Raw genomic sequence first — 53083 nt, forward strand, 5'->3', positions numbered from 1 at the left:
CGGTAGCCGAAAGACCACCTCTCAAGTACGTCTCAGTAATCGGGCGCGTCGCCCGTGGGTGCTTCTCACAGAGCCGCAGCCATCTAGGTAGCGATTCGATGCCACCTAGGGTCTGAAGAGTAAAGAGAGGGAAGGCCAGTTCACTTGGCTCCGGCACTCCTGGAGGTTTGAACATGAAGCGGGTATCCCAATAGTCCGGCCGTTCGTCCTCTTGGTCTGTGTCTACAGTTGCCGTCCCACCGTCCGCAGTGACAAACCCAAAATGAGCCAGGCAGAGCAGGGCGTGAAACCAACTCAACCGATCCCTGAGCTCTTTTATTGGGCGCGGGCGCGAGCTTCGACAGGTTATCGCCGTTGGCGTGTACAAAATACGCCTGTCTCCAGGGCCGCTCACTTGCCAATGTGAGGACACTACCAGTTCCATGCTGCGTCCCACGTGAGCTACCTGATCCGTCGGCGACTCCAACTTGACCGAGTAGGTCTTGAGAAGACCCTTCTCACCGTGCTCAAAATTCTCATCGTAGGCACGGAGGCCCGACCACCTGCCAATGCCCGGAAAATACAATGTAAGTGATGATATCCGGTCGCTCCGCAAATGCTCCGGATCAAGTCCCGCAATTAGTACTCGGGCCCGGTATCGCCTCACCGATGCGCGTGGCCCGAACGCCGTAGTGTGACCTGAACCCGCGATTCCTAGGACAAGAGCTGAACCCTTATCCGTGATCGCAGTTACTGACTTCGGGAGTTCACCCGCTTCCATCTCCCAAGAGGCCGCCGGGTCCTCGTCGAGCGCAACGATTTCGATCAGGCCTTGGTCGTTACGGCTAAGATAGCCGCGCTCCATCTTGCGATTAAGCCTCTTCAGGCGCGCCCGGTTGGTCCAGTAAAACCCAATCGCTCCGCCGAGAACCTTGTCGGCCTTCTCGCCCATTGCACCCCGAATCTCGCGTTAGACGCCTAACGCTCCTCGCTGCACAGGTGGTTTGCAGTGCACTGTAGCCAACACTGCCGAATTACGCTCTATGAGATCAAGGCGGCCCGCAAGCGGGCGCGCCGGCCCGGCTCCGGCCTGCTGGCGACCTCCGGCCGGCATCGGCCGGGCGGCCGGCCACGCTGACGGAGTATGAGATAGGAGACCCGGACTGCGGCGATGGCCAGCAGTTAGGGGCGCCGGTTCCAGCCCCGTGGCTCCGCCAGCACGATAATCAGAGTGCCAAGCGGACCCCACAAGCTGGGCACAAAGTACGGCCGATGGTCTAGGCCCTTGCGGTTGACCAGCCAGTGGTTCAGGCGGAAGAAGGCGAAGATTGCCGCTAACCAAGCGAGCGGTTCGATCAGTCTGCCCACCGAGCCTCCATCGACGTCGTCAGCCGGGACGATACGCCAAGCCCCATGGGTCGGCCGAAGTGCCGGTCGGGCACGTGGCGAGAGACAAGAGCTGAAGACCTCGGGGCTCCGCCCCGAACCCCGGCCCTCCTCAGAGATGCCGCCGCGGTTCACCTCGCCGGGCACCACAAGGGCTACCAGGCTCCCCGGACGGTCTGGCGACTGCCCGACGAGGAGATCCGCTTAAAACGCCAGTGCCCATGCGACGCTCGCGGCGGCTGTGACAACCACGCCGAGACTCGTAGCCGCCTTGGTCCGCCTCGGTGCCTCCTGGGGATTCACTGCTGTAGCTGCCATCAGAATCACGGCGGCGGGCAGGTGGGCGAAGAGCGCGAAGAGCACGCCAAGGACTGCCAGGACGAATAGCAATCCCACGACAACCCAGCACGTGACCCGGAACGCTCGCGCCTGCCTGATCGCAAGAGGGATCGCTACCAGGACCGACGGGAACCAGACGACCATCCACAGCCAAGGTTGTTCGGTCGTAAGCCAGGCGGCGGCGAGAACCGAAGTCAGAAGCGCACCGCATGCGAGTAATCGGGCCGGAGTCGGTGCAGCGGCCGGCGCAACGTTTGGGCTAGACACGAGGGCATTGTTTCTTGAAGGGGTTGTCAGACGAGACCCGGAGTACCTGACCAGCCATGGGTGACCATCTCCTAATCCGAAGGCCGGCATGGGCCATCCGTGGGCCAGTAACGGTGGCGCGCGGCGGTCACGAGCGGGCACGAGATGCAACCGGGTCGGCCGCCGGCCCCAGGCGTTCCGGGCATCACGACCACTTGAGGACGCTCTTCCAAACTGCGGCTACGACCCGGCGGTGGGCCAAAACTCGTCGTCCTCCTCGTCTGGCGACGAAGGGGCGTACTGCCGCAGAGCGCCGTTGCGAATCATCCAGACGCGGAAGAAGGACTCCTCCTGGTCCATCACGAAGAGCTGCACTGCATTGGGGTTGTGCCAGGCCAGGGAACCGAAATGCTCCACAACAGCAGCGAGGTCGGCGTGGTTGAGCGCCCCGGCGAACACCTCACATTCGGGGTTCTTATGTCCGCCCCACTGGTTGTCCGCAGCGGTGATCGGGCGCAGGTTGCCGCAGCCGCCCGGCCTCATGCCTAGCTCGCGGCGGGGGCACTCGTTGTCGAGCCATCCGCTGAACGCCTCAGCGTTGAGGCGGTCCTCCGGACCCACCGACAGCATCACGTTGGCAACCCAGCTCACCGCATCCCCCAATCCACGACCCGGGACCGTACAGCCATTCGTACAGCCAAGACCATCCACTTACGCCGACAACGCCGGACGGTGACGGACGGGCCGACCAGCGCCGAGCCCAGTCGACCAGCCAGCCCGGAGCTTCTTCTAATCCCAAGGCCGGTCCAGGTCGCCGGCGCCCACGCTTGACAACCGCCATTGAGACTCGTCCGGTAGGGCGCTCCACCTTGTCCCCGTCCGGGGAGCCTGGACGGTCTGGCGACTGCCCGACGAGGAGATCCACTAATTAGGCGTTGGCACCTACCAACTGGGCGCGTCGACGGCTAGGCTCCCGTCCGACTCGCCAAGGGATTGCCAAAGGGAAGGCCGCTGTGCCGGTGCTGTTGCTCTACATCGTCGCGCTCGGCGTGAGCGCCATAGTTCTACTACTCGTGGCAATCACTGGGTTCGGAACGACCTCGCTCGAGTACCGGATTCTCAGCGGCTTCGGCGCTTTGGCATCCGCCGCCTACGCGTTTTACTTGGCATTTCAGTTCCAGGGAGGGCGCTACAGCTTCTTCTACGGCGCCCTACTCCTGCCCGTGTGGGCCGGCTACAAGCTGTACACGGGTTTCCGGAGGCGTGAGCTGGATAGGGCGGACCGGCGGGCGGCGAAGGCCGGGCAGAAGGCTGCGGACGAATGGCGCTCGACCCGCCGTTGGTAACGCCGTCGAGGACCAGGACCAGGCGGGCGTGCCAGCTCGGGCCGCCTCGATCCCCAAGATCATCGGGACCACATCGGGACCACCTGAGGCCGCAAACTGGTGTCAGGCAACGGAAGCCGATCCGAGGTGACAGCAGGTCAAAGGCTGCCTACACCCCCGATGTCCCATGATCGCGTTTTTGGGGTTCAAGTCCCCTGGGCTCCACCAATACCGCCTCTGACCTGCAGCGGAACACCCTGCAAGATCGTCCGGACCACATCGGGACCACGTCACCGATGGTCCCGGCGGCCGAGGGCGGCCCGCAGCACGTCACCCACGACACCGCGCCGGCGCTCTCGGCGTGGCCAGAAGTGGACGTAGGTCTCTAGGGTGATTTGCAGGGTGCTGTGCCGAAGTGACCGTTGGACTTCCTTCGGATCCACGTGGTTGGTAATCAACGTCGTAGCGAAGAAGTGCCGCAGGGCGTGGAAGCCGCCGTGCTCTTTGGGCCAGCCGGCCTTGTCCCGCCACTTGACCCACTCGGCCGACCATGTGCGGTCGGTGAACGGGTTCTTGTGGGTGGTGGTGAATAGCAGCGGGACTCGGCGTCGCACTGGGTTGCCCGAGGTTATGTCGACTATTTCGACCTCGGTCGGTGGGTACTCCTGCACGTGGCGGCGCAGCGCAGAAGCGACCATCGGGTCCAGGTCCACCGTGCCGACCGAGCCACCCTTGGGCGTACTCAGGTAAAAGCCGCCCTGGTATTCCTGCGGCGCGTACCGCAACTGCTGGACGATGTGTAGCTCCTCGTGCTCCGCGTCCAGGCAGCGCGGCCCGTGCTCAAACCCGAGCGCCTCACTGATCCGCAAACCCGCGCCCGCGCCGAGCCACAGCAGCCCGTGATAGCGGTCGGGCACGGCATCGAACAGGCGGAGCACGTCGCTCTCCTCGGGCACCCACTTCGGCGCGCGGCTGAGCCCCCGGAACACCTGCGACAGCTTGATCCCATCACACGGGTTGTCCGGGATTACCTTGTCGGTGACCGCCGCGCCCATGATCGCGTCGAACAGTTCGAAGTACAGACGCAGGCTGGACTGAGGCACACCCGCGCTGAGACGTTCCGCCAGCCAGAGCAACACATCGGTCTGAGTGATCGAGCGGACGAGCCGGTTGCCGAACTCGGGGACCAGGTGCCGCCGCACGTTCGACTCGATGCGCCGTCGAGTCTCCAGCGCCCATCCGATGTTCCGGGCCAGACGCCAACGGTCCACGTACACGGCGAAGGTGACGTTCCGTTCGCCCTGGTCCAGCTTCACTTCCGGGGCAGTGCCGGTCCGGGCAGCAAGGTCGAAGTCCTCGGCGTCCTTCTTGCGCTGGAACACCTTGTCCCGCGTCTCGCCGGCGGCATCGACGTACCGGACCCGCCACCGCTTACCCCGGCCATACTTCCCAGACTTGACCCTCTCGCCGTCCGGACCGGGAGTGCTCAGGTACCACAGATCGTGAACCGCCACGTCAGCCCTCCCGTGCCGAGACCCACGCCCGGACCGCAGCCGGGTCATAGCGCAGGTGACGCCCGACGCGCGAAGCACGCGGCCCAGTGCGGCGGTGACGCCACTGATAGAGCGTGCCGACCGGGACACCCAGGAACGCCGACACGTCCTGAACAGTCCACAGCGGCTCGATCGCCCCCGGCGCGGTCATCGATCCTCCAAAGGGGTCGCAGTTGCCGAAACGTCGGGCGGGTCGGTGGCGCGTCTCGCGGCGTCCAGTTGTGCCCGCCATTGGATCCGTTCGGAGATCGCCCGCAGGACCCGGTGGCCGATAGGCGGCACATCGGGATCCGTCGGCTTGGCGAGTTCCCAGGCGTGCCGCACCATGTCGGATCCGGCCGGGGCGGTGGCGGCGTCGGTGGTGACCCCGAGCAGGGCCTTGACCCACTCACGGCGGTCGGCGCGGTGATCCGTGAGGGTCTTGCCGGACCACTGCCGGGAGATCAGCACTCGTCGGCCGCCGATGCCGAGGGTTTCCCGCTTGTGGACCTTGTTCTTGCAGTTGCCCGGCTTCAACCCGGGTCGGGCCTTCTTCGGCTGGATGCCGTAGAGCAGCCAGTTGGCGCACCGCTCCGAACACGGCGTGTGCCGCAGCTCCAACCACAGCCGTTCCAGGTGCGCGCGTTGCCGGCCGGTGGTGACCTCGTGGCAGTCGGCGGCCTGCTTGGTCAGGTACTTGGTGATGTACCCGACGCAGCGGTCAGCGTCCTTGGTGCCAGCGAGCACGCCCTTGGCGTCGACCTGAACACCGAACCGGACCACGTGCACCGGAGAGGCGTCGGGGTCGGCGTCGACCAGGTCCAGGGCGTCATCCCACGTCGGCAGCAGCTCGCCCGAGTCCGGGTCGGTGTAGCCGCCGGCGGCCGGGTTCCACTGCGGCGCCCTTGCCGGTTCGTAGGCCAGCTCGTCGACGGGCGGCCACCACACGTGGTGGTAGGTGGCGGCGGCGACCTGCCGCACGAGCGCCCGCGGGATGGTGCCGCGGATGGCGAAGTGCGCGTGCGGTGCCAGCCGGCGTTGCGGCTCGACCGCGCCCGCGTATTGGACGTTCCAGCCGACCGCCCGGCGCAGGTTCTGCCAGAACCGGTCGAGCAGTCGGGGGAAGTGCACGGCGTCCCAGGCGGCGCGCCGGTAGTCGTAGGCGTCGGGGTCGACGGGGGTGCCGTCGGAGTGGACGCGGCCGTAGGAGCCGAGGGTGAGGGTGAGGAACATCGAGGGCCGGAACACCTGACCGGCGTGGCCCTCGAAGGTCCGCCCGATGGTGCGGTTCTCCACGGGCAGGCGTGGCAGGTCCGGGGCGTCCTGCCGGCGCTTGGTCGACCGCACCCGGCGCTTGCCGTCGTCCTCCTGGTCGTCGGTGGCGTGCGGGGGCGCGGGGCGGCCCCGGAGTCCTTCGGTGGTGATCTGGGCTTCCAGCTCGCCAATGGCGTCGTCCAGGTCCGCGACCTGGTCCCACTGTGAGGCGCGGGCGGCTTCGTCGCGGGCGAATTCCAGGTGAGCCCGAGCCACGATCAGGCCGCGTTGTGCGTCGGTGGCGGGCTGAGGGCCGGGGTCGGGTTCGTCGTCGCGGTGCCAGCCCTCGCGGATCTGCTGCTGCCGCAGCCGGCGGGCACGGGTGGCGCAGGCCTTGCACTTGGCCTCTTGGGTGGCCCCGCAGGGCATGTCGATGACCTCGGTGCGGCCGGAGTCTAGGTCGGTGCGGCGCAGGCTGACAGGGCGGGTGCAGACGCCGTAGTCGGCGGCCAGGTCTTTGACCACGTCGACGGAGCGGGGCATCAGCATGCGGGCGGCCCGGGAGCCCGGCCTCGGAGTCTCCGCCACGGGGGCGGGTTCGAGGCCGGGCAGCGTCGGGGTAGTCGTCATCGGCCCACCCCCAGCGAGCCGAACTCGTCCCCACCGAGCCGGGCGGCGATGCCGTGGACCGACCGCAGGCGTTGCGCGACGGCGGTGAGGACCAGGTCCCCGGCGGCGTGGCCGTGGGTGTCGTTGACCGGCTTGAAGCCGTCCAGGTCGACCACGACCACCCACGGCCGCAGCGGGGCGAGCTGCGCCCAGGCGTCGGCCAGCCCGGCGCGGTTCGCGAGACCGGTCAGCGGGTCGCGCAGCGTGGCGCGTTGCAGGGCGGCGAGTTCGTAGCGGACGGCGTAGAGCCGGTACTGATCCCAGCAGAAGACGGCGAGGCCGGCGACCAGGAGCAGGCCGGACAGGAGTGCGTCGGTCATCGGGTCACCTCTCCGATCAGCGGGACACCATTGCGGCGGACGAACGCGGCCGGCGGAACCGGGGCCACCGGGGCCGGCCGGGTCGGCTCGACGGGGGCGGGGCGGGTCGGCTCGACGTCGACCAGGACGACGGGCTCAGGCACAGCCGGCGCAGCCACCGGAGCCGGCGGGGCGGGCGGGGCGGGCGGCGTGACCGGGCGGACCGGTACGGGAACCGGCCCAGGGGCAGAAGTCGGAGCCGGGACAGAGTCCGGGGTCGGAGTGGGGGCGGTGGTGAGGACGAGCTTGGACAGGCCCATGAACGCCAGGGCCGGGACGGCGGACAGGAGCCAACCGGACAGGCCGGGCTTGGCGACGGCGAGTTGCGCGGCGAGTGACAGCAGGACAGCGGCGACGAGCAGGAACAGCGGGTAGCCGACCGGCTGACTGTTGCGACGGCGTCGGCGGATGGTCAGCAGGGCGGCGACGGGCACCAGCTCGGAGATGACGGCGTTGGCCCAGCCGAACCACTCGCCCGTGCCGGCCGGGGAGTTGTCGAGGGTCCAGTCCTTGACGTGGGTGAAGGATGCGGCCCCGGCGAAGCCGGCGACGGTCAGGAGGATGACGACGAGGACCAGGCCCTCAGCGCGGTCGGCGCGGGTTGCCGTGGGGTGGGGCTTCATGCGGCACCTCCGAGGACTTCACCGTCGATGACCCGGAGGCGGCCGTAGGTGTGGGCCATGTCGCGGATCTCGTCATCGGTCAGGTAGGAGAACCGCACCCGCATCGGCGTCGGGTCACCGTCGATGACCACGAACCCGACACCGGGCAGGGACTGCGGGATGCGGTCGCACAGTGCGCCCCGGTCGCGCATCCCCTCACCCAGCACGAGGTCGACTTGCGCGGCTTCCGCGAGCCGGAGCCCGATGCGGGTGGGGAAGAGGTCGCGGAACGGCAGGACTTCCTTGCGGGGGTCCTGGATCGCGGCGACCACGTGCACGCCGACCGCCCGGCCCTGCGACAGCAGGATCGAGAGCGCGGCCTTGATTCGGTCCTTGAGCTGCCGGTCGGTGAGGTAGGCGGTGAGGTTCGCCAGCTCATCGATGACCAGGACGATCAGCGGCTCATCCGGCGTCGGCGTGTGCTGGCGGGTGCGGCCGTAGAGCTTCCCGGCCCGCTCCTTGGCTACCGAAGCGGCTTCCTCGATCAGCTCGCACATCGCGGCGTAATCCTTGCGGGCGAAGCGGGTGAACATCGGTGCACCCATCCCGAGTTCCATCCCGCCCTTGGGGTCCAGGCCCCAGATCTGCACCAGGCCGGAGGTGACCCCGGCGGCCAGGGAGCGGACGACGGACCAGATGACCGAGCCCTTGCCCGAACCGGTGGCGCCCACGACGAGGACTTGTGTGCCGAACAGGCGCAGGTCGTAGCCGTCGCTGTCTTCGCGCTTGCCCACCGGTAGGGCGGTGAACTCCGGTACCGCCGGCACGGGCAGGGGGCGGACGAGCTTGGCGAGGGGGTCACCGCGGAACAGGTGCAGCAGCACCACATCGGGTTTCGGGCCGGGTTCGGCCTTGACCTGCCGGACGCCGAAGGTGTGGGCGAGGCGTTCGGCCACCTTGGCGAAGTCGTCGGGGATCTGCCCGGTGACCATCCGGACGGTGACCACGTCGACGCCCGAGGTGCAGCGGACCCTGCGTAGGACCGGTAGGACGGTGTGGGCGTCGAAGGAGACGGCGAGGCGGGCGGTGACCATCGCGGCATGCCAGTTGCGTCGGTAGACCATCCGCCGGTAGCGGGACAGGACCGGCCACCACCCGAAGCGCAGCCACGACGACTGATGCCCGAACGCCCACCCCGTCGACACGGCGGCGACCAGGACGACGACGCCGACCGGACCGGCCCAGCCGAATCGGAGGTAGAGCCAGGCGAAGAACACGGCCGGGGCGGTGACGTACCAGAAGCGGATGACGATCAGGACCAGGCGGCCGAGGGCTTTCGCGGTCCACCACGACAAGGCCAGCCACATCGGGATGCGGACGAACGGCGTGCGGACGTTGATCGGAGCACCGTCGATCCGGTCGCCCCGGATCACGTTGACCAGCGGCACGACTCAGCCCTCCCCGACCACGGCGGCGAACAGGGCGGTCTGACCCGGCGTACCGGGACGACGGCGCACCACCCGACGACGCACAGCCGACCGAGGAGGAGCGAGGGCGGCCAGGTCCACCGACCCGCAGTCCGGGGCCGGGACGTGGCGGGTCATGGTCGGCAGCCACCGGCCACGACCGAGCACCGCCCGCAGGTCGACGCGGTCGGCCACGTGCGGGGCAATCAGGTCCGGATCGAGGTGGCGCAGCTTCACCACCGTCCGCGCCAGAGCGGCAGCGGCGGCGGCAATCTCGACCAGCGTGGCGACGCGAACGGCGTCGGCGGGAACGGTCGTGTAGACCTCGCGGACGGCCCGGATACCGGGGCCGGCGAGGCGCATCACCGTGCGGCGGTGAGTGCGGCGGTTCGGGCCAGGGCGCAAGTTCCCGGCGATCCGGGCAGCGTTCGATACCGTGGGCATCAGCCCAACTCCTTCCAAGGTGATCGGGTCAGAGCGCGGGGCGGGCTTGGTCTTGGCGGATGAGGCCCGCCCCGCGCGTCCTGCTCTGGTCAGGCCGCCTGCTTCGTCGCGGCGGCGGTCGGCTCGGTCATCGCACCGGCGCGGATCGACCACGCCTGACGCGCCCGGCACTTCCCCGAGCCCTTGCACCGCTGCGAGTCCACATACGGCGTGAGCGTGACGGCGGTGAACTCCACCGCCGGCGGATAGCCCGGGATCTTCGACGCCGGCGGCACCGGCTGCACCGGCGCGGCGATCTTCACCTTCACTTCCTTCGACCCGCCGAACTTCCCGGCCTCCGGGTCCAGGTCCAGCACCTTGACCACCCACAGCCGCTCGCCGGTGTCCTTGTCGCGGGCCTGGTCGTCACCCTGGCCGCGCTTGTCGAAGTCCGTCACCGGCTCCACACCCAGGCACAGCGCGCCCTGCGGGAAGACGTACTCGAACGGAACCGGAACCTTGATCGTGTTCGGGACAGCCATGCCCCACACCTCCTGATTGAGTCAGCCGGCATCCCGGCCCTGACTTCGCTCACGCGCCGGGTTTCCGGCGCACTTCGATGATGCTCGCTGCGCCGCGCATGGTCAAGCAATTGCTCTAGACTTGATCCTGCCAGGTTCCGTTACCCGCACTAAATCGCCCCGGTTGTCCTGGTGACAGCCGGGGCGATTGCGTGAAGATGCTGAACAGTGCAGCATCGAGGTATCTGCGTCGCGGGGCGCAGCGATGGAAGGGGCCTGAGGATGCGGAACCTGGAGTTCCTGTGGAAGGACGTCAGCTCTGGCGGCGGAGGGTGCCCGGCGCTCTACAAGACCGAGGGTGGCTACGTCGTCCAGGGCGTCAAGCTCGATGACGAGACCCGAGCGCAGCTTCGCCAGCTGGCAGACGACGAGGACGGCATCTTCGTTCCAGCGAACGTGCTCGATCGCCTGCGCGAGATGGGCTGAACATGAGAACAGCGCTCACCGACGACGAGTTCGCCGACCAGCTCCGCCGGTTCGATCACACCGCATTCCGGCTGGAACTTCAGCCGGCGTACCTGGAGCCCAGCGAGCACGACACGGTGGCGAAGTTCTTGGCTGGCAACCCGGAGCCCCCGACGGAGGTTCCCGGGCTTGCTGCCTGGTTCAAGCAGATCGCCGAGTTGAGGCAGCAGGGCAAGCGGATCGAGCGCGTGCGCGTGCACGAGGATCCGCCGACCGACTACCAGCGGTGGGAACGCTGGATCGGCCGCTGGAACGTCGAAGCCGGCGAGGAGATCCACTACCTGACGCGGGCGAAAGCGCATGAGATCGGCTTGCTCCCCGCAGCCGGCAATGTCGACTGGTGGTTGCTGGATTCCAGCCGACTGATCATGATGCGGTTCGACGAGGTGGGCCACCGGATCAGCAACGAGCTGGTGACCGACCCGGCAACCGTGGTGCAGGCGTGTGCGTGGCGGGACCTGGCAGTCCACAACGCCGCTCCGACCAACGCGCGGAGCGCAGCCGCCTAGCCCGAGGAAGTCATGCAATGAACCCGATCGAAGAGTGGCTGACCCAGCCCGAAGGACTGGCCGATCGCCTGCGTGCCCTGCGCACGCAGGCCGGCCTGTCCGGCAAGCAGCTCGCCGAGGCGAACGGCTGGGCACCGTCAAAGGTTTCCCGGCTGGAGAACGGCCGCCAGATGCCCGCCCCTTCGGACCTCTGCGCTTGGGCGCGTGCCTGCGGCGCGGACGACGCCGCCCAGGACTTGCTGCGGATGCTCGGCGAGGTCCAAGCCGTGCACCGCGACTGGCGCCGCCGGATGCGCCAGGGCCAGGCCGCCGTGCAGGATAGCTACAACCAGCTTGTCGCCGAGTCGCGTCTCATTCGGCACTTTGAGACCGTCTACGTGCCGGGGCTGCTCCAGACGGCCGACTACGCGCGGCGCATCCTCACTGAGATGGTCGAGCTGCACAACCTCGACGTCGCCGACGTGGACGCCGCCGTAGCCAGCCGCATGCAGCGCCAGCACCTTCTGTACGACACCGGCAAGCGGTTCGAGTTCCTGCTGGCCGAGCCCGTGCTGCGGTGGCTACTGGCCTCGCCCGATGTCATGCGCGGCCAGCTCGACCGGCTACAAACCGTGGTGGGCGTTCCGAACATCCGCTTCGGCATCCTGCCGCTCGGCGTTCAGCTCGCCACCACGCCGCAGAACTCCTTTCAGATGTACGACGACGTCGCGATCGTGGAAACCTTCGTCGGCGAGACAACCCACCGCGACGACGAAGCCGCCGCCTACGCCAAAGCCATGGAACGACTCTGGAAGGAAGCCATCACCGGAGAAGACGCCCGCGGGCTCATCGTCCGCGCCGCACAAGGCCTCTAGGAACGGCGCCCGCTCGCTAAGACAGAACCTCCTTTAGTGCGTCTTTGATCTGCCACGTCCTGTGCGCCTGGTCGAAGATGACTCGGCTCGGCTCTTTCGTGCCCGCAACGCGGTTAAGCAGCGCCGCTGTAAGCAGAAGGGCGCCCGACTCTGCCAGCAACGCGGTTTTCCGATAATCCGGGGAGAACGATGGCTCATGTTTCAGCCGGTTATATGTTTTCCAGAACTCGTCCGCCCAGCGTTCCCCGTTTCCGCTCCAAGAGTGGAAGCTGGACCCGACGTGCTCCGCAAGTAGCCGCGACTTTGGCCCCTTGCGCCGTGCCCAAGCGGCGACCGTGAGTGGGCATTCACCCAGTATTCAATCCCCGAGGCTACTTCCAAGAGGCGAACGGTAGCCGAAAGACCACCTCTCAAGTACGTCTCAGTAATCGGGCGCGTCGCCCGTGGGTGCTTCTCACAGAGCCGCAGCCATCTAGGTAGCGATTCGAGCCTGCAGCCGCCGTCGGCCCAGTACTGGTTCGGCACCGACCAGTTCGGCCGCGACGTGTTCTCCCGTTCCCTGGCCGGCGTGGGCAACTCCCTGCGGGTGGCCGTCGTCGCGGTGTACCTCTCCGCCCTCGTCGGCACCACCGCCGGCATCTGCGCGGGCTTCTACGGCGGCCGGGTACGCGGGCCGGTGCTGGCCGTGACGAACGTGCTGTTCGCCTTCCCGCCGCTGCTGCTCGCGCTGACGCTCGCGACCACGTTCACCCGCAACTGGCTGACCATCGCGATCGCCATCGCCATCGTCTACGTGCCGATCTTCGTCCGGGTCAGCCGCGGACCGGTGCTGTCGCTGCGCGAGACCGACTTCATCAAGGCGGCCCGGGTGCTCGGCATCCCGACCTGGCGCATCCTGGTGCGTCACCTGCTGCCGAACCTCGCCGCCATCGTCATCGTGCAGGTGACCCTGTCGTTGTCGTGGGCGGTGCTCACCGAGGCCGCGCTGAGCTTCCTCGGCCTGGGCAGCCCGCCACCCGCGCCGTCGCTGGGGTCGATGGTCTTCGACGCCAAGATCCTGGCCGGTACGGCCTGGTGGAACCTGGCGGCGCCGGGCGCCGTCATCGTCGTCTTCGTGGTCGGGCTCAATCTGCTCGGCGACGGGCTGCGCGACGCCCTCGACCCGAGAAATGGACGCAACGCATGACGGATCGCCTTGGTGACCTGCTGACCGAACAGGTCGACGACCGGTACGCCGGCCTCGACACCGCGTCGGTCGCGCAGTTGGCGGCGGTCATGAACGACGCCGACGCGACGGTGCCGGGCGCGGTGCGGGCGGCGCTGCCGCAGATCGTGCCGGCCATCGAGGGGGTCGCCGACCGGCTGGCGGCCGGCGGCCGGCTGCTCTATGTCGGGGCGGGCACCGCCGGCCGGATGGGGGTGCTCGACGCGTCGGAGTGCCCACCGACCTTCAGCACCCCGCCGGAGCTGGTGCGGGCGGTGATCGCCGGCGGCATGCAGGCGTTGGTCGCCTCGCAGGAGGGCGTCGAGGACGACGAGGCGGCCGGGGCGGCGGTGATCGCGGAATGCGCGGTCACGGCCGCCGACGCGGTCGTCGGCATCTCGGCGAGCGGCCGCACTCCCTATGTCGTGGCGGCGGTCCGGGCGGCCCGCGCGCGGGGCGCGCTGACGGTCGGGCTGTCGTGCAACGCCGGCACGCCGCTGAGCGCCGCCGCCGACCGGGCGATCGAGGTGCTCGTCGGCCCCGAGGTGCTGGCCGGCTCGACCCGGCTGAAGGCGGGCACGGCGCAGAAGTTGGTGCTCAACATGATCTCGACGATCTCGATGATCAGGTTGGGCAAGACGTACGGGAATCTCATGGTCGACCTGCGGGTGACCAACGTGAAACTGCGCGACCGGGCGGTCCGCATCATCCGGCGGGTCACCGGGGTCCCCCGCGCCGACGCCGAGGCGGCCCTCGACCGTGCCGGCCTGGATGTCAAGGCCGCGATTCTCATGCTCGACCGCCCGGCCGACGTGGCGGATCCCCGGCAGCGGCTGGCCGCGAGCGGCGGTCGGCTGCGCGAGGCACTGGAGGCGAGCGCGTGAAGGTCCTGGGCATGATCTCCGGTACGTCCCACGACGGCATCGACGTGGCGGCGGTCGACTTCACGCTGCGCGACGGTGTCCTGCACGGCACGGTCGGCTACGCGGACAGCTTGCCCTACCCGGAGCAGCTGCGCGTCCGGCTGATGCGGGCCCTGCCCCCGGCGGCGCTGACCTTCGCCGAGGCGTGCGAGCTGGACACGCTGATCGGTCAGGCGTTCGCCGAGGTGGCCGCCGACGCGGCCGAGCTGGCCGGCGGGGTCGACCTGATCTGCTCGCACGGACAGACCGTCTACCACTGGGTGCAGGGGCGGCAGGTGCGGGGAACGATGCAGATCGGGCAGCCGGCCTGGATCGCCGAGCGCGCCGGTGTCCCGGTCGTCGCCGACGTCCGGGCGCGGGACGTGGTCGCCGGGGGCCAGGGCGCGCCGCTGGTGTCACTGATGGACGTCATGCTGCTGTCCGGCCTGCCGGGCCGGCCGGCCGCCCTCAACCTGGGCGGCATCGCCAACGTCACCGTGCTGCGGCCGACCGGTGGCGGCGGCCCGGTGGCCTACGACACCGGTCCGGCGAACGCGCTGATCGACGCCGCCGTGGTGCGGGCCAGCCGGGGGCGGCTCCGGTACGACGAGGACGGCCGCCTCGCCGCCGCCGGCCGGGTGGACGACGCCCTGCTCACCGCACTGCTCGCCGAGCCGTACTACCGGCTGGACCCGCCGAAGACCACCGGCAAGGAACTGTTCCACGCCGACTACCTGGAGCAGGCGTTGACGGCGCATTCCGGCCTGTCGGACGCGGACATCGCCGCGACCCTGACCGCGCTGACCGCGCAGACCGTCGCCGACCAGGTGCGTCGCCACCAGGTCGACACCCTCGTCGCCTCCGGCGGGGGCTGCGCCAATCCGACGCTGATGGCGATGCTGCGGGAGCGGTTGGCCGGGGTGCGGGTCACCACCACCGCCGAGTTCGGCGCGCCGACCGACACCAAGGAGGCTGTCGCCTTCGCGCTGATCGGCTGGCACACCGCGCACGGCCTGCCCGGCACCGTTCCGTCGTGCACCGGCGCCACCGGCGCCCGGGTGCTCGGCGCCATCGTGCCCGGCGCCACGCCCCTGCGTCTGCCCGACCCACTGGCCACCGCCCCCGCCGCGCTGCGCCTGACCGGAGCCGTCTGATGACCGCCCTTCTCGAGCTCGCGGACCTGCGTGTGTCGGCCCGGTCCGGTCGCGCCGACCGGGAGATCGTGCACGGCGTCGACCTGACCGTCGAGGCCGGACAGACCGTCGCGGTCGTCGGCGAGAGCGGCTCCGGCAAGTCGCTGACCATGCTCGCCGTGATGGGCCTGCTCACCGATCCGCTGCGCGTCACCGGCGGGACCGTGCGGCTCGGTGACCGCGATCTGACCGCGCTCTCCGAGCGGGAGCTGCGCACCATCCGCGGCAACGACGCGGCGATGATCTATCAGGACCCGATGACGTCGCTCAACCCGCTGATGCGCGTCGGCGATCAGGTCGTCGAGGCGATGACCGCGCACGGCGTACCGAAGGCCGAGGCGGGGCGGCGGATGATCGACCTGTTGGCCCGGGTCGGCATCCCCGACCCGAAGCGCACCGCCCGGGCCTATCCGCACGAGTTCTCCGGCGGGATGCGCCAGCGGGTGATGATCGCCTGTGCCCTGGCGATGCGCCCCCGGCTGCTCATCGCCGACGAGCCGACCACCGCGCTGGACGTGACCATCCAGCAGCAGATCCTGGCGCTGATCGACGAACTGCGCCGGGAACTCGGCATGACCACCATCTGGGTCACCCACGACCTGGGTGTGGTGGCCCGCCTGGTCGACCGGGTCGTGGTGATGTACGCGGGCCACGTGGTCGAGGACGCGCCAGTGCGGCAGGTGTTCACCGCTCCGCAGCACCCGTACACGAAGGCGCTGCTGGCCGCGCTGCCCGACCCGACCGACGACGACCGGCCGCCGCTGGCCCAGATCCCCGGACGGCCACCGGCCGCCACCGACCCGGTCGAAGGATGCCCGTTCCGGCCACGGTGCGCGCAGGCGGTGGACGCGTGCGCGACCCGCCCCGCGCTGCAGCCACGGGCGCAGGGACGGGCCGCGTGCTGGGTGCCCCCGCACGAGTGGAGGAACTGATGCTGACGGCGACCGATCTGGTCAAGCAGTACCCGGTGCGGGGCGGCGACGACGTCGTGCACGCCCTCGCCGGGGTCTCGCTGACCGTCGGGGACGGCGAGACCCTCGGCATCGTCGGCGAGTCAGGCTGCGGCAAGTCGACCCTGGCCAAGCTGCTGGTACGGCTGGAGGACCCGACCTCCGGCACGGTCGAGCTGGACGGGGTGGACCTGACCGCGCTGCGCGGCCCCGCGCTGCGCCGGCAGCGCCGGCACATCCAGATGCTGTTCCAGGACCCGTACTCCTCGCTCAACCCGCGACTGCGCGTCGGCCAGGCGCTCGGCGAGGTGCTGGCCGTGCACCGGCTCGCCGACGGCCGGCAGCGCGAGCGGCGGGTGGCCGAGCTGCTGGAGATGGTCGGGCTGGGCGCGGCGTTCGCCGCGCGCTACCCGCACGAGCTCTCCGGCGGGCAGCGGCAGCGGGTCGGCGTCGCCCGGGCCCTCGCGGTGGAGCCGAGGGTGCTGCTGCTCGACGAGCCGGTGTCGGCGCTCGACGTGTCGGTCCGGGCCGAGATCATGAACCTGCTGGTCGACCTGCGCCGCGACCTGGGCCTCAGCTACGTGTTCATCAGCCACGACGTGGCCATGGTGCGGCACATCAGCGACCGGGTGGCGGTGATGTACCTCGGCCGGGTCGTCGAGATCGGCGACTGGAAGTCGGTGCTGGACAACCCCCGGCACCCCTACACCGCCGCCCTGTGCGCCGCGGTGCCCGCGCCCAACCCGGAGCTCTCCCAGCCGATCGAGGCCACCGTCGCCGGGGAGGTGCCCGACCCGGCGCCCCGCCGGCCGGCTGCCCGTTCCACCCGCGCTGCCCGCTGGCGCAGGACGCGTGCCGGCGGCTCGACCCGGCGTTGCTGCCGCTTCCGCTGGGTTCCGGCCACCAGGTGGCCTGCCACGTGGCCACCGAGCAGGTGACCGACCGGTCGCTCGCCCCGTCCGGCTCGTGACCGCGCCGGTGCGGGTCCGCCGGGCGGTGCCGGCCGACGCGGACGCCGCCGGCGCCGTCTTCCTGGCCTGCTGGCACGGGTCGTACGCGGACCTGCTGCCGCCGCCGGTGCGGGCCCGCTACGACGGGGCGAGCGCGGTGGCGCTGTGGCGCCGGGTCCTCGCGGCGGCGCCCGACGGGGTGCTCCTCGCCGACGTGGCCGGGCACGGGGTGCGGGGCGTCGTGCGCTTCGGCGCGGACCCGGACGATGCGCGCCGCGGACACGTGTTCAGCCTGTACGTGCACCCGGACGCCCAGGGTCTCGGGCTGGGTCGGACGCTGCTGCACGCCGCCTCCGGGCAGCTGCGGGCCGCCGGGTACGACACGGCGACGCTGTGGGTGTTCGCGGGAAACCATGCCGCTCGCGCCTTCTACGTCGGGCAGGGCTGGACGCCCGACGGCGGCACCCGGGTGGAGGAGGCGTACGGCGAGCCCGAGGTGCGGCTCCGTCGGCACCTGCCGGCGGTCACGCCCGTTCAGTGAATTTCAACAACATCTGCTGGTGATAAACTTCTCGGCATGGCAGCGGGCCCCTGGCAGGCGGTGACGGCCCTGGTCGACCAGGTCCGCCGGGCGCTGTACGACTACGTGCGCAGTCAGGACCACCCGGTGACGCGGGACGAGGCCGCCGAGGCACAGCGGATCTCGCGCAACCTGGCGGCGTTCCACCTCGACAAGCTGGTCGCCGCCGGACTGCTGCGGGCCAGGTACGCGGCGCCGACCGACCAGCCGCGCGGCCGGGGCAGAACGCCGAAGGTGTACGAGGCGGCGCCGGGCTGCATCGCGCTGACCATCCCGGAGCGGCGCTACGACCTGATCGGCGAGATCCTCGCCCAGGCCGTCGCCGAGGATCCCACCGATGCCAGGTCCGCGGCGCTCCGCCTGGCGGGGCACCGGGGCGTGGCCCTCGGTCGTCAGGTCGGCGCCGGCGGGCCGGTCGCGGACGTGCTGGCCGAGCTCGGCTTCGAACCGACCGACGACGACGAGCTGATCCGGCTGCGCAACTGCCCCTTCCACGAACTCGCCGTCCAGCAGACCGAGCTGGTGTGCGGCCTGAACCAGGCCTTCGTCGCCGGTCTGCTCGACGGGCTCGGCCGGACGGACCTGCACGCGCGGCTGGCTCCCACCCCCGGCGCCTGCTGCGTACAGATCCGCCCGGCCTGACCCGCCGGCCACCGCCACCCGCTCGGCGGCACGCCCGCTCAGCGCAGCAGATCGCCGAGCGGCACCCCCGGGTCGGCGAGCCTGGCCAGGTCGACCGCCCGGCCGGCGTGGCCGGCCCGCACCAGCGCCTGGATCTGGTCGGTCACGTCCCACACGTTGGCGTTCATCCCGGCCAGCACCCGGCCCTCGGCGACCCAGAACGCCAGGAACTCGGGCGCCCGGCCGTCCACCACGGCCGGGTCGCCGCGGAACACCACCCGGTCGTAACCGTCCGGGGCCACCCACCCGGAATACTCCATCCCCAGGTCGTACTGGTCGGAGAAGAAGTACGGCAGTCGGGCGTACTCGACCTGCTGGCCCAGCATGGACCGGGCCGCGGCCGGGCCGCCGTTGAGCGCGTTCGCCCAGTGCTCCACGCGGATGTGCCGGTGCAGCAGCGGGTGGAGGGCGTTGGCCACGTCGCCCGCGGCGTGGATGTGCGGGTCGGAGGTGAGCAGCCGGGCGTCGGTGACGATGCCGTTGTCGACCTTCAGGCCGGCCGCCTCGGCCAACTGCACGTTGGGCTGGATGCCCACGCCGACGACGACGGTGTCGGCGGCCAGTTCGGTGCCGTCGGTCAGCAGCACCGAAGACACCCGCCCGGTCCCCCGCAGCTGTCGGACGCCGACGCCGAAGTGGAAGGTGACGCCGTGGCCGCGGTGCAGGTCGGCGAAGACCCGGGCGACCTCGTCGCCGAGGACCCGCTGCAACGGCAGCTCGGCGGTCTCCACCACGGTCACGGCGGCGCCGTGCCGCCGGGCGGCGGCGGCGATCTCCAGACCGATCCAGCCGGCGCCGATCACCACGAGGTGGGCCTGGTCGGTGACGGCTTCGGCGATCCGATCGGAGTCCGCCAACGTGCGCAGATACAGCACCCCGTCCAGGTCGGCGCCGGGAACATCGAGGCGGCGGGGCGCCGAGCCGGCGGCCAGCAGCAGCTTGTCGTAGCCGAGCCGTTCGCCGTCGGCGAGGACGACCTGGTGGGCTTCGCGGTCGATGCCGGTGACCCGGGTCGCGGTACGCAGGTCGACGTCGTTCGCCTCGTACCAGCCGGCGTCGTGCACGTACACGTCGCGCCGCGGCGTGCTCCCCAGCAGCAGGCCCTTCGACAGCGGTGGCCGCTCGTACGGCCGTTCGGGTTCCTCACCGAGCAGGATCACCCGGCCGGCGAAGCCCTCCTCGCGCAGTGTCTGGGCGGCCTTGGCGCCGGCGAGGCCGGCGCGACGATGACGAACGTGGGACTGCTGTCCATGCCGCTCTCCAATCGGGTCAGTGGGCTCCGGTGAGGGAGAAGAACTCGGCCCTGGAGCGGGCGTCGTCCCGCAGGGTCCCGAGCAGGGTTGAGGTCACGGTGGTGGCGCCGGTGGCCCGCACGCCGCGCAACGTCATGCACAGATGCTCGGCCTCGATGACGACACCGACGCCCTTGGGCGCCAGCTCGAGGGCCAGCCAGTCCGCCACCTGCTTGGTCAGCCGCTCCTGCACCTGCGGCCGGTGGGCGAAGAGCTCCACGACGCGGGCGAGTTTGGACAGTCCGAGGATCCGGTCGCCCGGCAGGTAGCCGACGTGCGCGACACCGACGAACGGCAACAGGTGGTGTTCGCACACCGACCGGATGGGAATGGACCGGGCCAGCACCAGTTCGTCGTAGCCCTCGTCGTTGGGGAAGGTGGTCAGGTCGAACGGGCGCGCGGTGAGCAACTCGGCGTACGCCCGGGCCATCCGGCCCGGCGTGTCCCGCAGGCTTTCCGAGCCCAGGTCGATGCCGAGTGCGGTCAGGAACCGCGCGGCGGCCTGTTCGGCGGCGACCAGGTCGCGCGCCGGTTGCTGGTCGACGCGTCGTGGGGCCGGAGCGATGGTCACCTGAGCTGCCCTCCAAGCGGTGGTTCCTGCAATCGCCATCCTGGTCCCCTGGCTCCTGAATTTCAATAGCGGGCACTGGTTAAATTCGCCGCCCGGCGCGGGCGCGACGACGCTCGGCGGCAGGTCCGGGCGGCTGAGCAGGCACTTGACGGAATGCGTTAGTAATGGCTAACGTGTTTCGGGTGATCGACGCGTTGTCTGCCGCTGCTGAACCCACCCGGCGACGGATCCTGCAGCTGCTCGCGTCGCAGCCCCGCACGGTGAGCAGCATCGCGGCGGAGTTCACCGTCACCCGGTCGGCGATCTCCCAGCACCTGTTGCTGCTGGCCGAGGTCGGCCTGGTGACGGCCGAGAAGGTCGGCCGGGAGCGCATCTACCGGGTCGTACCCGACGGACTCCGTCAGCTGCAGGCCGAGATCGACCGGTTCTGGACCGCCGAGCTCGACCTGCTGGTCGCCGACGCCCACGCCCTGAAGTCTCAACGGATCGAGAGAGACCACTGATGTTCACCAAGACCGTCGTCCTCCCCGTCGACATCGACGAGGCATTCGCGCTCATCACCGAGCCGGAGCGGCTGCGCCGCTGGCAGACCGTGTCGGCCCGCGTCGACCTCCGCGTGGGCGGTGACTACCGCTGGACCGTCACCCCCGGCCACGTGGCGGCCGGCACCTTCCGAGAGGTCGAACCCGGCAAGCGGGTCGTGTTCGGCTGGGGTTGGGAGGGCAACCCGGACCTCGCCCCCGACACCTCGACCGTCTCCATCACGATCGAGCCGGTCGCCGACGGCACCCGGGTCACCCTCACCCACGAGGGGCTCACCGACGAGCAGGCGGCGATGCACGCCGAGGGCTGGAACCACTACCTCGGCCGTCTCGAGAAGGCCGCCGTCGCCGGTGATGCCGGCCCGGACGAGTGGTCCGCCGCTCCCGAGCGGCTCGACGAACTGTCCGCCGCCGACGCCACCCTGGCCGTGCTCCAGACGGTCCTGCGCCGGCTGACCTCCTCCGACCGCGCCAAGCAGACCCCCTGCGCGGACTTCACCTGCCACGACCTCGCCGAGCACCTGTTCGGCTCGATGGTCACCCTCGGCGCGATGGCCGGCGTCGAGGTCGTGAACCCCGGGACGGGTTCGCTGGAGGACCGGACGGCCACCATGGCGGCGCAGGCCATCGAGGGATGGCGCGCCCGGGGCCTCGACGGCGCCGTCGCCGCGCCCGGCGGCGGCGAGATGCCGGCCGCGTTCGTGGCGGGCATCATGCCGGTGGAGTTCCTGTTGCACGCCTGGGACCTGGCCCAGGCCAGCGGCACGCCCCTGGCCGTCAGTGACGAGGTCATGGCCTACGTCCACAAGCTCGCCGAGCAGATCGTCCCCGGCGGCCGCGGCTCCTCGTTCGGCGACGAGGTGACCCCGCCCGTGGACGCCGACCCGATGGAGCGGCTGGCCGCCTTCTCTGGCCGTCGCCCCCTGGCCGGATGACAGGATCCGACGATGCAGATGCCGAAGCCCACGGACGCTGACAAGCAGTTCTTCCGGTCCGCCGTGTCCGACGCCCCAGGGGTCGAGGTCAAGCCGATGTTCGGCAACCTCGGCGCGTTCGTGAACGGCAACATGTTCGCCGGGCTGTTCGGCTCGTCGGTCGGCGTGAAACTCGCCGCCGACGATCTGGCCGAACTCGCGACGATCGAGGGTGCGGGACCCTTCGGCCCTGCGGAGCGACCGATGGGTGGCTACCTGGCCCTGCCCCCGTCGTTCAGCACCGAGCAGGCGACGGTCTGGGTCGACAGGGCTCGGGGGTACGTCGCGACGCTGCCGCCCAAACCCAAGAAGGAGAAGCGGTAGCAACGGCCGCCTGAGCCGCGAGCGCAGCCGGCCGCCGGCATGCGAGAGTGTGGGCCGGGCGGACTGGTGTCGACGTTGCCGCAAGCCCCGGAGCAGGAAGGCGGTCCGCCGATGTTCAACACCGCACGCCTGCAGGTCGTGCTGGAGATCGCCCGGCACGGCACGATCGTCGCCGCCGCGGAGCAGCTACGGCTGAGCCCGTCGGCGGTCTCCCACCAGCTCGCCACGCTGGAGCAGGAGGCCGGGGTGGCGCTGGTGGACCGGGGGCCGCGCAGCCTGCGGCTCACCGCCGCCGGCCAGCGCCTCGCGGACTACGCGCAGCAGATCGCCGACCTGATGTCGGCCGCCCGCGACGAGCTGTCCGCGCACGGCGAGGGCCGGCGGGGTCTGCTGCGCATCGGGTTCTTCGCGACGGCCGGCGCGGAGCTGCTGCCGCGCGCCCTGTCGAGCTTCACCCGGGACCATCCGCAGGTCGAGCTCGCGCTGATCCTCGGGCAGCCGGACGAGCTGCTGCCCCGGCTCAACCAGGGCGAACTGGACCTCGTGGTGGTGTTCGACCACCCGTTGAGTCCGGCCCAGGCTTCGCCGTACGTGAAGGTCGAACCGCTGATGGTGGACCCGCAGCTGGTGGTGCTTCCGGCCGACCACCCGCTGTGCGGCCGGCGGCGGCTGCGGCTCGCGGACCTCGCCGCCGAGCCGTGGATCACCACCCTCGGCGTGCAGGGCGAGGTGTCGGTGCTTGAGCTGGCGGCGCGGGCCGAGGGCTTCCAGCCGCGGATCCGGTGCCGCAGCGACCACTACGAGGTGGTGCTCGGCCTGGTCCGGGCCGGCGTCGGCGTCGCGCTGGTGCCGTCGCTCGGCCTGCGCAACCCGGGTCAGGTGGCGGTCCGGCAGCTCGCGCACGGCAAGCTGCACCGGGAGATCGGCGTGGCGTTGCGCCCCGGCAATCCGAACCCGGTGGTGGGCAGCTTCGTCGAACGGCTGACCGACGCCGCCGCGGGGCTCAGTCAGGAGCTGTCCGAGCGGTGGGCGCCGGCGAGCCGGTCGACCGTCGTGCCCCAGCGCCGCAGCTCCGCCACGGCGGCCCGCTCCGCCCCGGGCTCGAACGCCGCGATCACGGCGTAGACGACCGTGTGCCGGCCGGACACGATCCCGGTGTCGGCCCGTACGCCGGTGTCGGTGCCGGTCTTGTTCAGCACCCGGACGCCGTCGCCCGACCACGGGTCGTGGCCGATGGAGTCGGCCACCAGGGTGTGGTCGGTGTTCCCGGCGAGCCAGTCCCGCAGCAGCGCGCACGCCCGCGGGCGCTGCCAGGTGCCGGCCGCCACGTCGGCGAGGAACGCGCAGAGCTCGCGGGCGGTGCCGGTCGCGAAGGTCTCCGGTACGCCGGGGCCGCGCTCGGCCCGGATCCGGTCGTGCACGGTCGTGTCCCGCAGGCCGGCCTGGCAGGCCAGGTCCTGCACGGCGTCGAGCGTGACCAGGCGGAGCAGCGCGTTCGTAGCGGCGTTGTCGCTGACCGCGGCCACCGCCGTGGCCAGGTCGGCGACCGTCCACCACCGGGGCGACAGCGCGCCGAGCAGGCCGGTGCCGCCGACCTCCCGGTCCTCATCGAGCAGCTCCACCCGCCGGTCGGCGGCGAGGGTGCCGTCGCGAGCCGTCGGGCCACCTCGCCGAGCAGCAGCACCTTGCCGACGCTGGCCAGCCGGAGGACCCGGTCCGGGTCGACCGAGATGCCGCGCCCGTCGTCCAGCCGCCGCACCAGCGCCCCGATCCGCACGCCGGCGGCCGGGCCCCCACCGGCCGCGCTCATCGCCGTCCCGGCACGGCCGGCTTCCTACCGGTCACGGCCAGCACCCGGCCGGGCCGGGTGTCGGTGACCTCACCGCGGTGCACCACGACCCGGCCGCCGACCACCACGCAGCGGACGCCGCGCGGCGGCGCCAGCGGATCGTCGTACGTGGCGCCGTCGGCGACCCACTGCGGGTCGAAGACCACCAGGTCGGCGGCGTACCCGTCGGCGAGCAGGCCGCGGTCCCGCAGGCCGAAGCGGCGGGCGGGCATCGCGGTCATCTTGTGCACCGCGTCCGCCAGCGGCAGCAGACCCACGTCGCGTACGTAGTGCCCGAGCACCCGGGCGAAGCTGCCCGCCCAGCGCGGATGCGGGCGGCCCCCCTTCGGTACGCCGTCGGAGCAGAGCATGGTGAGCGGGCTGGCCAGCACCCGGCGGACGTCGTCCTCGTGCATGGAGTGACTGAGGATGGTGACGTCGCCCCGTTCGGCGGCGAGCAGGTCGCAGGCGTAGTCCACCGGGTCGGCGCCGCGCGCGGCGGCCAGGTCGGCGATGGTGCGCCCCTGCGCGTCCGGGTTGTTCGGGGCGGACGCGACGCGGATCAGGTCCCAGCCGCCGTTGCCCACGGTGTTCTCCCAGCCCGGCACTCCGCCGACCAGGTCGGCACGGATCCGGTCGCGGACCGCCGGGTCCGCGACGGCGGCGAGCATCGCCGACACCCCGTCGGCGATCACCCAGGGGGGCAGCATCGCGAGCAGGGCCGTGCTGCCGGCGGTGTACGGGTAGACGTCGCAGGCGACGTCCAGCCCGTCGGCACGCGCCCGGTCGAGTCGGGCCAGGGTGCGGACGGTGGCGCCCCAGGCCCGCCGGCCGGCGGTCTTGTGGTGGGAGACCTGCAGCGCCGACCCGGCGGCGCCGGCGATCTCGATCGCCTCTTCGAGGGCCGACTCGACCTGGGACATCTCGTCGCGCAGGTGCGTCACGTACGGCTTGCCGTGCGCCGCGGCGACCCGGGCCAGGGCGATGACCTCGTCGGTGCCGGCGTTCACTCCGGGCGAGTAGATCAGGCCGGTGGACAGGCCGGCCGCGCCTGCGGCGAGCGCCTCGTCGAGCAGCCCGCACATTCGTCGGGTCTCCTCCGGCGTCGCGCGCCGTTGAGCGAAGCCGACCACGGCGGCGCGCAGCGTCCCGTGCCCCACGAGGGCGGCGAGGTGGTTGCGCCGGGCCGCGCCCTGCGCCGCGGCGAACTCCGGGAACGACGCGTACGCCGCCGCGGGCGGCCCGAAGGTCGCCGCGATCAGCTCCCGCACCGGCCCGCCGCGCTCGGGCGGGACCGGGAAGGGACTGATCCCGCAGTTGCCGCAGATCTCGGTGGTCACCCCCTGGAGCAGCGGCGCCCGACGCAGCACCTCCCGTTGCTCGTCGTCGCCGGCCAGCAGGTCGGAGTGGGTGTGCACGTCGAGGAAGCCGGGTGTGACCACCAGACCGGCGGCGTCCACCACCGCGGCGGCGGGCGTGCCGCTGGACGGTGGCAGCAGCACCAGCCGTCCCTCCCGTACGCCCACGTCGGCCGGGCGGGCCGGCGCGCCGGTGCCGTCGAGCACGTCCCCGCCGGTGAACACCAGGTCGAGCCGCGCCATCACAGCACCTTGGACAGGAACGCGCGGGTCCGGTCGTGCCGCGGCGCGGCCAGCACGTCCCGGGGCGGCCCCTGCTCGACGATCAGGCCCTCGTCCATGAAGACCAGGTGGTCGCCGACCTCACGGGCGAAGCCCATCTCGTGGGTCACCACGATCATCGTCATCCCGCTGGCCGCCAGGTCCTTCATCACCTCGAGCACCTCCCCGACGAGTTCGGGATCGAGCGCGGAGGTCGGCTCGTCGAAGAGCATCAGCTTCGGTGACATCGCCAGGGAGCGCGCGATGGCCACCCGCTGCTGCTGCCCGCCGGAGAGTTGCGCCGGGTAGTGGTGGGCGCGATCGGCCAGCCCGACCCGGTCGAGCAGCTCACCGGCGCGCCTGCGGGCCTCGGCCGTCCGCACGCCCTTGACGGCGACCAGGCCCTCCATCACGTTCTCCAGCGCGGTGCGGTGCGGGAACAGGTGGAACCGCTGGAACACCATGCCGATCGACTCGCGCTGCCGGCGCAGCCGGGCGTCCGGCAGCGGCCGCAGCCGCCCGCGGCGCTCCTCGTACCCGATCAGCTCGCCGTCGACGTACACCCGCCCGCCCTGCGGCTCCTCCAGGTGGTTGAGGCAGCGCAGCAGGGTGGACTTGCCGGAGCCGGAGGGGCCGACCACGCAGACCACCTGGCCGCGCCCGATGGTCAGGTCGATGCCGCGCAGCACCTCCAGCCGGCCGAAGCTCTTGCGCAGGGCCCGGCACCGCACCATCGGCGCGGTCATCGCGCGCTCCCGGAGAACCGCAGGTTGCGGGCGATCCGCCCGCGCAGCGTGCCCGGCAGCGTGGTGCCGAAGCCGCGGCTGAACCGGCGTTCCAGGTAGTACTGGCCGGCGCTGGCGAGGGTGGTGAGGACCAGATACCAGATGGACGCGACGATGAGCAGGGCGATCACCTCGAAGTTCGTCAGGTAGAGCCGCTGGGCGACGGTGAGCAGGTCGGCGCCGGCGATCACCGAGACGAGCGAGGTGGTCTTCAGCATGGAGATGAACTGGTTGCCGGTCGGCGGGACGATGATCCGCATCGCCTGGGGCAGCACCACCCGCTTCATGATCTTCGTACGGGACATGCCCAGTGCCGCCGCCGCCTCCTGCTGACCGGGGTCGACGGCCCGCAGGCCGGCGCGCACGATCTCGCTCATGTACGCGCCCTCGTTGATGCTGAGCCCGAGCAGCGCCGCGACAAAGCCGGTGACCAGCGTGTTCGTCTCCCAGGTGATCAGCTTCGGGCCGCCGAACGGCACGCCCAGACCGATCTCGGGGAAGATCAGCGCGATGTTGAACCAGAAGATCAGCTGCACCAGCAGCGGCGTGCCGCGGAAGAACCAGACGTACGCCATCGCGCCGGTACGCAGGATGCGGCTGTCGGAGACCTGCATCAGGGCGACCACCACGCCGAGCACCACACCGATGACCATCGAGGCGACGGTGAGCTGGACGGTGACCCAGAGCCCTTCCAGGATGACCCGGTCGAACTGGTAGTCGGCGACGATGTCCCAGTGCAGGTTGGGGTTGATGGCGACGGTCCATCCCAGCCAGACCAGCACCAGCGCCGTCACCCCGGCGGCCAGCCAGCGGCCGGGCCGGAGGGGATGACTGATCCGGTTCGCTTCCGGCGCTTCCGAGCCGGTGGGCCCGGCCGCAGCCGGGCCCACGACGGTCGCGTCCACCGGCGTGCTCACTGCTGGGCGTTGACCGTGGCGGCCTTGACCGCGCTGCCCTGCACGCCCCACTTCTCCATGATCTTGGCGTACTCCCCGCTGTCGATCAGTTCCTGGAGCGCCTTGCGCACCGCGTCGCGGAGCTGGCTGTCCTTCTTGTCGATCGCGATGCCCCACGGGCCGGCCTCGTACTGGGCCTCCAGCACCTCGTACTTGCCGCTCTCCTGGGCCAGCATCTTGGCCACCGGGTAGTCGACGATGGTGGCCACCGCCCGCCCGGCGTCGATCTGCAGCAGGCCGGTCGGGGCGTCCTCGCTCTGCGAGATCGTCATCTTCTTGCCGCACTTGGCGTTCTGCCCCTCGCCGATGGCGAGGTTGGAGCTGCCCTTGGCGAGCACCACGGCCCGACCGCACAGGTCGGCCAGGTCCTTGACGCCGGCGGGGTTGCCCTTGGCCACCATGATCGCGCCACCGGCCTGGAAGTAGTCGACGAAGTCGACCGCCTTACGCCGCTCCTCGGTGTCGCTCATCGAGGACATCGCCAGGTCCCAGCGGTCGGCCTGCAGTCCCGGGATCAGGCCGGGGAAGTTCGCGTTGGTCATCTCCAGCTTCAGGCCGAGCCGCCCGGCGATCGCCGCGGCCAGTTCCGTGTCGACGCCGATCAGGTCCTGGGTGCCCTCCTTGTACATCTCCATCGGCGGGTAGCCCTCGGCGGTGGCGACCCGGAGCACGCCCTTCTCCTTGAGCGCGGCGGGTACGAGGTCGGTGGCCTTGGCGTCGGCGGCGACCGAGGCCGACCCACCGGCCTGCGACGTCTGACCGCTCGTCGAGCGTCCGCAGCCGGTGAGGGCGACCGAGAGAGTGGCAAGACCGATGACGACGCGGAGCGCCTGCTTCCTGAGCACCGGGAACCTCCTGCTGGGACGACTGGCGGGGACCATATCGCGGGAGTCGGCAGCGTGAACAGCCTGAATGCTTTACATGGTGAGCACCGAGAAAGTCGATGCTCGAACGGAGGGTCGCGGAGGGCAGACCCGACGCGGCGGCAGGCTCCACAATGGGCAGCCGCCGGGCCTACGGTGCGAGCCCTCGCCGTACGGCGCGGCGGGTCAGTGCCCGACGGCGAAGCGGCCGTCGGCGGCGCGGCGGATCCTGCCGCTGGCGACGGCGATGTGCAGCCCGTAGCGCAGCAGCTTCTCGGCGGCCTCGGTGCGACGGCGGTGACCGAGCAGTTCGAGCGCGGCGCGCAACAGCTGCTCCTCCCCCAGGTGCGGTGTCTGCTCCAACGCGTGCGTCAGGGCGTTGGCCACCTCCTCCGGCGGCACCTCCTCGAACCGGCGATCGGAGCTGACCTGGGTGGTGCGGTAGCTGCGCGACGTGTGCGGGTCCAGGCCGGCGGGCCAGGCGAAGACACCGATGTGGGGATGGCGGTGCAGGGTCTCGCGGTCCACCAGCTTCAGCACCTCCGCGCGCCGGTCCTCCCGGGTGCGGGCGAAGCCGAACCGGGCGAGCGTGAGCCGCGCCAGGCGGTGCTGCTCGATCGGCCCCTCGGCGGCGATGATCTCGCGCAGGCTCTCCCGGACCAGCGATCTGATCCGGCGGTCGCTGCCGATCAGGTCGATGTCCGCCTGCTCCCCGATCACCGTCGGCACGTACGGCACGAACGGGCTGGCCGTCGGGCTGCCCGTCGGCTCGGCGACGGCGCTCACCGCCGGCTGCCCGAGCAGGACGGCCGGGGCCACGGGCGCGGCAGGGGCCAGCGAGGCGATCGGGGCGGCCGGCTCCTCGGCGTCGGCCGGTGGCCCGTCGTGTCGATCCTCGCCGTTGGCCGTCGGCCCCGGCACCCGCGCGTCGGGTGACGCATCCACCCGCTGCGCCGGAACCTGCACGACGGGCGAGACGCCGGTCTCCACCGGCACCTGCCGTAGCGCATCGGAGGCCGCCGGCACCTGGTCCGGCGCCGGCAGTTCGGCGTCCTCCCGCTCCTCCTCGGGCGTGTTGGCGGCGGTCACCGCGGCGTCGATCTGGTCGAGGATCGCGGCGCGGTCGTGGATCCACGACGGCAGCCAGAAACGGACCATCGCCGGCCAGCCCATGATCGAGCGCAGCAGGCTGGGCGCCGAGTCCCGGTCCGCCACGGTCGGCCGGCTGCTCCACTCGGGACCGTCCAGCATGACGGCGACCTGCCAGCGCGGCGTGCCGGGCGCCCGTACGGCGATGTCGACGGTGAAGTCGGAGAGCCCGTGCGAGGTGCGGACCTCGTGGCCGCGGGCACGGATGGCGGCGGCGACCTCGTCGCGGACCCGGCTGCGCCGTTCCGCGCGGTCGGTGACCAGGTCGCCGAGCCGGTCGGCGCCGGCGGCGGCCATCTCGCAGTACGCGCGCAGGTGCTGGGTCCCCACCGCCGAGGTCCGGGACAGGTCGATGTCGGACGGGTCGAACGAGGAGTAGAGCACCACCTGGCGCCGGGCCCGGGTGATCGCCACGTTCAGCCGCCGCTCGCCGCCGGCCTGGCTGAGCGGTCCGAAGTTCAGCGGCAACTGGCCGGTCTCCGGGTTGGTGGAGAAGGCCAGGGAGAAGAGCACGACGTCGCGCTCGTCGCCCTGCACGTTCTCCAGGTTCTTCACGAAGACCGGTTCCGCGACGGCGCCCGACAACTGCTCGCGTACCAGGGGGTCGGGGCTCTCCTCGAGCAGGTTGAGGATGAGGTCACGCTGCTGGATGTTGAAGGTGACCACGCCGATGGACTGGCCCGCGGTGGCCGGGTCGTGCAGCCGTCGGGTGATCTCGTCGAGGATGGCGCGGGCCTCGACCTCGTTGGTCCGCGAGGCGCCCCGGTCGTACTGCCCGTGGACCCGTCGCCAGATGATGCCCGCGGAATCGCCGGCCCCCGGCGACGGCAGGCTGGAGAGCTTGCTGTCGTAGTAGTACCGGTTGGAGAAGGCGATCAGCGACTCGTCGTGGCTGCGGTAGTGCCAGGAGAGCCACCGCTGCGGGAGACCGGATTCGACCGCCTCGCTGAGGATGCTCTCCAGGTCCTCGGGCACGGGCCCGTCGCCCTCGTCCGGCTCGTCCGGGGTGTGGGCGGCCTGCATGATGCTGGTCGGCGGCATCTGTCGGGAGTCCCCGACCACCACCACCGCACGTCCCCGGCCCATCGCGCCGACCGCCTCGGCGACGCGGATCTGGGAGCCTCGTCGAAGATGACCAGGTCGAAGCGCCGGCTCCCGGGGGCGAGGAAGTTCGCGGCGGAGGCCGGGCTGACCAGCACGCACGGGGCCAACGCGAGCACCACGTCCGGGTACTGCTCGAACAGCTCCCGGAACGACTTCCCGCCGCGCTTGCGGCGAAGTTCCGCGGCGAAGTCGGCAAAGCGGCCGCGGCGGTCCGTCGGGCTGAACGGTCGACGGCGGACCAGCACCGACGGCAGGTGCTCGGGCAGCGCCGCGCGCAACTGGGCGGCCGCCGACTCGAACTGGGCGATCTCGTCGTCGTGCAGCTCCGGGTCGAAGTACTGCAGACCGCCGGCGCGCAGCCGCTCCGCGAGCGAGGCCGCGGCGACGCCCCGCCGGTACGCCTCCTCGGCGAGCTGCGGGTTGACCTCGCCCCGCAGCAGCTTTTCGCGGTAGTCGACGAGTCCGGCCGCGCCGAGCACGTCGGCGTGGGTGAGCACGGTCGCCCACCGGCGCAGCGGGAACAGCTCGTCGGCCCGCAGCTCGTTCAGCCAGGTCGCGCCGTCGCGCTGCCAGGCGTCGAGCCAGTGCGACCCGCCCGCCCAGCGGCTCAGCTCCGGGGCGCCGCAGCGCAGCACTCCCTGCCAGGCCCGCCACCGGGCGGCCGCGCGGTCGAGCAGGACGGCCTCCCCCTCGCCGATCCCCCGGTGGAACAGCGCCCAGGCGGCGGGGTGCGCCGCCAGGAGTACGCGACCGGCCCGGGTCGCGGTGACGGCCTCGCGCAGCCGCTGCTCGGCGTGCGGGTCGGTGGGCCGCCAGCCGCCGGGCAGGTGGAGACCACCCAGCGTGCCGCACTGCTGGGACAGGGCGGCGGCGTGCGCCTGCGCGGCCACCAGCCGACCGGTGACCAGTTCGACCTGCTCGGGGTCGACGGTGGCGCCGGACTGGAGGTGGACGGCGAGCCGGTCGGCGATGCCCTGCCGGCGCTTGCGCTTGCCGAACAGCTTCCGGCCCGCCTCCTGGGCCTCGGCATGCCAGGCGGCCAGCTCGGCGAGCGCGAAGACGTCTGGGCGGAAGGTGGTCAGCTCGCCGGCGAACCCCTGCCGGAACGCGGCCAGCTCCGCCAGGAGCCGGTCGGCCGCCTCGTCCCAGCGGCGGTCGGACGCGCGCAGGGTGGTGTCCCGGTCCGGCAGCGTTCCCCGTACGGCGAGCCAGGCGCCGGCCTGCAGCTCGCGGATCGCGTCCGGGGCGGTCAGCGTACGCAGCAGGTCGGTCAGCTCCGGGCGGGCCGCGAGGTCGGCGCGGACCTGTTCCAGCTCGGCGGCGATCTCGGTGACCGCGTCGGCGTGCAGCCCGTCCAGGGTGCGGCAGCCACTGATGGCCCAGGGGTGCGCTGGCCGGAGCCGGGCCGAGCGGGCGGCGGCGGGGAACTCCCGCAGCGTCGTCTCCACCCGGGCCCGCTGCTCGCCGGTCGCGCCGAGATACCCGACCGGCACGGGCGCGACCGGCCCGTCGCCGTACGCCAGGGTCTGCTCGTAGGCCGACCAGAGCGACATGCCGGCGGCGTTGTCGGTGTGGACCTGGGCGGGATAGTCCGCCAGCGGCGCCAGCCGGGTGCGGTACGCCGTCTCGACGGCCGTCCAGGTCGCGTCGCCGCCGTGGTCGTACTGGTCGAGGGCGTCGCGGAGCTGCTGGCGGATCGCGTTGATGGACTGCTTGCGGCCGTGCAGGTCGAGGGCGAACGGTCCCAGGCCGATCTGCTTGAGACGGCGCTTGACCACGTCGAGGGCGGCCTGCTTCTCGGCGACGAAGAGCACCGACCGGCCGGCGGTGACCGCCCGGGCGATCATGTTGGTGATGGTCTGCGACTTGCCGGTGCCGGGCGGACCCTCCAGGACGAACGACTGGCCGCGCTCGGCCAGCACGATGGCCTGCATCTGCGAGCCGTCGGCGGGGATGGGCAGGTGCAGCTGCGCTTCGTCGACGCGGACGTCCTGCTCGGTGCCGGCCGGGTCGTCGAAGGACGCGCCGGACGACTCCACGAGGTGCCGCACCACCGGGTTCTCCATGAACCGGGGCCAGTGGTCGGTGAGGTCGCGCCACATCTGGAAGGTGGAGAACTGCAGCAGCCGCAGGCTGGCGGTCTCGTCGATGCGGTAGTTGAGTCGGTTGTCGACCAGCCCGGCGTTGATCGCGGCGAGCGTCTTGCCGATGTCGATGCCGTGCTCGTCGAGGACCGGCTGCTCCAGCTCCGGGATCCGGACGCCGTGCTTGACCCGCAGCCACTCGATCAGGCAGTGGTTCGGGGTGGCGACCTCGGCGCCGTCGATGACGATGGCGTACGGGCGCCGCCCGGCGCCGCCCTCGATCCGCACCGGCAGCAGGAACAGCGGCGCGTAGGCCTCTCCCCCGGTGGTCTTCGCGTGCACCAGCGTGCCGATGGTCAGGTAGAGGTAGTTGCTGCCGGTCTCCTGTTCCATCGTGCGCGCCTCGCGTTGCAGCGAACGCATCGCGGTCTTGTAGCGGGCCTCGGTGACCGCGCCGTAGACCCGGCGGTCGGTGCGCAGCTCCCGGGTGAGCATCTCGGCGTCGAGATCCTGCGCCCGCCGGGTGCCGGCGAGCTCGTGGACGTGGCTGATGTCGTCCTGCGGAATGATCTGCACCTGGCGGCCGTCGTGGATCAGGTCGTCGAGCAGGGCGAGCGCGCCGGCCGGGACGTGCAGCTCCAGGCCGCGGCCGCGCTTGGGCAGGTTGAGCAGCGGGTTGCGCAGGCTCAGGTCGAGCAGGGACTTCTTCCACTGCTGGATGCGCGCCGGGGAGCCGTCGGACTGCTGCGGCGCCTCGTCGCCCTCGTCGGCGAGCTGCCGCAGCTTCGCCAGCGCCACCCCGGTCGGCAGCTCGATGGAGCCGACCGCCCCGGTGGGCGCCTCGGCGTCGACCGCCGGCGGGGCGACCAGTTCGTCGGGCGAGGGCAGCGGCCGGATGCCGGAGCGGTGGGCGAGGTGCACGTCGACCACGCCCTGGAGCCGCTGGCCCTGGCCGCGGAAGTGGGCGAGGCCGACCTGCACCGCCTCGGTGAACGCGGCGGTCTGCGCGCCCGGCCCGATCCGGGTCAGCTCGACCGGCACCGCCCGCCCCGAGTCGACCATGGAGATGAGCAGGTTGGTCTCGGTCACCGCGGCGGAGCCGAGGCGTTCCTCCTCGAGCAGGAAGCCGCCGAACGCGTGCCCCTCGGTGATGAAGATCAGCGGGTGCAGCCCGGCCGCCTCCAGGCAGGCGGCGTAGGTGACGGCGAGGTCGAGGCAGTTGCCGAGCCGCCCGTCGAGGACGGCGGCGGTGGTGCGGACCTTCTGGCCGGTGTTCTCGAACGACGCCGGCAGGGCCTGGTAGGTGATGTCGAGCTGGCGCAGCGCCTCGTAGACGGCGCCGGCGATGAGCGCGGCCCGCTCGGAGCCGTCCTGGTAGCCCGGTAGGGAGCCCGAGCCGGTGCGGGTGAGCAGGATCTGCGCCGCGGCGCGCAGGACCGCGTTCACCGCCCGGGTGTTGGGTTGCACGAAGGCGGCGAGGGAGTCGTACAGGGCCTTGCTGTTGAACCACTCGTTGTGGGCCAGCACCGCCGACGGGGCGACCAGCCGGAGGTCGGGACGGTCGTCGGCGCGGGCGGTGAGCCGGTAGTCGACCGGGAACGCCTCGTCGGTGCGGCCGAGCAGCCCCCGGTCCGGGGTGAACTCGCGGAAGTCGTCCCAGCCGGTGGTCGCGCCGGGCCGCAGCGGCGTGGTGAGGGTACGCGTCCACGGCTCGGTCAGGGGGCCGTCCGGGCCGAGCAGTTCAAGGGTCAGCGACACCTCCGACAGCGGCGCGTCGCCCAGGTTCGTCAGCGTGAGGTGCCGGACCAGCGGCACCCGGTTGTGCACCAGGGCGGCGTTGATGGCCGGCTGCACGAGCAGCCCGAGCGCGAGCTGGCCGTCGTCGGTGGCGAACTGCGCGAAGACGCTGTCGGGCATGGCGCGCTTCTCCAGGTAACGAGAGGGAGGAGAGCCAGCCTAGCGGTCCCTCCTGACTCCGGGCCCTCAGCCGGACCGGCCCCGTTTGCTCGCGCTCTCCCCGGGCAATCGCGCGACGCAGCATCCGGCACGGAGAGGAGCAGGTGATGAAGATCCACGACCCGTCCAGTCAGGCGATGCAGAAAGACTACGACGTTACGGACATCGAGCGCCTGATGGCCAAGCGACAGTGGAAGAACTACGACGACGTGATCAACTGGCTGAAGAAGGAGGGTGACGAGGACCGGCGCTTCACCCCCGGCGAGGTGCAGCACATGATCGACGACTTCAGCCGGGTGCGGGACAAGGGGATGGACTTCGTCCGCGATCCCGAGCGGCTCTGCCGGAATCTCAAGGGCAGCCGGTAGCGCGTCGGTCCGGCCCCGCCGGTGGCCGCCGACGAACTCCGACACCGGGTCGGATCGGCCCGGGTGGCCCGGCTGGCCACCGTCGGGGACGACGGCCGTCCGCACCTGGTGCCGGTGTGTTTCGTCCTGCTCGGCGACGTCGTCTACCACGCGGTCGACGAGAAGCCCAAGCGCCACCGGCGGCTACGCCGGCTGGAGAACATCCAGGCGACCGGGTACGTCTGCCTGCTGATCGACGAGTACGACGAGGACTGGTCATGGCTGTGGTGGGTCCGGCTGGACGGGCAGGGCCGGCTGGTGGCGGACCGCGCGGAGGAGGCCGCGGCGCGCGCGGCGCTGGCCGACAAATATCCGCAGTACGTGCGACAGCCACCGGCCGGGCCGGTGGTGGCGATGCGGGTGACCGGCTGGTCGGCGTGGTCGGCGGCGGAGGCGGCCGGGTGACCGCCGGCCGGAGCGGGTCAGCGGGCCGGGGCGAGGGCGTCGAGCACCTCGTCGGCCCGCCGCAGCGACGCCCCCGCGTCAGCGCGGGGTGAGCCGATCTCCGGGTCGAAGTTGAGGTCGACGAACAGTTCGGTGATGCCGGCCGCGGCGAGCCGGCCGAGATCCGACCTGATCTGCTCCAGCGTGCCGGTGAGCGGCTCGCGCTCGGCGGGGCCCGTCGAACGTACCCGGACGACGCCTCGGCAGACGAACCGCAACGAGCGGGGATCGCGCCCGGCGTCCGCCGCGGCAGCCCTGACCGCCGCGACCGACTCGCCGATGTCCGTCAGGTCCGCCTGGCTGCCACTGACCCACCCGTCGGCGAGCCGGCCGGCCCGGCGCAGCGCCGCGGGCGCGTGCCCGCCCAGCAGGATCGGGGGATGCGGCCGCTGCACGGGCTTCGGCTCCAGACGTGTCGGCGGGACCTGGTAGAACTCGCCGCGATGCTCGGCGACGTCGTCCTGCCAGAGGGTGCGGAGCACAGCGAGGAACTCCTCGGCCCGGTGCCCCCGCCGATGCTTGCTCACACCGGTCGCCTGATACTCCTCGTCCGCCCAACCGAGGCCGAGCCCGACGTCGAGCCGCCCGCCGGCGAGGATGTCGAGGGTCGCGGTCTGCTTGGCCAGCACCACCGGCGAGATGAACGGCATGTCGAGCACCGCGACGCCGAGCCGGATCCGCGCGGTGTGGGCGGCCAGGAACGCCAGCGTGGTCAGCGGATCCTGGACGCTGTGGTACGTCTCGCTCCAGCCGAGGTCGGCGGGGACCAGCAGGCGCTGGAACGCCCACAGCGAGTGGTAGCCGAGCTGCTCGGCCCGGCGAGCGACGTGGATCATGTTCTCCGGGGTGGCCCACGAGCCGGAGACCGGCGGGGCGAATCCAACCTCCACTCCGGCACGGTACCCAGCGCCGTCCCCGCCGGGCGCGGGAACGGCCGCCACGGCGGGCGTGGTTGCCGCACCGGCCACCCCGCGTACGGCGTACCGCGACGCGGCGGCGTTCTGCTGGGCTAGCCTCTGACCGAGGGCCACGCCCTCCCGAAAACCCCGATCTCCCTTCGCACCTCGCCCTGTCACGGGCGCGACATCCGGTATCCACGGCATGTGCGGGGGCGCAGATGACAGCTCGACCTCAGGGTGCGCCGTGGCGGTCCGCGGACTTCCGGCTCGTGGTCGCCGGTCAGACCGTCACCCAACTCGGTACCGACGTCACCACGATCACCTTTCCACTGATCGCCGTCCTGCTCCTGGACGCCACCCCGTGGCAGCTGGGCGCTCTGGTGGCCGTGCAGAACGGCGCGTTCCTCCTGCTCGGCGTGCCCGCCGGCGTCTGGCTGGACCGGCGCCGGCTACGACCGGTGCTGATCGCCACCGACCTCGTGCGGTGCGCCGCGCTGGTCACGGTGACCGTGGCGGCCGCGCTGTCCCGGCTGACCCTGCCGCTGCTCATGACGATGGCCGCGGTGATGGCCGTGATGCGGGTCGTCTTCGACATCGGTCATCAGTCCTACCTGCCGAGATTGCTGGACCGGAAGGATCTGCTGCGGGGCAACTGCACCGTGGAGGTCGTCCGCTCCTCCGGGCAGGTCGCCGGCCCCAGCCTCGGCGGCTGGCTCACCCAACTGGTGGGCGCGACGAACACGCTGCTGGTCGACGCGGTGAGCTTCCTGGTCAGCGCGGCCTGCCTGGCCCGGATCAGGGTGCGCGAGCCCACGTCCGCACCGACCGGGCGAGCCGACACGGTGCACCAGGCTCGGGAGGGACTGTTCACCGCCGCCACCGCGCTGATCATCCTGTTCCTGGTCGACACCGTCGGGTTCTCTCCCGGTACGGCCGGCATGCTGATGTCCGCCGCCCCGGCCGCGGCCCTGCTCGGCGCCGCCACGGCCGCCCGGCTCGCCCGCCGCGTCGGCTCCGCCCGCATCATCTGGCTGTCCCTCGCGGTGACCAGCCCGTGCAACCTGCTGGTCCCACTGACCGGCCGGGGCTGGGCCGCCACCCTCTTCGTCGCGGGGTTCCTCGGGAGCGGGATGGGCCAGGTCATCTACGGCATCACCCAGATCACCTACCGGCAGTCCACCGTTCCCGCCCGGCTCCAGTGCCGGGTCAACGCCAGCATGCGGTTCCTGGTCATGGGTGCGCTTCCGCTCGGCGGGCTGCTCGGCGGCGCGCTCGGGGGCCTGCTCGGCGTCCGCCCCACCCTGTTCCTCATCGGGGTCGGGCTCACGCTGACGCCCGTCCCGCTGTTGCTGTCCCCGCTGCGTCACGCCCGAGACGTGGACGACCTGCCCCCGCGGCCGAAGGCTCTCCTTGCAGCAGCCTTGACGAGCCCGGCGGCGACCGCTGCGCCGGCGTCGCCGCGCCGGTGCCGCCGGTCGCGGCAGCGGCACCACCTGTCGTCCGCGCTACCCGGTTCGGGTCGGTCCGCGTAGAGCGGATCGGGGGCGGCCTCCGCGACGACGCCGGCCATGACGTCGCCCGGTCGACGTAGGCGGGAGGCGGCGACGGGGCATCGACGCGCTCGTCCGCCGCAAGCCGCCGGCGACGGCGCGGCGGTGACCCCGCGGTCGTCAGCCGGCGCGGTTCAAGGCACGCCTGTTGTTGCGCGCGCTCCCGTACTCGGGGACGCGGTCGCCGAGCATCCGGCGCGCGGCGTCGAGTCCGGTCAGCGCCGCCCCGTAGGCGGTCACCTCCCGCTGGAAGTGCTCGACCTTGGCGTACCAGAACTTCAGCTCCGGGTTCATCCCCTTCGCGTTGATGTAGTTGACGATGTCGGCCCCGGGGGTGATGCCGTGGCGGGCGTAGCAGCGATCGAAGCGGGCCTTCGTCCGCTCGTACCGCTCGGTCATCGCGGTCAGGCTGGCTTCGGCCTCCAGCAGCCTGGCCTGCAGGTACTCCACGTAACCGCGAGGTACCGACGGGGCGGTGCGCGCCGACCGGGGCGCCGACACAGCGGCCATGGCGATCACCCGACCCGGCGGACGAGGCGTCCGTGCCACGTGCGGGAACCGGCGAACGCGAACGCCCGCCAGCTCCGGTCGCCGGGGCTGCGCAGCCCCCCGGCCAGCGCCTGCCATCGACGAACGGATCCATTCTGGAACAACATGACTGGCCGCCCTCCCTGGAACGCGATGATGGGGTAGTCATCTCGCACCGCCGACGGGTCAGGCGGCACGTCAGCGGCGTCCGCCGAGGGCCGGGGTACCAGCCGGCGCGGATCGACGCGTGAGGCCGCTCGGGGCAGCTCCGCCCTGACCCGCTGCAATGCAGTGACGTCCTTCTACCCCCGCCGGCGGCTGACTATGCATCCCCGTCACTGGGGAGTCGACGGCAATGCGGCGTGCGACGGTTTCCGCCGCCGGCTCAGGCAGCCCGGGCAGGGGTAGCCGGTCGAACGATGGCGAGGAACAGGATCAGGGCACCGGCCTGGATGCCCGCCACGGTGATGATCACGGCGGTGATCGAGTAGTCGTAGAGGGCTCCGGTGAGCAGCCCGCCGACCAGGGTCGCCGCGCCCAACCCGGCGGCGAAGATGCCGTAGGCGGTGCCCCGCCGCGCGGCGGGGACGATGTCGGCGATGGTCGCCCGCATGGTGGATTCCTGGATGCCGAGCACCGCGCCCCAGGCCAGGGCCCCGGCGACCGCGGTGACCGGGGTGGTGGTGAAGGCGGCCAGCGGGATCAGGGCGGTCAGGACGGGTACGGCGGCCAGTACCCGGACGCCGGCCCGGTCGTACAGCCACCCGGAGGCCAGCGCGGCGACCGCGTCGACGCCCATCGCGGCGGCGTACACGACCGGGACCACCGCCACCGGTACGACGTGGCGGGTGGCGAGGTGGAAGCTGAGCACCCCGAAGGTGGCGTAGCCGGCCGTGGTCAGCACCGTGAACGCCAGATAGGTCCAGAACACGCGGGGCAGCCGGGCGCCCGGCGGGGCCGGCGCTGCGCCGGGTCGAGGGCCCGGCTCGAAGCGACCGGGGTCGGGCACGCCGGCGCGTAGCCACAGCAGCAGGAGCATCCCGGCCACGCCGGGCACGGCCAAGGTGAGGAACGCGGGCCGGTAGTCGTAAGCGGTGGCGGCCAGTACGGCGGCGACCAGCAACGGCCCGGCGACGCCGCCGGCCTGGTCGAGCGCCTCATGGACGGCGAAGCCCTTGCCGCGGCCCGTGGCCGCAGCGGCGTGGGAGAGCATGACATCCCTCGCCGGGCCGCGGATCGCCTTGCCGGCACGCTCCGCGATGAAGAGCGCGGCAGCCAGCCACAACGCGGTGGTCAGCCCGAGGGCGGGCACGGCGACCATGGTCACGGCGTAGCCGACCAGGACGAGCGGCCAGTAGGCCCGGGTACGGTCCGCGAGCGGTCCGGTGCCCAGCCGTCCCGCCAGGGCGAACGCCTCCCCCACGCCGGTGACCAGCCCGACGAGGGTCGCGGACGCGCCGAGGGTGGCCAGGTAGGGGCCGATGACCGAGCGGGCGCCCTCGTACACCACGTCCGACAGCAGGCTGACCACGCCGAACGCGGTCACGAACCGCCACGGCGTCCACCTGATCGTGGGCGCGGCGACTTTCACCCTTGCAGTCTGGCCGACCGGCAGGCTGATCGGGCCTGGATCAGCCCAGCGACCCCAGATCCTTGTCGTCGATCTGCGGTTCCGGGCGCTCATCCGCCGGCGGGGCGAATCCAACCTCCACGCCGGGGACCGGCTGTTGCTCTGGATGGAGCAGGCGCAGCGAGGCTTCGCCTCGTTCGCCCGCGTGCTGGGCGTCGGTCAGGTGCCGCCGGAACCGCGGGGCAGGGCGTCCGCGCCCCCGGGCAGCGGCTCGCGGCGCACCGAGCGGGCGCTGGCCGCCGTGCTGACCGGCCGTACCGTCATCGAATCGCCCACCGGCTCAACACCGCGCACGCCGCGGACCGGGGCGCGGTGCTGGAGGACGGCCGCATCATCGAACTCGGCAGCCACGACGAGCTGGTCCGTGCCGGCGGCGCCTACGCCGCCCACTGGCGCTCCTGGCCCGGCTGACCGCCCGACGCCGGGTCAGGTGCTCAAGTGTTCTGTGGGAAGCCGAGGTTCACCCCACCGTGGGACGGGTCGAGCCACCGGCTGGTGACCACCTTGGACCTGACAAAGAAGTTCACCCCTTCCGGCCCGTACGCGTGTGCGTCACCGAACAGTGAGTCCTTCCAGCCACCGAAGGAGTAGTACGACACCGGGACCGGGATGGGGACGTTCACCCCGACCATGCCTACTTCGACCTCGTTCTGATAGCGGCGCGCCGCGCCGCCGTCGTTGGTGAAGATTGCCGCGCCGTTGCCGTACGGGTTGGCGTTGACCAGCTCGACGGCGGCGTCGTAGCTGGGCACCCGCACCACCGAGAGCACCGGTCCGAAGATCTCGTCGGTGTAGATGGACATGTCGGTGTCGACGTGGTCGAAGAGGGTCGGCCCGAGCCAGAATCCGGCTTGCTCACCGTCGATCGGGTGGCTCCGCCCGTCGACCACCAGCTGCGCCCCCGCCGACCGGCCGGCGTCGAGGTAGGACAGCACCCGGTCGCGGTGGGCACCGGTGACCAGCGGTCCCATCTCGCAGCCCGGGCGACGGCCGTCGCCGACACGCAGCGCGGCCATCCGCTCGCCGATCTTGGCGACCAGCCCGTCACCGACGGGGTCGACGGCCACGACGGCGGAGATAGCCATGCACCGTTCACCGGCCGAGCCGAAGCCGGCCGAGACGGCGGCGTCCGCGGCGAGGTCGAGGTCGGCGTCCGGCAGTACGACCATGTGGTTCTTCGCCCCACCGAGCGCCTGCACCCGCTTCCCGTGGTGGGTGCCCGTCCGGTAGACGTGGCGGGCGATCGGGGTGGAGCCGACGAACGAGATGGCCTTCACGCTGGGGTGCTCGAGAATCCGATCGACCGCTTCCTTGTCGCCGTGCACGACGTTGAGGACACCGTCCGGTAGCCCGGCCTCCGCGAAGAGCTCCGCCAGGAAGTTCGCCGACGACGGGTCCTTCTCGCTCGGCTTGAGCACCACGGTGTTGCCGCACGCGATCGCGTTGGGCACGAACCAGAGCGGCACCATCGCCGGGAAGTTGAACGGGGTGATCACGCCGACCACGCCGAGCGGCTGGCGGATGGAGTACACGTCCACCTGGGTCGAGGCGTTCTCGCTGAACCCGCCCTTCAGCATCTGCGGGATCCCGCAGGCGAACTCGACGTTCTCCAGCCCGCGTTGGATCTCCCCCGCCGCGTCGGACAGCACCTTGCCGTGCTCGGCGGTGATGATCTGCGCGAGGTCGGACCGGCGGGCATGGAGGCGGTCCCGGAAGGAGAACATCACGTTCGTCCGGTGGGCGAGGGACGCGGTACGCCATCGGGAGAACGCCTCGCCGGCGGCGGCGACCGCTTCGTCGACGACCTCGGCGGTCGCGAAGTCGACCTGTCCGGCGACCTGGCCGGTGGCGGGGTCGTAGATGTCACCGGTGCGTTCGGCGACACCGTTCCACGGCTTGCCGCCGATCCAGTGGGTGGTCCTCATCGCTGCTGCACCTCCTTGGCCACGGCCTCGATCGACTGGGTGAGGATCTCGAGTGCCTCCTCCGCCTCGGCCTGGGTCAGCGTCATCGGCGGCGCCAGGCGGATGACGTTGCCGTACAGGCCGCCCTTGCCGACGAGCAACCCCCGGTCCCGGGTTTCCTCGAGCAGCGCCACGGCGGCCGCCGGGTTGGGCTCGCCGTCGGGTCCGACGAGCTCCAGCGCGATCATCAGGCCCTTGCCGCGGACGTCACCGACCACGGGTTGCGCCGCGGCGACCGCGCGCAGGCCGTCGAGCAGACGGCTGCCCAGCCTTCCGGCGTTGGCCTGGAGGTCGTGCTCCAGCAGGTAGTTCAGCGAGGCCAGAGCACCGGTGGTGGCGAGCGGGTTGCCACCGAAGGTGGAGATGGAGTTGGCCCGCAGGCAGTCCGTGAGGTTGGCACGGGCGACGACGCCCCCGATGGCGAGGCCGTTGCCCAGGCCCTTGGCGAAGGTGATCGCGTCGGGCACGACGTCGTGCGCCTGGATGCCCCAGAAGTGCTCGCCGGTGCGGCCCCAGCCGGTCTGCACCTCGTCGGAGACGAGGAGGATGCCGTACTCGTCGAGCACCTTCTTGAACTCGCCGAACAACCCGTCGGGCGGGGTGGTGAAGCCACCGACCCCTTGGATCGGCTCGACGATCATGCAGGCGACGTCCCCCGCCGTGGTCGTTTCGATGACCTCGCGCAGGTCCGCCACGCAGGCCTTGATGTAGTCCGCGTCGGACAGTTCGCGGAAGGGGCTGCGGTAGCGGTAGCCGCCGCGCACCCAGCTCACCTTGATCGGGCTGAGGGCGCTGGCCGACCAGCCGCGGATGCCGGTGATCGCGACGGTGGCGAATGCGCGGCCGTGGTAGGAGTTGGCCAGGGCGAGCACCTGCTCGCTGCGGCGGTACTGGGTGGCGAGCATCAGCGCGGTCTCGTTCGCCTCGGTGCCCGAGTTGGTGAAGAACACCTTGGCGTCCGGGATGCCGGACAGCTCTGCGATCTTCTCCGCGAGTTCGACCTGCGACTTGATCAGGTAGAGCGTGGACGAGTGCAGCACGCCGGTGTCGAGCTGCGAGCGAATCGCGTCGCTGATCTCGGCCACGTCGTAGCCGATGGCGTTGGTGAGAATGCGGCGAAGAAGTCGAGGTAGGTTCGTCCCTCGCGATCGGTCACCCGGCGACCGTGTGCGCTGGCGATCTCGATCGGCTGCTCGTAGTACAGCGCCAGCCAGTTCGGCATCACGGACCGGTGTCTAGCCAGCAGCTCGCGGTGCGCCATCGCGTCCTCCCGTATCTCGCCCGTACGGCGAGTGTGGCGGCAATCGTTGTCCAACCGCTACGCACAACCTGTGCCGCTTCGGGGGCAACGGCATTACGTTCTGTGCAGTCCCTCCCACAGGAGGCCGCGATGTATCCCTCCGTCGCAGAAGCCATCGCGCTGCCGGTGATCCGGCGCGCGAAGCCGCAGGTGGTGGCCGGGTCGGCCGGCATGCAGGGCCGGGTCCGCTGGGTCCACGTGGCGGAGGTCGCCGACATCGCGCACCTGCTGCGCGGCGGAGAACTGGTGCTGACCACCGGAATCGCGCTGCCGGACGAGGCGGCGGCGCTGACGAGGTACGTGGCCGACCTGGCCGCGGTCCGCGCGGCCGGACTGGTGATCGAGTTGGTCCGGCGGTGGAGTGACGGGATACCGGAGGCGCTCGTGGCAGCGGCCGACCGGCACCGACTCCCCCTGATCACGCTCGCGGAGGAGACGAGGTTCGTGTCCGTCACCGAGGCGGTGGTGGCGCTGATCGTCGACGCCCAGCTCGCCGAGCTGCGGGCTGCCGAGCAGGTGCACGAGACGTTCACGTCGCTCACCGTGGCCGGGGCGGAGCCGGCCGAGGTGCTGCGCGAGGTGGCCAGGATCTCCGGACTGCCGGTGGTGCTGGAGACGCTGGGGCACGAGGTGCTCGCGTACGACGCGGCCGGGCAGAATCCCACCGAGCTGCTGGCCGACTGGGGTCAGCGGTCCCGGTCGATGGCCGCGCCGGAGCGGACCGCGTACGACGAGGAGTCCGGCTGGTTGGTCACGATGGTCGGCGCGCAGGGCGCGGACTGGGGCCGCCTGGTCCTGCTCTCGCCGGCTCCTCCGCCGCACCGGCACGTGGTGGTCGCCGAGCGGGCCGCGTCGGCGCTGGCGGTACATCGGCTGGTGGCACGCGATCGGGAGAGTCTGGAGCGGCAGACGCACCGGATGTTGCTCGCGCAACTGCTCGGTCAGGCGGTACCGCCGCCGGATCTGGCCGCCCGGGCGGCCGCGCTGGGCGTCGGCCTCGAGCGGCGGCAGCTGGTCGGGGTGGCGATCCGGCCCGCGACGGGGACGCCGCGCGCCCCTGCGCTGGCCTGGCAGGAGGTGTTGCGCGACCTGGCGGAGGCGACCGCGTTGGCCGCACGGCGGGTGGCCGTGCCCGCCCTGGTGGGGGTCGTGGACGACACGAGCGTTCGGGCGTTGTTGTCGCTGCCCGCGCAGGCCGGGGTCGACGCGGTACTGCGCCGGTTGGCCAGAGAGGTGCATCGTTCCGCGGCCGGTCCGGTGCTGGTGGCGGTCGGCACCACGGTGTCCCACGTCGCCGAGGTGCGCCGCAGCCTGGGCGAGGCCGCGCATGTGGCGGGGGCGGCCCTACGCTCCCCCGGCACGCAGCTCTACCACAAGCTGGACAATGTGCGCCTGCGCGGCCTGCTGCATCTGTTGCGGGAGGACGAGCGGGTCCGGGCATTCGCGGACCGCGAGCTGGGTCCGCTGTTGACGCGGGACGCCAACCAGCGCACCCGGCTCGTGGAGCTGTTGCGCTGCTTCTGCGAGCAGGGCGGGAACAAGTCGGCGGCGGCAGCCGCCGCGCACCTGTCCCGCACGGCCTACTACCAGCAGCTGTCGCGGATCGCGCAGGTGCTCGGGGTGTCGCTGGAGGACCCGGAGTCGATGCTGTCGCTGTACGTCGCGCTTCTGGTGCACGAACTCGACGAGGCGTGACGGGTCAAGGGTCCAGCAGGAGTGGCGAATCGAGCCACCGCGCCGATTGACAGCTCGGTGCGGCCGTGCCGGTGGACACAGTGTGCCCTGATCACGGCAAGCGTGGACACTTTGCCGCTGCCGTGGCGGGTCCGGGACACCCACCATTCCGAGATAAAGATCGAGCTGATCCGCCCCCACCCGCAGCACCCGCGCCGGTTGGCCGGCCACTGTTGCGGCAGCGCAACAGCGAGGTGAGCGATGGCCGTTGAACCCCTGCCCCCCGCCGAAACCACCGCGGTCGAGCCGGGCACACAGATCACCCATCCCGATGGCCGAGTCGAGCTGCGTGACTTCTCCACGATCGCCGGCAGCCCGTACTTCAACGAAGAGCTCGCCCCGGTACCCATCGAGAAGCGCACCTGGACCACGTACAACTTCGCGGCGCTGTGGATCGGCATGGCGCACAACATTCCCACCTACCTGCTCGCCGCCGGGCTCATCCAGCTCGGCATGAACTGGGTGCAGGCGTTCCTCACGATCACGCTGGGCAATCTGCTCGTCCTGATCCCGATGCTGTTGAACAGCCACGCGGGCACGAAGTACGGCATCCCGTTCCCGGTCTTCGCCCGCGCGTTCTACGGTGTGCGCGGCGCGAACCTCCCTGCCCTGCTCCGCGCCTTCATCGCGTGCGGCTGGTTCGGCATCCAGACCTGGATCGGCGGCGAGGCGATCTACGCCATCGCCGGCAAGCTGCTGGGCTCCTGGTGGGTCGACGCGGCGACGGTGATGGACCACCCGTGGACGCTGTGGGCCTCGTTCTTCCTGTTCTGGGCGATCGAGATGGCGATCATCTGGCGGGGCATGGACACCCTGCGGCGCTTCGAGAACTGGGCGGCGCCGTTCGTCATCGTGGTCGCCGTCGCCCTGCTGATCTGGGTGATGGTCGAGGCGGGCGGGCTCGGCCCGATCCTGTCCGAGCCGTCGAAGCTGGGCTGGGGCGCCGACTTCTGGAAGCTGTTCGCGCCGTCGCTGATGGGGATGATCGCGTTCTGGGCGACGCTGTCGCTGAACATCCCCGACTTCACCCGGTTCGGCGGCAGTCAGCGGCAGCAGGCGTACGGCCAGGTCCTCGGTCTACCCACCACGATGTCGTTCTTCGCCCTCCTCTCGATCATGATCACCTCGGGCACGGCCGTCATCTACGGCGAGGCGATCTGGGACCCCATCCAGCTCGCGGCCAAGTTCGAGAACCCGCTGGTCGTCGCGCTCGGCCTGTTCACCGTCGTGGTCGCCACGCTGTCGGTGAACGTCGCGGCGAACACGGTCAGCCCGGCGTACGACTTCTCCAACGCCCTGCCCCGACTGATCAACTTCCGGACCGGCGGCCTGATCACCGGCGTGCTCGGCATCCTGATCCAGCCGTGGCGCCTGGTGCAGGACCCCAACATCTACATCTTCGTCTGGCTCGGGTTCTACGGCGGCCTGCTCGGCGCGGTCGCCGGCGTACTCATCGCCGGGTACTGGATCCGCTACCGCACCAGCCTCCAACTGCCGGCCCTCTACCGCCCCGAGGGCAGGTACTGGTTCTCCGGCGGGTGGAACTGGGCCGCCATCGTCGCCACCGTCGTCGGCGCGGTCCTCGCGGTGGGTGGCGCCTACTCCGCACCCGGTAAGGGGCCGTTCCCCTCCGACGGGCTCATCCCGTTCCTCAAGCCGCTCTACGACTACAGCTGGGTGGTCGGTCTGGTCGGCGGGTTCCTCGTCTACCTGGCGCTGTCGATGCCGCGCACCGCGCACGCGAAGGGGGAGAATTGACATCCTCCACCGCCCTGAAGGGCGGGGATTCCCTCAGTCAACCGAGGGGGTTCCTGCTTCACCGGGCCGCGCCTTCACCGCTGACGCGGGTCGGGTCTTACCGGCCCTCCACAGGCGTTTCACCTCTCCGCCAGCCCGGCGGCGAGAATGTTGCACGCGGCGTTGACGTCCCGGTCGTGCACGGCATCACAGCCGGGACACGTCCAGGCGCGAACGCCGAGGGTCATCGCGTTGTTGATCCGCCCGCACGCCGAACAGGTCTTCGTGCTCGGATGCCAGCGGTCGACGGCGATCACCTGCCGCCCGTACCAGGCGGCCTTGTACTCGATCATGCTGCGCAGGTGTGTCCATGCCGCGTCGGAGATGGCGCGGGCCAGGCTGTGGTTGCGCAGCATGTTGCGCACGCTGAGGTCTTCGATCGCGACCGTTTGGTTCTCGCGGACGAGTCGAGTCGACAGCTTGTGCAGGTGATCCCGCCGCCGGTCGGCGATGCGGCAGTGGATGCGGGCCACGGCAAGCCGAGCTTTGGCCCGGTTCTTGGTGTCCTTGCCCTTACGGGACAGGTTCCGCTGCGCCTTGGCCAACTTGCGCCGGTCGGCGCGCTCATGACGCGGGTTGGTGATCTTCTCCCCGGTGGACAAGGTGAGCAGGCTCGTGATGCCCAAGTCCACCCCGACCGCCGTGGACAGCGGCGGCAGTGGCTTGACGGTGGAGTCGTCGACCAGCAGGGACACGAACCACCGACCGGCCGCGTCGCGGGACACTGTGACCGTCGACGGTTCGGCCCCTTCGGGCAGGGGCCGCGACCACACGATGCCCAGCGGGGCGTCCATCTTGGCCAGGGTGAGTTGCCCGTGACGCCAGCGAAACGCCGAGCGGGTGTATTCCGCCGACGCCCGGGACTTGCGCTTGGCCTTGAAACGCGGGTAGCGCGACCGCTTGCCCCAGAACGCGGCGAACCTGGCTTGCAGGTGCCGCAGCGTCTGCTGCAACGGCACCGAGCTGACCTCGTTAAGGAACGCCAGCTCCTCGGTGCGCTTCCACTCGGTCAGCCACGCCGAGGACTGCACATAGGTGCTGCGCTGCCGGTCAACGGCCCACGCACGAGTGCGCGCCTCCAAGGCGAGGTTGTAGACCTTTCGCACGCACCCGAAGGTGCGGTTGAGCTGATCGGCCTGCCCTGGAGTCGGATAGAAGCGGTACTTGTATGCCCGCTTCACCACCTCACCCACGCCTCACATTCTATCCACCCATCATGCAAGACGAGCATCGAGGGGAGGGAGCGGCGTTACCTCCCGGCCCTAAACGGCCGGGTTTCCACGCCGCGATCCTGATGAGCAACATCATCCGAGCCGGGCTGGTGCAGCAGAAGTGGACCGGCGACAAGGAGTCGATGATCGCCAACGCGGTCGAGGCCATTCGCAGCGCCGCCTCGCAGGGCGCGCAGGTGGTCTGCCTGCAGGAGTTGTTCTACGGCCCGTACTTCTGCCAGATCCAGGACGCGGACTACTACTCCTACACCGAGGCGATCCCGGACGGGCCGACGACCGCGCTGATGCGGGAGGTCGCCGAGCAGCACGGCGTGGTGCTGATCGTGCCGATGTACGAGCAGGAACAGCCGGGCGTCTACTACAACACCGCCGCTGTGATCGACGCCGACGGCACCTACCTCGGCAAGCACCGCAAGAACCACATTCCGCAGGTGAAGGGTTTCTGGGAGAAGTTCTACTTCAGGCCGGGAAACCTCGGCTATCCGGTGTTCGACACCGCGGTCGGCCGCATCGGCGTCTACATCTGCTATGAGCGGCACTTCCCGGAGGGCTGGCGGGCTCTGGGCCTGGCCGGCGCGAAGATCGTCTTCAACCCCTCCGCCACAAGTCGCGGCCTGTCGGAGTATCTGTGGCGGCTGGAGCAGCCCGCGGCCGCGGTCGCCAACGAGTACTACGTCGGCGCGATCAACCGGGTCGGCGTGGAACCGTTGGGCGACAACGACTTCTACGGCCAGTCGTACTTCGTCGACCCGCGCGGGCAGTTGGTCGGCGACGCGGCGTCCGACACCGAGGACGAGGTCGTCGTACGCGACCTGGACATGGACAAGCTGGCCGAGGTCCGTGACCTGTGGGCGTTCTACCGCGACCGGCGGCCCGACACGTACGAATCGCTGGTGACGCCATGAGCATCGTCATCCGGAACGGAACAGTCGTCAACGCCACCGGGGCGTACCCGGCCGACGTGCTGGTGGAGGGCGAGCGGATCGCGGCGCTTGCCGCGCCCGACTCAGGTCTGGCGCAGCAGTGGGCGTCCGGCGCCGAGCGCGTGATCGACGCCACCGGGAAGTACGTGGTGCCGGGCGGCATCGACGGCCACACCCACATGGAGATGCCGTTCGGCGGGACATTCTCGGCGGACAATTTCGAGACCGGGACGATCGCGGCAGCCTGGGGCGGCACGACGACCATCGTGGACTTCGCCGTACAGGGCAAGGGAACGTCCCTGCTGTCCGCGCTGGACAAGTGGCACAGCAAGGCCGACGGTAACTGCGCGATCGACTACGGCTTCCACATGATCATTTCGGACGTCAACGACACGTCTCTCAAGGAGATGGAGGCCTGCATCGACGCGGGCGTCAACACGTTCAAGATGTTCATGGCCTATCCGGGTGTCTTCTACGCCACCGACGGGGAGATCCTGCGGGCGATGCAGAAGGCCCGGGACACCGGCTCGATGATCATGATGCACGCGGAGAACGGCATCGCCATCGACCAGCTCGTCGCCCAAGCGCTGGCCAGCGGTCACACGGACCCGGTGCAGCACGGGCTGACCCGGCCGCCCGAGCTGGAGGGCGAGGCGACCTCACGGGCGATCACGCTGGCAAAGGTCACCGGCTCGCCGCTGTACATCGTGCACCTGTCCGCCGCGCACGCCCTCGACGCGGTCACCCAGGCCCGCGACACCGGCCAGAACGTGTTCGCGGAGACCTGCCCGCAGTACCTGTTCCTGTCCCTGGACGACCTGGCCAGGCCCGACTTCGAGGGCGCGAAGTACGTCGCCTCTCCCCCGCTGCGACCCAAGGAGCACCAGGCGGAACTGTGGCGGGGCCTGCGCACCAACGACCTGTCGCTGGTGTCCACCGATCACTGCCCCTTCTGCTTCAAGGACCAGAAGGAACTGGGCCGGGGCGACTTCTCCAAGATCCCGAACGGGATGCCGGGCGTCGAGCACCGGATGGACCTGCTCTATCAGGGCGTCGTGAAAGGCGAGATCACCCTGCCGCGCTGGGTGGAGATCAGCTCCACCACGCCCGCCAGGATGTTCGGCCTCTACCCGCGCAAGGGCGTCATCGCGCCCGGCGCGGACGCGGACCTCACGGTGTACGACCCGACGGCCAGGCAGACCATCTCGGCCAGCACCCACCACATGAACGTGGACTACTCCGCGTACGAGGGCATGGAGCTGACCGGGAAGGTCTCCACCGTGCTGTCCCGTGGTCGGGTCGTCGTCGACGACAACGCCTTCCATGGCGCGGCGGGACACGGCACGTTCCTCAAGCGCGATCTCAGTCAATACCTGGTCTGACCAAGGAGGGACCGTGGACTTCGGTGTCGTACTCCAGACCGACCCGCCCGCTCGCGACGTCGTGGCGGGTCTCACCGCCGCCGAGGACAACGGCTTCCGCTACGGATGGACGTTCGACTCCTGCGTATTGTGGCAGGAGCCGTTCGTCATCTACTCGCAGGTCCTCGCCGCGACCAAACACCTGATCGTCGGGCCGATGGTGACCAACCCGAGCACGCGCGACTGGTCGGTCACCGCGTCGCTCTTCGCCACCCTCAACGAGATGTTCGGCAACCGCACGGTGTGCGGGATCGGCCGCGGCGACTCGGCCCGGCGGGTCATCGGCCAACCGCCGGCGAGCTTGGCCACGCTGAGCGAGGCCATGCACGTGATCAAGGAGCTGGCCGAGGGCAACGAGGTCGAGCATCACGGCACGCCGGTGCGCATCCCGTGGGTGCGTGACGGCAGGCTGGAGATCTGGATGGCCGCGTACGGCCCGAAAGCGTTGCGGCTGGTCGGCGAGCAGGCCGACGGCTTCATCCTGCAGACGGCCGATCCCGACATCGCCCGGTGGACGATCGGTTCGGTACGCGACGCGGCCATCGCCGCGGGCCGGGACCCCGACTCGATCACCATGTGTGTGGCCGCACCTGCGTACGTGGGCACGAATCTCGCGCACCAACGGGACCAGTTGCGCTGGTTCGGCGGCATGGTCGGCAATCACGTGGCCGACCTGGTCGCCCGCTACGGCGACTCCGGGGTCGTGCCCAAGGCGCTGACCGACTACATCAAGGGCCGCGAGGGTTACGACTATTCACACCACGGTCGCGCCGGCAATCCGTCCACCGACTTCGTACCCGACGAGATCGTCGACCGGTTCTGTCTGGTCGGACCCGAGTCGGCGCACGTCGACCGACTGCAGGAGCTCAAGGAGATCGGGGTCCACAACTTCGCCCTCTACCTCATGCACGACGACAAGGAGAAGACCCTCACCGCGTACGGCAAGGACGTGATCACGCAGGTCTGACGCGCCGGCTGCGCCGCACGGGTCGGCGGCGCAGCGGCGGAGCCACTCGCATTCGTGGCCGGCGCGGCCGGGTGGATCAAGCCAGGCGGCGGTAGACCGGGATCTCGTCGATCGGCACCCTCCGGTGAACCTCGACCGGGCCACTGTGCCGCTCGCCGGTGAAGAAGTCCTCCCACTCCCCCGCCGGCAGCCACACCGGCCACGTCGTGGCCCCGGGTTCGGTGACCGGGGCGACGAGCAGGTCGTCGCCGAGTTGCCACTGCTGCGGCCAGTCCCAGACCCGCTTGTCGTCGGGGTGGTCGAAGAAGAGCGGTCGCATCAATGGTTTTCCGGTCCGCACCGACCGCTCCGCCTGGTCCACGAGGTACGGCACGAGTTCCTCGCGCAGCCGGGCGAAGCGCCGGAAGACCTCCAGCACCCGCTGCTCCCCGGTGCGCTCGGCGATGTTCCACGGCGTACGGTCCACCGACGGGTCGCGATGGTGGTTGAACTCGGAGTGGTACTGCATGATCGGGGCGAAACAGGCGGCCGCCGCCGAACGCAGGTACAGCTCGGCGTCCGGGATGTCCCCGGAGAAGCCGGCCAGGTCCCAGCCCCAGAAGAAGATGCCGCCGACACCGGCGGTCAGGCCGGCGGTGATCGACGCCCGGTACGCCTCCCAGGTGGAGTCCTCGTCGCCGGCCCAGTGCGCGGGAAAGGCGGCGGACCCGGTGAAGCCGGCCCGGCTGAACGTCAGGCCGTCGGTCCCCGCTGACCGCATCAGTTCGTGGTAGGCGGCCGCGTATCGCACCGGGAAGAGGTTGTTCCCCTCGTCGCCGCGTGATCCGTCGGAGTACCGCAGATCGTGACCCCACGGGTGCTCGCCACCGTCGGTCTTGAAGCCGTCGACGCCGAGCTCCTCGACCAGGTAGCGGCGCTTGTCCAGCCACCAACGCCGGGCCTCGGGGTTGGTCCAGTCGGGCAGCAGCGCGCCGGGGAACCACCAGCCGCGGTTGCGGTGCGGTGAGCCGTCGGCCTCCCGGACGGCGTAGCCGCGCGCGGCGAGCGTCGCGAGGTCAGCGGCGACCTGGCCGTCGTTGCCGCGGTCGGTCGGGATCAGTGGGATCTGCCAGAGCAGCACCTTCACGCCGGCCCCGTGCAGCTCGTCGATCATCGCCTTCGGATCGGGCCAGGCCCCGTCGGCTGGGAATTCGAAGTCGGCGAGGCGGTGCGGCGCGCCGTCGGGATGCACCTCGTAGCGCGCGTCACGGAACGCCACGAAGGTCGCCTCGTCGCTCCAGGCCTCGATGACGACCGCCCCGACCGGGATGTCCTCGGCGAGGCTGCGGCGCACCTCGGCCAGCACTCGGGCCTGCGTGTTCCACTCGTTCCCGCTCATCCACGGCCGGAACACCCAGGCCGGTGGCAGCGGGGGCTGCCCGGTTTCGGTGAGGAACTTCCGCACGACCGTCGCCGGCTCGCCGGTGTACAGCCGCAGCGGCAGGACGGGCGTCCCCGGGTCGATCTCGGCCTCGATGAGGATGCGGTCCGGGCGGGAGGCGCCGACGTCGTACCAGGTCCGCCGGCTGGTCACCACATGGAAGCCCCAGCCGGCCTCCCCGCCGACGACCACCGCGAACGGCATCGGCAGGTAGCTGCGGTGTCCCTGCCGCTTGTACTGCTCGAACACCGTCGCGTCGAGCACCTGGCCGCGCTGGTCACCACATGGAAGCCCCAGCCGGCCTCCCCGCCGACGACCACCGCGAACGGCATCGGCAGGTAGCTGCGGTGTCCCTGCCGCTTGTACTGCTC

At 71.0% G+C, this 53083-nt stretch carries 47 protein-coding genes and 4 pseudogenes; 24 read left to right on the forward strand and 27 right to left on the reverse strand.

Going from position 1 to position 53083, the window contains the following annotated elements; translation table 11 throughout:
- Both JNW87_RS04390 and JNW87_RS04395 read right to left on the reverse strand, forming a co-directional pair.
- The coding region (locus tag JNW87_RS04390) for a hypothetical protein (protein WP_238453127.1) at positions 1-931 on the reverse strand (931 nt) is incomplete at its 3' end.
- 1259 nt (positions 932-2190) lie between these two features.
- Positions 2191-2601: a squamosa promoter-binding protein 15 gene (locus JNW87_RS04395; protein WP_238453128.1), complete on the reverse strand. Its 411-nt coding sequence runs from the start codon at positions 2599-2601 to the stop codon at positions 2191-2193.
- A gap of 362 nt (positions 2602-2963) precedes the next feature.
- On the opposite strand from JNW87_RS04395, the gene JNW87_RS04400 reads away from it, so the two are divergent.
- Positions 2964-3296, forward strand: coding sequence for a hypothetical protein (locus JNW87_RS04400; RefSeq protein ID WP_238453129.1), 333 nt, complete (start codon positions 2964-2966; stop codon positions 3294-3296).
- A gap of 269 nt (positions 3297-3565) precedes the next feature.
- Here the strand turns inward: JNW87_RS04400 and JNW87_RS04405 are convergent, their stop codons facing one another.
- From JNW87_RS04405 to JNW87_RS04440, 8 genes and pseudogenes are all read right to left on the reverse strand, one after another.
- Positions 3566-4789, reverse strand: a complete 1224-nt coding sequence (locus tag JNW87_RS04405; protein ID WP_309233904.1) for a site-specific integrase — start codon at positions 4787-4789, stop codon at positions 3566-3568.
- Position 4790: 1 nt separating this feature from the next.
- Positions 4791-4979, reverse strand: coding sequence for an AlpA family transcriptional regulator (locus tag JNW87_RS04410; RefSeq protein ID WP_238453131.1), 189 nt, complete (start codon positions 4977-4979; stop codon positions 4791-4793).
- Positions 4976-6691 carry a replication initiator gene (locus tag JNW87_RS04415; RefSeq protein WP_238453132.1) on the reverse strand — a complete coding sequence of 572 codons (1716 nt, stop codon included), beginning with the start codon at positions 6689-6691 and terminating at the stop codon, positions 4976-4978. The genes JNW87_RS04410 and JNW87_RS04415 overlap by 4 nt, the downstream gene beginning before the upstream one ends.
- Positions 6692-6702: 11 nt before the next feature.
- Positions 6703-7050, reverse strand: a pseudogene (locus tag JNW87_RS04420) (GGDEF domain-containing protein); the annotation flags it as partial.
- Positions 7047-7712, reverse strand: a complete 666-nt coding sequence (locus JNW87_RS04425; RefSeq protein ID WP_238453133.1) for a DUF2637 domain-containing protein — start codon at positions 7710-7712, stop codon at positions 7047-7049. The pseudogene JNW87_RS04420 and the gene JNW87_RS04425, both read right to left, overlap by 4 nt.
- Positions 7709-9139 carry an FtsK/SpoIIIE domain-containing protein gene (locus JNW87_RS04430; protein ID WP_238453134.1) on the reverse strand — a complete coding sequence of 477 codons (1431 nt, stop codon included), beginning with the start codon at positions 9137-9139 and terminating at the stop codon, positions 7709-7711. The genes JNW87_RS04425 and JNW87_RS04430 overlap by 4 nt, the downstream gene beginning before the upstream one ends.
- A 3-nt stretch (positions 9140-9142) precedes the next feature.
- Entirely contained in the window at positions 9143-9601 is a 459-nt protein-coding gene (locus JNW87_RS04435; RefSeq protein WP_238453135.1) for a hypothetical protein, read from the reverse strand.
- A gap of 89 nt (positions 9602-9690) precedes the next feature.
- Positions 9691-10122 (reverse strand): hypothetical protein, encoded by a 432-nt coding sequence (locus JNW87_RS04440; protein ID WP_238453136.1) that lies wholly within the window; start codon positions 10120-10122, stop codon positions 9691-9693.
- Between the two features lie 261 nt (positions 10123-10383).
- Between JNW87_RS04440 and JNW87_RS04445 the strand changes: the two genes are divergently transcribed.
- The 10 genes and pseudogenes from JNW87_RS04445 to JNW87_RS04490 all read left to right on the forward strand — a co-directional run bounded on the left by JNW87_RS04445 (position 10384) and on the right by JNW87_RS04490 (position 18410).
- Positions 10384-10587 (forward strand): lipid A biosynthesis lauroyl acyltransferase, encoded by a 204-nt coding sequence (locus JNW87_RS04445; protein WP_238453137.1) that lies wholly within the window; start codon positions 10384-10386, stop codon positions 10585-10587.
- Positions 10588-10589: 2 nt separating this feature from the next.
- Positions 10590-11135, forward strand: coding sequence for a DUF6879 family protein (locus JNW87_RS04450; RefSeq protein ID WP_238453138.1), 546 nt, complete (start codon positions 10590-10592; stop codon positions 11133-11135).
- Between the two features lie 17 nt (positions 11136-11152).
- Positions 11153-11989: a helix-turn-helix transcriptional regulator gene (locus JNW87_RS04455; protein WP_238453139.1), complete on the forward strand. Its 837-nt coding sequence runs from the start codon at positions 11153-11155 to the stop codon at positions 11987-11989.
- Between the two features lie 568 nt (positions 11990-12557).
- Entirely contained in the window at positions 12558-13175 is a 618-nt protein-coding gene (locus JNW87_RS04460) for an ABC transporter permease (RefSeq protein WP_238453140.1), read from the forward strand.
- The gene (gene murQ, locus JNW87_RS04465; RefSeq protein ID WP_238453141.1) at positions 13172-14077 is read left to right on the forward strand and encodes an N-acetylmuramic acid 6-phosphate etherase; all 906 of its coding nucleotides are present in this window, start codon (positions 13172-13174) and stop codon (positions 14075-14077) included. The genes JNW87_RS04460 and murQ overlap by 4 nt, the downstream gene beginning before the upstream one ends.
- 11 nt (positions 14078-14088) lie before the next feature.
- Complete coding sequence (locus JNW87_RS04470) at positions 14089-15249, forward strand: anhydro-N-acetylmuramic acid kinase (protein WP_238453142.1); 1161 nt, start codon at positions 14089-14091, stop codon at positions 15247-15249.
- Positions 15249-16220, forward strand: a complete 972-nt coding sequence (locus JNW87_RS04475; RefSeq protein ID WP_238453143.1) for an ABC transporter ATP-binding protein — start codon at positions 15249-15251, stop codon at positions 16218-16220. The genes JNW87_RS04470 and JNW87_RS04475 overlap by 1 nt, the downstream gene beginning before the upstream one ends.
- A pseudogene (locus tag JNW87_RS04480) lies at positions 16220-17208 on the forward strand (ABC transporter ATP-binding protein). The gene JNW87_RS04475 and the pseudogene JNW87_RS04480 overlap by 1 nt, the downstream one beginning before the upstream one ends.
- Positions 17205-17729 (forward strand): GNAT family N-acetyltransferase, encoded by a 525-nt coding sequence (locus JNW87_RS04485; RefSeq protein WP_238453145.1) that lies wholly within the window; start codon positions 17205-17207, stop codon positions 17727-17729. The pseudogene JNW87_RS04480 and the gene JNW87_RS04485 overlap by 4 nt, the downstream one beginning before the upstream one ends.
- 36 nt (positions 17730-17765) lie before the next feature.
- Positions 17766-18410, forward strand: coding sequence for a metalloregulator ArsR/SmtB family transcription factor (locus JNW87_RS04490; protein WP_238453146.1), 645 nt, complete (start codon positions 17766-17768; stop codon positions 18408-18410).
- A gap of 38 nt (positions 18411-18448) precedes the next feature.
- Here JNW87_RS04490 and JNW87_RS04495 read toward each other — a convergent pair whose 3' ends face one another.
- Together JNW87_RS04495 and folE are read right to left on the reverse strand one after the other, a co-directional pair.
- Positions 18449-19609: an FAD-dependent oxidoreductase gene (locus JNW87_RS04495; protein WP_238453147.1), complete on the reverse strand. Its 1161-nt coding sequence runs from the start codon at positions 19607-19609 to the stop codon at positions 18449-18451.
- A 109-nt stretch (positions 19610-19718) separates the two neighbouring features.
- Positions 19719-20312, reverse strand: a complete 594-nt coding sequence (gene folE, locus JNW87_RS04500) for a GTP cyclohydrolase I FolE (RefSeq protein WP_238453148.1) — start codon at positions 20310-20312, stop codon at positions 19719-19721.
- A 182-nt stretch (positions 20313-20494) separates the two neighbouring features.
- Here folE and JNW87_RS04505 point away from each other — a divergent pair, with 182 nt between their 5' ends.
- From JNW87_RS04505 to JNW87_RS04520, 4 genes are all read left to right on the forward strand, one after another.
- Entirely contained in the window at positions 20495-20815 is a 321-nt protein-coding gene (locus JNW87_RS04505; RefSeq protein ID WP_109805022.1) for a helix-turn-helix transcriptional regulator, read from the forward strand.
- On the forward strand, positions 20815-21789 hold the full coding sequence (locus JNW87_RS04510; protein ID WP_238453149.1) for a TIGR03086 family metal-binding protein: 975 nt from the start codon (positions 20815-20817) through the stop codon (positions 21787-21789). The genes JNW87_RS04505 and JNW87_RS04510 overlap by 1 nt, the downstream gene beginning before the upstream one ends.
- Positions 21790-21801: 12 nt before the next feature.
- On the forward strand, positions 21802-22152 hold the full coding sequence (locus tag JNW87_RS04515) for a TfoX/Sxy family protein (protein ID WP_109805020.1): 351 nt from the start codon (positions 21802-21804) through the stop codon (positions 22150-22152).
- Between the two features lie 111 nt (positions 22153-22263).
- Positions 22264-23277 carry a LysR family transcriptional regulator gene (locus JNW87_RS04520; RefSeq protein ID WP_109805019.1) on the forward strand — a complete coding sequence of 338 codons (1014 nt, stop codon included), beginning with the start codon at positions 22264-22266 and terminating at the stop codon, positions 23275-23277.
- Here the strand turns inward: JNW87_RS04520 and JNW87_RS04525 are convergent.
- From JNW87_RS04525 to JNW87_RS04555, 7 genes are all read right to left on the reverse strand, one after another.
- Complete coding sequence (locus tag JNW87_RS04525) at positions 23160-23774, reverse strand: serine hydrolase (protein ID WP_238453150.1); 615 nt, start codon at positions 23772-23774, stop codon at positions 23160-23162. The genes JNW87_RS04520 and JNW87_RS04525 overlap by 118 nt on opposite strands.
- 184 nt (positions 23775-23958) lie before the next feature.
- On the reverse strand, positions 23959-25581 hold the full coding sequence (locus tag JNW87_RS04530) for an amidohydrolase family protein (protein WP_238453151.1): 1623 nt from the start codon (positions 25579-25581) through the stop codon (positions 23959-23961).
- A complete protein-coding gene (locus tag JNW87_RS04535; RefSeq protein ID WP_305070441.1) occupies positions 25581-26345 on the reverse strand; it encodes an amino acid ABC transporter ATP-binding protein in 765 nt (254 codons plus the stop codon). The genes JNW87_RS04530 and JNW87_RS04535 overlap by 1 nt, the downstream gene beginning before the upstream one ends.
- A complete protein-coding gene (locus tag JNW87_RS04540) occupies positions 26342-27289 on the reverse strand; it encodes an amino acid ABC transporter permease (protein ID WP_238453152.1) in 948 nt (315 codons plus the stop codon). The genes JNW87_RS04535 and JNW87_RS04540 overlap by 4 nt, the downstream gene beginning before the upstream one ends.
- Positions 27290-27297: 8 nt before the next feature.
- Complete coding sequence (locus JNW87_RS04545) at positions 27298-28185, reverse strand: ABC transporter substrate-binding protein (RefSeq protein ID WP_238453153.1); 888 nt, start codon at positions 28183-28185, stop codon at positions 27298-27300.
- A 204-nt stretch (positions 28186-28389) separates the two neighbouring features.
- Positions 28390-30327: an AAA domain-containing protein gene (locus tag JNW87_RS04550; RefSeq protein WP_238453169.1), complete on the reverse strand. Its 1938-nt coding sequence runs from the start codon at positions 30325-30327 to the stop codon at positions 28390-28392.
- Complete coding sequence (locus JNW87_RS04555; RefSeq protein ID WP_238453154.1) at positions 30228-34457, reverse strand: DUF4011 domain-containing protein; 4230 nt, start codon at positions 34455-34457, stop codon at positions 30228-30230. Before JNW87_RS04555 ends, JNW87_RS04550 begins: the two co-directional genes overlap by 100 nt.
- Positions 34458-34603: 146 nt before the next feature.
- Here JNW87_RS04555 and JNW87_RS04560 point away from each other — a divergent pair, with 146 nt between their 5' ends.
- Entirely contained in the window at positions 34604-34864 is a 261-nt protein-coding gene (locus tag JNW87_RS04560; RefSeq protein WP_161557970.1) for a hypothetical protein, read from the forward strand.
- A 21-nt stretch (positions 34865-34885) separates the two neighbouring features.
- On the forward strand, positions 34886-35308 hold the full coding sequence (locus JNW87_RS04565) for a TIGR03668 family PPOX class F420-dependent oxidoreductase (protein ID WP_238453155.1): 423 nt from the start codon (positions 34886-34888) through the stop codon (positions 35306-35308).
- Between the two features lie 17 nt (positions 35309-35325).
- Here JNW87_RS04565 and JNW87_RS04570 read toward each other — a convergent pair whose 3' ends face one another.
- On the reverse strand, positions 35326-36237 hold the full coding sequence (locus JNW87_RS04570; RefSeq protein ID WP_238453156.1) for a TIGR03619 family F420-dependent LLM class oxidoreductase: 912 nt from the start codon (positions 36235-36237) through the stop codon (positions 35326-35328).
- 227 nt (positions 36238-36464) lie between these two features.
- Here JNW87_RS04570 and JNW87_RS04575 point away from each other — a divergent pair, with 227 nt between their 5' ends.
- Complete coding sequence (locus JNW87_RS04575; RefSeq protein WP_238453157.1) at positions 36465-37778, forward strand: MFS transporter; 1314 nt, start codon at positions 36465-36467, stop codon at positions 37776-37778.
- 138 nt (positions 37779-37916) lie between these two features.
- Here the strand turns inward: JNW87_RS04575 and JNW87_RS04580 are convergent, their stop codons facing one another.
- The 3 genes from JNW87_RS04580 to JNW87_RS04590 form a co-directional block, all read right to left on the reverse strand.
- Positions 37917-38246, reverse strand: a complete 330-nt coding sequence (locus tag JNW87_RS04580) for a hypothetical protein (protein WP_238453158.1) — start codon at positions 38244-38246, stop codon at positions 37917-37919.
- A gap of 65 nt (positions 38247-38311) precedes the next feature.
- On the reverse strand, positions 38312-38452 hold the full coding sequence (locus JNW87_RS04585; RefSeq protein WP_238453159.1) for a hypothetical protein: 141 nt from the start codon (positions 38450-38452) through the stop codon (positions 38312-38314).
- Between the two features lie 257 nt (positions 38453-38709).
- Complete coding sequence (locus JNW87_RS04590; protein ID WP_238453160.1) at positions 38710-39915, reverse strand: MFS transporter; 1206 nt, start codon at positions 39913-39915, stop codon at positions 38710-38712.
- 250 nt (positions 39916-40165) lie between these two features.
- Between JNW87_RS04590 and JNW87_RS41320 the strand changes: the two are divergent.
- Positions 40166-40365: pseudogene (locus JNW87_RS41320) on the forward strand (ABC transporter ATP-binding protein); the annotation flags it as partial.
- A gap of 23 nt (positions 40366-40388) precedes the next feature.
- On the opposite strand, the gene JNW87_RS04595 reads toward JNW87_RS41320, so the two are convergent.
- Together JNW87_RS04595 and JNW87_RS04600 are read right to left on the reverse strand one after the other, a co-directional pair.
- Positions 40389-41879 (reverse strand): CoA-acylating methylmalonate-semialdehyde dehydrogenase, encoded by a 1491-nt coding sequence (locus JNW87_RS04595; RefSeq protein WP_238453161.1) that lies wholly within the window; start codon positions 41877-41879, stop codon positions 40389-40391.
- Positions 41876-43179 (reverse strand): annotated as a pseudogene (locus JNW87_RS04600) (aspartate aminotransferase family protein). Before JNW87_RS04600 ends, JNW87_RS04595 begins: the two are co-directional and overlap by 4 nt.
- A gap of 129 nt (positions 43180-43308) precedes the next feature.
- On the opposite strand from JNW87_RS04600, the gene JNW87_RS04605 reads away from it, so the two are divergent.
- Both JNW87_RS04605 and JNW87_RS04610 read left to right on the forward strand, forming a co-directional pair.
- Positions 43309-44913: a PucR family transcriptional regulator ligand-binding domain-containing protein gene (locus tag JNW87_RS04605; RefSeq protein WP_238453162.1), complete on the forward strand. Its 1605-nt coding sequence runs from the start codon at positions 43309-43311 to the stop codon at positions 44911-44913.
- A gap of 240 nt (positions 44914-45153) precedes the next feature.
- The gene (locus JNW87_RS04610) at positions 45154-46710 is read left to right on the forward strand and encodes an NCS1 family nucleobase:cation symporter-1 (protein ID WP_238453163.1); all 1557 of its coding nucleotides are present in this window, start codon (positions 45154-45156) and stop codon (positions 46708-46710) included.
- Between the two features lie 119 nt (positions 46711-46829).
- Here the strand turns inward: JNW87_RS04610 and JNW87_RS04615 are convergent, their stop codons facing one another.
- Positions 46830-47942, reverse strand: coding sequence for a transposase (locus JNW87_RS04615; RefSeq protein ID WP_238453164.1), 1113 nt, complete (start codon positions 47940-47942; stop codon positions 46830-46832).
- Between the two features lie 101 nt (positions 47943-48043).
- Here JNW87_RS04615 and JNW87_RS04620 point away from each other — a divergent pair, with 101 nt between their 5' ends.
- The 3 genes from JNW87_RS04620 to JNW87_RS04630 are packed head-to-tail and all read left to right on the forward strand — an operon-like array spanning position 48044 to position 51292.
- Positions 48044-48886: a nitrilase-related carbon-nitrogen hydrolase gene (locus JNW87_RS04620; protein ID WP_238453165.1), complete on the forward strand. Its 843-nt coding sequence runs from the start codon at positions 48044-48046 to the stop codon at positions 48884-48886.
- Complete coding sequence (gene hydA / locus JNW87_RS04625; protein WP_238453166.1) at positions 48883-50286, forward strand: dihydropyrimidinase; 1404 nt, start codon at positions 48883-48885, stop codon at positions 50284-50286. Before JNW87_RS04620 ends, hydA begins: the two co-directional genes overlap by 4 nt.
- 13 nt (positions 50287-50299) lie before the next feature.
- A complete protein-coding gene (locus tag JNW87_RS04630; protein WP_238453167.1) occupies positions 50300-51292 on the forward strand; it encodes a TIGR03842 family LLM class F420-dependent oxidoreductase in 993 nt (330 codons plus the stop codon).
- 76 nt (positions 51293-51368) lie between these two features.
- Here JNW87_RS04630 and JNW87_RS04635 read toward each other — a convergent pair.
- Positions 51369-53083 (reverse strand): TIM-barrel domain-containing protein (locus tag JNW87_RS04635; protein ID WP_305070442.1); only part of this gene is annotated, 1715 nt, incomplete at its 5' end.

The sequence above is a fragment of the Micromonospora sp. ATA51 genome (assembly GCF_016802855.1).
GTDB lineage: Bacteria > Actinomycetota > Actinomycetes > Mycobacteriales > Micromonosporaceae > Micromonospora > Micromonospora sicca.

Excerpts from the sequence above, each read along its gene's own strand:
- JNW87_RS04410 (WP_238453131.1), bottom strand. The coding sequence starts at position 4,979 with ATGACCGCGCCGGGGGCGATCGAGCCGCTGTGGACTGTTCAGGACGTG.
- JNW87_RS04415 (WP_238453132.1), bottom strand. The coding sequence starts at position 6,691 with ATGACGACTACCCCGACGCTGCCCGGCCTCGAACCCGCCCCCGTGGCG.
- JNW87_RS04425 (WP_238453133.1), bottom strand. The coding sequence starts at position 7,712 with ATGAAGCCCCACCCCACGGCAACCCGCGCCGACCGCGCTGAGGGCCTG.
- JNW87_RS04435 (WP_238453135.1), bottom strand. The coding sequence starts at position 9,601 with ATGCCCACGGTATCGAACGCTGCCCGGATCGCCGGGAACTTGCGCCCT.
- JNW87_RS04440 (WP_238453136.1), bottom strand. The coding sequence starts at position 10,122 with ATGGCTGTCCCGAACACGATCAAGGTTCCGGTTCCGTTCGAGTACGTC.
- JNW87_RS04445 (WP_238453137.1), top strand. The coding sequence starts at position 10,384 with ATGCGGAACCTGGAGTTCCTGTGGAAGGACGTCAGCTCTGGCGGCGGA.
- JNW87_RS04450 (WP_238453138.1), top strand. The coding sequence starts at position 10,590 with ATGAGAACAGCGCTCACCGACGACGAGTTCGCCGACCAGCTCCGCCGG.
- JNW87_RS04455 (WP_238453139.1), top strand. The coding sequence starts at position 11,153 with ATGAACCCGATCGAAGAGTGGCTGACCCAGCCCGAAGGACTGGCCGAT.
- murQ (WP_238453141.1), top strand. The coding sequence starts at position 13,172 with ATGACGGATCGCCTTGGTGACCTGCTGACCGAACAGGTCGACGACCGG.
- JNW87_RS04470 (WP_238453142.1), top strand. The coding sequence starts at position 14,089 with ATGATCTCCGGTACGTCCCACGACGGCATCGACGTGGCGGCGGTCGAC.
- JNW87_RS04475 (WP_238453143.1), top strand. The coding sequence starts at position 15,249 with ATGACCGCCCTTCTCGAGCTCGCGGACCTGCGTGTGTCGGCCCGGTCC.
- JNW87_RS04490 (WP_238453146.1), top strand. The coding sequence starts at position 17,766 with ATGGCAGCGGGCCCCTGGCAGGCGGTGACGGCCCTGGTCGACCAGGTC.
- JNW87_RS04510 (WP_238453149.1), top strand. The coding sequence starts at position 20,815 with ATGTTCACCAAGACCGTCGTCCTCCCCGTCGACATCGACGAGGCATTC.
- JNW87_RS04515 (WP_109805020.1), top strand. The coding sequence starts at position 21,802 with ATGCAGATGCCGAAGCCCACGGACGCTGACAAGCAGTTCTTCCGGTCC.
- JNW87_RS04520 (WP_109805019.1), top strand. The coding sequence starts at position 22,264 with ATGTTCAACACCGCACGCCTGCAGGTCGTGCTGGAGATCGCCCGGCAC.
- JNW87_RS04530 (WP_238453151.1), bottom strand. The coding sequence starts at position 25,581 with ATGGCGCGGCTCGACCTGGTGTTCACCGGCGGGGACGTGCTCGACGGC.
- JNW87_RS04535 (WP_305070441.1), bottom strand. The coding sequence starts at position 26,345 with ATGACCGCGCCGATGGTGCGGTGCCGGGCCCTGCGCAAGAGCTTCGGC.
- JNW87_RS04555 (WP_238453154.1), bottom strand. The coding sequence starts at position 34,457 with ATGCCCGACAGCGTCTTCGCGCAGTTCGCCACCGACGACGGCCAGCTC.
- JNW87_RS04560 (WP_161557970.1), top strand. The coding sequence starts at position 34,604 with ATGAAGATCCACGACCCGTCCAGTCAGGCGATGCAGAAAGACTACGAC.
- JNW87_RS04575 (WP_238453157.1), top strand. The coding sequence starts at position 36,465 with ATGACAGCTCGACCTCAGGGTGCGCCGTGGCGGTCCGCGGACTTCCGG.
- JNW87_RS04585 (WP_238453159.1), bottom strand. The coding sequence starts at position 38,452 with ATGTTGTTCCAGAATGGATCCGTTCGTCGATGGCAGGCGCTGGCCGGG.
- JNW87_RS04595 (WP_238453161.1), bottom strand. The coding sequence starts at position 41,879 with ATGAGGACCACCCACTGGATCGGCGGCAAGCCGTGGAACGGTGTCGCC.
- JNW87_RS04605 (WP_238453162.1), top strand. The coding sequence starts at position 43,309 with ATGTATCCCTCCGTCGCAGAAGCCATCGCGCTGCCGGTGATCCGGCGC.
- JNW87_RS04610 (WP_238453163.1), top strand. The coding sequence starts at position 45,154 with ATGGCCGTTGAACCCCTGCCCCCCGCCGAAACCACCGCGGTCGAGCCG.
- JNW87_RS04620 (WP_238453165.1), top strand. The coding sequence starts at position 48,044 with ATGAGCAACATCATCCGAGCCGGGCTGGTGCAGCAGAAGTGGACCGGC.
- hydA (WP_238453166.1), top strand. The coding sequence starts at position 48,883 with ATGAGCATCGTCATCCGGAACGGAACAGTCGTCAACGCCACCGGGGCG.